The organism is Rhizobium sp. BK456 (genome assembly GCF_014194045.1).
Classification (GTDB): Bacteria; Pseudomonadota; Alphaproteobacteria; order Rhizobiales; family Rhizobiaceae; genus Rhizobium; species Rhizobium redzepovicii.
Map to the genome: position 1 here is coordinate 296,989 of NZ_JACIAO010000007.1, position 54,886 is coordinate 351,874.

A 54,886-nucleotide genomic window follows, 5' to 3' on the forward strand; every position below is an offset into this window, starting at 1 on the left:
AGAGCGACAACGGCGGCTCCGGCAAGGGCGGCTCTGAATCCAAGCCGGACTAAGCTTATCCGCACAGAAATGCAAAAGGTGAGGCCGCTCTTGCGGCCTCACCTTTTTGAGTCATCGCTTTGTGTATCGATCGGCAGCAAACACGGCGAGGAAACCAACGCCTGGATCGTCGCCTTCGGGCACGCCGCCGCTCCGCCCTCGCTCATTCCTGTCCTCCGGCTTGACCAGCGGGATGTCACAGCAATGAGGGTGGAGAAGTGGGCGCCCGTTAAAGTCCCGTTGGTGCGATAGGATAGGGTGCCGACGGATAGTGTGGCCGCTTACGCTGCACAAGCCTCGCACAAACCGCGGATCTCGATCGTCGTCTTCGCTGGTTTGAATTTCTGCCCCCGCACCCAGGCCATCAGTCGGTGGTCGACCTCGTGATCGTGGAACTCCGTCACCTGGCCGCAGCTTTCGCAGATCGCGAAGGCGACGATGCCGTGGCTGTGGCAGTCGTCACCCGGATGGGCGCAGGCGACGAAGGAATTGATGCTTTCGAGCCGGTGCACGACACCGTATTCGAGCAGCTTTTCCAGCGCCCGGTAGACCTGCAGCGGCGCGCGAAACCCGTGGTCCCGCAGCTTGTCGAGGATGGTATAGGCGCTGAGCGGCCCTTCGGCCTTTTCGAGCACGTCGAAGACCAGCGACTGGTTCTTGGTGAGTTGCGGTGTCGTCATGAACCTTGTCCTTGCATGCCTGCGCGATGCCGCCAGAGAGGAAGCAGGCTGAGAATGAAGAGGATCAGCGCCGCGACCACGATCGAGGGACCGGAGGGCGTGTCGTAGGTGAGCGAGCCGAACAGCCCGCCGACGACGGCAACCGCCCCGATGACCGAGGCGAGCACCGCCATCATCTCCGGCGTCGCCGAAAAGCGCCGCGCCGCAGCCGCCGGAATGATCAGCAGCGAGGTGATCAGCATGATGCCGACGATCTTCATGGCAATGGCGATGACGACGGCCATCAAAAGCATGAAGAACAGCCGCGCCCGCTCCGGCTTCAGACCCTCGGCCTCGGCAAGTTCGGCATTGACGGTCGCCGCCAACAGCGGCCGCCAGAGCCAGGCCATCGCCACGAGCACGAAGAGCCCTCCACCCCAGATCAGCGCGATGTCGGTCGTTGAAACCGCAAGGATATCGCCGAACAGGAAGGCGATGAGATCGATCCGCACCCAGCTCATGAAGGCGACCATGACGAGGCCGATTGCCAGGGTGGCATGCGAGAGGATGCCGAGCAGCGCATCGGCCGACAGCGCCTGGCGCTTCTGCAGGAAGAGCAGCACCACCGATACGAGGGCTGCGACGGCAAAGACGGCCAGCGTCAGATTGAGTTCGAAGAGCAGCGACAGCGCGACGCCGAGCAGCGCCGAATGGGCGATCGTATCGCCGAAATAAGCCATGCGCCGCCAGATGATGAAGCAGCCGAGCGGTCCAGTCGTCAGCGCTAGCCCAACGCCGGCGAGGATGGCGCGAACAAAGAAATCGTCAAGCATGGCGGCCCTCCCCACTGTGGGAATGGGCGTGCGAGTGCTCATGTCCATGATGACCATCATGATCATGAGCATGGTCGTGCCCGTGATCATGCGCGTGATGCCCGTCATCGGGGTGGCAATGGTCGGTCACCGAACCGTCGGCATGTTGCACGCGCCCATCCGGCAGATGCGTATGGTCGTGATGATGGCTGTAGACGGCAAGCGTCTGCGCCGCGCGGCTGCCGAACAGACGCACATATTCCGGGCTGCGGCTGACGGCTTCGGGCGTGCCGCGGCAGCAGACATGGCCGTTGAGGCAGATGACCGTGTCGGTCTCGGCCATGACGACGTGGAGATCGTGCGAGATCAGCAGGATGCCGCAGCCGCTGGCGTTGCGGATCGATTTGATCAGATCGTAGAGCGCGATCTCGCCGGAGAAATCGACACCCTGCACCGGCTCGTCGAGCACGAGCAGGTCGGGTTTGCGGGCAATGGCGCGCGCCATCAGCGCCCGCTGGAATTCGCCCCCGGAGAGATGCTGCACCTCGGCATCGAGCATATGGTCGATGCCGGCGGCTTCGAGTGCCGCGCGCATGTCACGTTCCGGCAGGGGTCCGGTCAGCGTCATCAGCCGGCGCACCGAGAGCGGCAGCGTCCAGTCGATCGCAAGCTTCTGCGGGACATAGCCGACCTTCAGGCCGGCCAGACGCTTCACCCTGCCCTCATTCGGCTTCAGCACACCGATCGCCGCCTTGGCGCTGGTCGACTTGCCCGAGCCGTTCGGCCCGATCAGCGTCACGATCTCGCCGCGCGAGACGGAAAATTCGACGCCGCGCACAAGCCAGCGGCCGTTGCGCAGAACGCCGACATTCTCAAGCGAAACCAGCGGTTCGCCCTTCGTATTTGCGGGAGAGAGCATCAAATTTTCCGACAGCGCTGTTGCATCCTGCTATTGCACACGTTATAGCATAACGCAATTGATGTAATAACATAACATCTGCAATTCAAGCGGAGCATTCGATGAAACGCACCCTGGGCCCAGCCCTGAAGATCCTGGCCTTCAAAATTCCGCTCGCCTTCGCCCTACCGGCGCTGGCGGTTCCCGCCTTGCTGTTTGCCGGCAGCATGCGGGCGGCCGATGCGCCCGTCGTCGTCACTTCGATCAAGCCGATCCATTCGCTGGTTGCAGCGATCATGCAGGGTGTGGGCGAACCGGAGCTGATCGTCGATGGCGCCGCCTCCCCGCATACTTACAGCTTGAAGCCGTCGAATGCGCGCGCGCTGCAGGAAGCCAAGGTGATCTTCTGGACCGGTCCCGGCCTCGAGGCTTTCCTGGAAAAGCCGCTGCAGGCGCTGGGCTCGAAGGCCAGCATCGCCGAGCTCGATCATGCCCCCAGCCTCGTCAAGCTGCCCTTCCGCGAAGGCGGCGCCTTCGAGCCGCATGAGGATGGCGATGAGCATCAGGGCGCTTCCGCCGAGGGTGAGGATCACGATCATGCCGCCGGCACCGGCCATGATGATGACCACGACCATGGCGCCTTCGACACGCATCTCTGGCTCGACCCGATGAATGCCAAAGCCATGGCCGCCGTGATCACCACAACTCTGGTCGCCGCCGATCCCGCCAATGCGCTGACCTACCAGGCCAATGCCAAGGCGCTGGACGACAAGCTGACGGCCCTGGACAAGGAAATCGCCGCCACGGTCGCTCCCGTCAAGGACAAGCCCTTCATCGTCTTCCACGACGCTTACCAGTATTTCGAGCATCGCTATGGCATCCGCGTCGCCGGCTCGATCACCGTCAGCCCGGAAACCATTCCCGGTGCAGAGCGCGTTTCAGAAATCCACCGCAAGGTCGGCGAACTGGGCGCCACCTGCGTCTTTGCCGAACCGCAATTCGAGCCGCGCCTCGTCAATGTCGTCATCGAAGGCACGAACGCCAGATCCGGCGTGCTCGACCCCGAAGCCGCAACGTTGAAGGCCGGCCCCGATCTCTACTTCACCCTCATGCGCGGCATCGCCGACAGCATGAAGGATTGCCTCTCCAGCGCATGATAATCATGCGGCGCTGCGGGGAGAGCTGAGGCGGAAAGAGGCGGATGACCCCGTTCCGCCTTTTTTCGGCCCCGCCGATGTAATGATATAACATTAAAATGCGAGGTTTCATGGACAACAGACTTCCGGTCACGGTGCTCTCCGGCTTTCTCGGCGCCGGCAAGACGACGCTGCTGAACTACGTGCTTGCCAATCGCGACGGCATGCGCGTCGCCGTCATCGTCAACGACATGAGCGAGGTGAATATCGACGCCGCCCTGGTGCGCGACGGCGGCGCCAATCTGTCTCGCACCGAGGAGCAGCTGGTCGAGATGACCAATGGCTGCATCTGCTGCACCCTGCGCGACGACCTCTTGAAAGAGGTGCGCGATCTGGCGACCCAAGGCCGCTTCGACTACCTGCTGATCGAATCCACCGGCATCGCCGAGCCCCTGCCCGTCGCCACCACCTTCGAATTCCGCGACGAGAACGGAGAAAGCCTTTCCGACGTCGCAAGGCTGGATACGATGGTGACCGTCGTCGATGCCGCCAACCTGCTCGCCGATTATGCCTCCGCCGATTTCCTCGCCGACCGCGGCGAAACGGCAGGCGATGGCGATACCAGAACCATCGTCGACCTGCTGGTCGAGCAGATCGAATTCGCCGATGTCGTGGTGCTGAACAGATCGGCACGGCAAGCGAGACGGAACGGGATGCCGCGCGGAAAATCATCACCGTCCTCAACCCGGATGCGCAGCTGATCGAGACGGATTTCGGCAAGGTGGTGCTGAAGCAAGTGCTCGGCACCGGCCGCTTCGATATCGACAGGGCCGAGACCCACCCGCTCTGGTACAAGGAGCTGCACGGCTTCAAGGACCATGTGCCGGAAACCGAGGAATACGGCATCCGCTCCTTCGTCTACCGCGAAAAGCGGCCCTTCCATCCGGCAAAATTGCAAGCCTTTCTCGATCTGACATGGCCGGGCGTGGTGCGCGCCAAGGGCTTTTTCTGGCTGGCGACGCGGCCGCATCATGTCGGCGAGATCAGCCAGGCGGGCGCCCTCGTGCGCACCGGCAAGATGGGTCTTTGGTGGGCGGCGGTGCCGCGCGAACAATGGCCTGACGAACCGGGCTTCATGAATGCCATCGGCCCCTATCTCGACCCCGTCTGGGGCGACCGCCGCCAGGAGATCGTCTTCATCGGCGCCGACCCGATGGATGAGGCTTGGATCAGGAGAGAACTTGACGCCTGCCTCATCGAGACCGCGGTCTTCGCGCCCGATCGCTGGCGCAACCTGCCCGACCCCTTCGCCAGCTGGAGCCGCCAGGCGGCATGAAGGCGACGGCAATCAAACCCTATCGCTGCGTCTGCACGGAGTGTGAACCGCTGCGGCCGATCGAGGGGCTGCATCCGTTGACGCATGAGGGGAGTGTGAAGGTTGATGCCGGAAGACCGAAGGGGTTGCTTGGTATTATTGCAACGAGGATGACGGCGGCACGGCGGCAGAATTAGGCGGGGCCGAGCCCCATCCACTCTCATCCCTGTGCTCGTCACAGGGATCCAGCGCGCCCAAGTCTGTGGGCGCGGATGACTCTTTTCCAAAATCACATTGAGTCAATCACCGCGCGGACACGCGGTGCTGGATTCCTGTGACGGGCACAGGAATGAGGGAGCGTGGGGAGAGCGACGACGCTGATCGGGACGGCGTTCTGCACCAGACGGTGCCTTCAGACAAGTCACCAGCGGAAATCTCCGCACCCCTCCCAGAATCGGAAAGGGCGGCCAAAGCCGCCCTCCCATACTTCCAATCAACGACCAGCAATAATGCTGGAGATCACACCGCTGGTGATGCCGATCAGCAAGTAGTCGTTGTCGGCCCGGACCCAGCGATAGCCGCGCGGGGGAGGCGCGAGCCGGTAACGGCGGTAGTCGTTGACGTCGTGAAACCAGCGGCGCTCGTTGGCGTTGACGCGGTATCCCTTCTTCCAGTGCGGCCGCACGACCGTTTTCTCGACGATCACCTTCTTCTGCACGACGACAGGCGGACGGCGATAGTCATCAGCGCTGGCCTGGGAGACAACCATCGGGGAGAGAAGGAAGGAAGCGGAAAGGAGAGCTGCAAAAATCTTTTTCATGTCGGGTTCCTTATGTTCGGCGCAGGAGGAAACTAGGCCCGAAAAGATGAACCGAAACTGAAATGAAAATTAAACTTTCGTAATGGAATCCGATGCCTGGGGCGCAAAGCTTATATTACAGATTAGACTTATACACCCTTATCAATAACAGGGGCTGCAAATGGCACGGGGCCCCCGGAAGATCCGATTCGATTTTCGGAAGGATTGGGCGCAGATTCCATTCATGGAGCGTCCTTTGCGCCTCCGATCCAGCGTTCGGCGCTTGTCGGATCATCGTGGGGGATCGCTCGATCCAACAAAGATGGAGGAAACCATGCCCGGCATCAGCATGCGCTATATCGTCGACGACGTCGACGCCGCCTTGGAATTCTACACGAAACATCTTGGCTTCTCGGTCGCTCTTCATCCCGCGCCCAGCTTTGCCATCCTGACAAGGGATGGTTTTCGTCTGCTCGTCAGCGGCACGACCGGTCCGGGCGGAGCGTCCCAGGCAATGTCCGACGGGCGAAAACCCGAACCCGGCGGATGGAATCGCATCCAGATTGAAGTCGCCGACTTGGAGGCGGAAGTTGCCACGCTGCGCCAGGCGGGCGCGCGTTTTCGCAATGAGATCGTGCAGGGCATAGGCGGTAAGCAGATCCTGCTTGAGGACCCGGCCGGAAACCCGATCGAACTCTTCGAAGCGCCGAAGAGATAAATGCGAGGCGCATCAATCATGTGTTCAACTGCGCATTCTTGCGCGCGACACCAAGAAACCGCACATATCATCTGACGACAGCCGGCATCGGCATCGCCGCTGGAAGAATGGCGACCCGTGCCTTGCTACCTCTGTCCGAGCGTGTAGTTTCGGACTCGGATCAATTCAGAGGTAGGGAAACCATGTCCGAATCCGCAGGCGGCGTCTTCGACTATGTCGGGATACTCGCCGTGCTTCTACTGGTGGCTGCTAACGGCTTCTTCGTCGCTGCGGAATTCGCGCTGGTTTCGGTCAGGCGCAGCCGTGTCACCGAACTTGCCGCGGCAGGCCGCATGAATGCCTCCGCCCTCCAGCGCGCTGTCGACAATCTCGACGCCAACCTTGCCGCCACCCAGCTTGGTATCACCATCTCGTCGCTGGCGCTGGGTTGGGTCGGCGAGCCGGCGCTTGCCCATCTGATCGAGCCTCTGGTGTCCTGGCTGCCTGGGCAATGGGCGGCAACAGGCGCGCATACGGTCGCCATCGTCATTGCCTTCGTCATCATCACGGCACTGCACATCGTGCTGGGCGAGTTGGCGCCGAAAAGCTTGGCGCTTCAGCGCAGCGAGGCCACTTCGCTTGCCGTCGTGCGTCCGCTGGGACTCTTCCTGGTGCTGTTCAAGCCGGCGATCTTCGTTCTGAACGGCATGGGCAATCTTGTGCTGCGGGGCGTCGGCCTTCGCGCCGGAACCGGGGAATCATCGTTCCATTCGCCGCAGGAACTCAAGCTGCTGGTCGCCGAAAGCCAGGAGGCCGGCCTTCTCAACCAGGTGCAGCAGCAGCTCGTCGAGCGGGTGTTCAACATCGGCGACAGACCGATCTCCGACATCATGACCCCGCGTCTCGATATCGAATGGTTCGACGCCGACGACAGCGAGGCCGAGATCCTGAAGACCATCCGCGAATGCAGCCACGAACAATTGCTGGTCGCCCGGGGCTCGATCGACGAACCGATCGGCATGGTGCTGAAGAAAGACCTTCTCGACCAGGTTCTCGACGGCGGCAAGGTCCGGCCGATGGAGGTGATCAAGCAGCCGCTGGTGCTGCACGAGGGCACCTCGGTCGTGCGCGTGCTCGACAGTTTCAAGGCCTCGCCTGTCCGGCTCGCCATCGTCATCGATGAATATGGCAGCCTTGAGGGTATCGTCACCCAGACCGACCTGCTCGAAGCGATCGCCGGCGACCTGCCGGGATCCAACGAGGAGCCCGACATTATCGTGCGGGAAGACGGATCGCTCTTGATCGATGCGATGATGCCCGCCTTCGACGCCTTCGAACGGCTGGGCCTGCGCGATCGTCCGGATGCCGATTTCCATACGCTTGCAGGCTTCGCGCTGCACCAGCTCCAGCACATCCCCGAAGCCGGCGAAACCTTCGTTTTCGATAGCTGGCGCTTCGAAGTGCTCGATATGGACGGCATGCGCATTGACAAGATGCTGGCGACTCGCATCCCCGCGGACGGGGCGGAAGGCTAATGCATGTCGCCCGGAAGTGTGCAACGGTTCCGGACGACATGCATGATATATAAAGAGCTCTAACCTGTCGCCAGCGTCCAGAGCATTCCCGCTATCGCACAGGCAAGCAACGTCGCGATCACAGACGTCTTGAACCGGAAGATCGCGATGGCGGCGGCGGCAGACAGCGCCATTGTCGCCGGCACGGCCGATTGCAGCACGGGGATATCGAGCCGCAAGCCGCCAAGGTGGACGGTCGCGACCTCGGCAAACAGCGTATGCAGGCCAAACCAGAGGACGAGGTTGAGAATGACCCCGACCACCGCCGCCGTGATCGCCGACATCGCGCCGGCGAGCGCCACATTGCCGCGCAGTTTTTCGATGAAGGGCGCACCGAGAAAGATCCAGAGGAAACAGGGTACGAACGTCACCCAAGTCGTCAGGATTGCCGCTAGCGTGCCGGCCAGCATCGGATCGAGCGAACCGGAATTGCGATAGGCGCCCATGAAGCCGACGAACTGAAGCACCATGATCAGCGGCCCCGGCGTCGTCTCGGCCATCCCGAGACCATCGAGCATCTCGCCGGGTTTCAGCCAGCCGAAACGCTGCACGGCCTCCTGCGCGACATAAGCGAGCGCGGCATAGGCACCGCCGAAGGTGACGACCGCCATCTTGCTGAAGAACAGGCCGATCTCGGTGAAAACGTCGTGTGCCCCGAAAGCCGCATAGAGGGCGGCGATCGGCGCGAGCCAGAGAGCGAGCAGCGCTGCCGACATACTGAGCGACCAACCGAGATTGGGGCGTGCATGCGGCGGTATGCCCTCGCCGAGCGCCGACTCCGCATCCGACACCATTGGCCCGCTTCCGGCCTTGTGGCCGCCGCCCGGTTTGAAGGCGGCAATGCCGAAGCGGCCGCCGAGAAAGCCCGCGATGGCGGCGGCAAGCACGATCAGCGGGAACGGCACATGGAAGAAGAAGATGGCAACGAAGGCCACAGCCGCGATCGCAAGCATGACGTTGTTTCTAAGAGCGCGGCTGCCGATGCGGATGACGGCCTGCACGACGACGGCAAGCACCGCCGCCTTCAGCCCGAAAAACAGGCCGGCGACGATGCCCACGCTGCCATAAGCGGCGTAGATATAGCTGAGACAGAGGATCGACAGGAATCCCGGCAGCACGAACAACAAACCAGCGACCAGACCACCCAGCGTGCGGTGCATCAGCCAGCCGATATAGACGGCGAGCTGTTGCGCCTCGGGGCCGGGAAGCAGCATGCAATAATTCAGCGCATGCAGGAACCGGTGCTCGCCGATCCATCGCTTCTCGTCGACGATGATCCGGTGCATGACGGCGATCTGGCCGGCCGGGCCGCCGAAACTCAAGGCGGCGACGCGCAGCCATACCTTGAAGGCCTCACCGAAGGAGACGCCGTGGTGATGCTCCTCGTCCGCATGTCTCGCCATCGTCTTGTCCGCGCGGCCGTTGTCCGTCAACTCGGCCATTTCATGCCCTCTTCTTTGGCGTAGGCCAGTTGTGGGTTTCCTCGGTCGCGTCCCGGCACCAGCGGAAGAAGGCATCGTAGAGAAGCATTCCGGCTTCGAGCTGCTCCAGATCGTCGGAAAACATCCTGGAGAGACCGAGCGATGCTGCAAGCAGGCCGGGCGCCTCGGGCGCGAGATCGAGCCTTGCGGTATCCGCCGCCCTGACAATCTGCGCCAGACGAAGAAGCGGTTCGGATGCCAGGCCGAATTCCTCGACCATCACGTCGAAGGTGCAGAGCTCACCGCGATGGCTCCAGAACACGTCTTCGATATCGAAGGAAACCGCCCCGAAGCGTTCGCCAACGGCTATAACCTCGGGCGCCGGCACGAACAGGAAGACGGCGTTCGGATCGACGAAGCGGCGGATCAGCCAGGGACAGGCGATGCGGTCGATCTTCGGCCGTGCCCGTGTCACCCAGGCGGTGCGCCCCTCCGCGTCGCGGCGCGGAAGCTTTTCCGATGGCACGGCCGCCCCGCCGGCAATCCAGGCTTCGAAGCCGCCCTCGAGGCTCTCGGCGTCGATCCCGGCATGGCGCAGATAGGCGGCCACACCGTGGCTGAGCTTGCTGCCCTTTTGACAGACCACCACGACGGTGGTGGCATTCATGCTGTCCGCCCAAGACGCAACCTCGGCATGATCGCGCCGGATCGAGCCCGGAATTAGGCGCGGATCGAGCGCGAAGTCCTCCTCGGTGCGAACGTCGACGATGCAAGGCGCGCCGGGGGTTCCGATGAGGCGGCTGAGTTTGTCGGGAGAAATTTCGAGAAATGACGGCATGACGCGTCCTCCGTTGATCGGTGTTACTGGACGCGATTCTTCAGCATGACGCCTCGTGGGATGATCGCAACCCCATGGCAAAACCATGCGCAAACAGACCCCGCCGTGTCAAGCGGGCGCTTGCATAGAACAGCGGAACGCAGCCGATTCGGGTCAGCTGCCGCCCGGAATGCCTTGATATCAACTGCTTCGCGGTCCCGGTACGGAACAAAATCCTCACTTCGGCATTATTGTTTCACCGAAAGAGGAGAAAGTACCATGACGTACGACCCCAATAATGCCAACGACCCGAACCGCCCGCTGAACCCAAATCTGGATCTGCGCACCACGCCGAGCGCGCGCAGCAATAATACGTGGGTTGTCTGGGTCGCTGCATTGGCCGTGATCGCTGTCGCTGCATTCGCCTATTCGCAGTGGAGCACCCCGGGCACATCCCCGGATACGACAGCCTCCACGACCCAATCCGAGCCGGCACCGGCGGCACCCAAGCCGATCGCTCCGACCGACAACAGCGCGACGCCCGCACCGGCACCTGCACCGGCCACTCCGCCGGCTGCGCCTGCCCAGCAGTAACCGCTGCTCGGCTAAAGGAAGCCGACCCAGTGCCGGCTTCCTTTTCTGTCGTGTGCTCTTGAATACCGGCAGAGAGAGCTTATTTTAGAGATATTGAATTTGTCTCTGATGGCTGACCACGGAGGTACTGGCAGCCGTTATCGAGACAGATCGAGGAAGGGTCGGTGCGATTTTCGCCCGGCCTTTTTTCTTCGGTCTCAGACAGCTCTCGCAGCGGGATATTATTTGGGGATCCTGTTGTAGAAGGATTGGGGGTCGTACACGCACTGGTAGTCAAGAAGGCAAATCTTGCCGTTGGCATCCCTGACCCTTGCCGTGTCGTACTTGTCGCCGAGATTGCACCTGGCCGGAGGATAGCGAAAGCTACGGCCGCCAAAACCCATGCGCACGAAAACCGCTTTGTCTTTACGGATGATCTGCGCAAGCTCGTCGCAAGTATGATCCCTGGCATTGACCTCCACCGCATCGATGGCAAGGGCTGCGGACGGAAACAGCAGCACAAACGCCAGAACAATGCTTTTCATGAAAACTCCTGATTGTGGGAGAACGTCTTTGGCCGAACCCGCCCAAGACCATTTGCTCTACGGAAAATTATAGGGCGATGCGGGATCGAAGACGCAGGCATAGTCGAGAATGCACTGCTTTCCTTGACCATCGCGGAAACTCGTGCTGGTGCGCTTGTCGCCCATGCTGCATTGCGCCGGCGGATAGCGGAAGCTACGGCCGCCGAAGCCGACACGGACGAAGACCTTCTTGTTCTGGCGGATGATCTGCGCAATCTCACTGCAGCTATACGCGCTCGCCTTGATCTCCATCGCCCCCGCGGCGAAGGCCGGCAACGGCAGAGACAAGGCAACGACCAGAACGACGCTTCTCATGGAACCCTCCCGCTTATCAGAGAGCAAATAGGGCGCGGGGATCGACGCTGCCAGACATGCTGACGACACGAACCATGCCGCCCGGCCCGGAACAGTCTCCGGCAGGCCGGAAGATCCGGCCTGAGCTAAAATAATTCAATCTTATCAAGAGATTTGGTGGGTGATGTAGGGCTCGAACCTACGACCCGCTGATTAAGAGTCAGCTGCTCTACCAACTGAGCTAATCACCCGTTCGCGCTTGGCTGCGCGGTGTGACGGGGCGTATAAACAGGATCGGCAGGCTTGTCCAGCGCATCGGCGAAAATTCTTTGGTTAATCGCGAAGATTTTTCGGCATAGGTGAAATGCGGGGCATAATCCCGGAAACTGCGATCGATTTTCGGACAGGATTAGACGCAGATTCAAAGCGATAAGGCAGCGCGCGCGCCTTCGGACGCGCGGCACGCCATAAAATTAAAGGTCGAGCGTGCCGCTCGCCAGCCGCACTGCCTGCCCGCCGATCCGCGCGTTGGAGATCGCGCCGCCGTCGACATCGATATGCAAATGGATGAAGGATGGCCGGCCCATCTCGACGCCTTGCTCAATCATGATCGGGTGATGCCCGTCCGTCAGCCGGTCGAAATGGTGGATCGCGCCGGAGAGTGCCGCCGCCGCCGAACCGGTGGCCGGGTCTTCGACGATGCCCATGCCGCTTGCGAACATGCGCGCATGGAACTTTGCCACGTGGTTGACCCCGCCGCGGCAATAGACATAGGCCGAGGCAAGCGCACCCTCGACGAAGGGCACGATCTTTTCCCAGAGCTGCGGATCGAATTCGACCCGCTGCGCGGCTCCGACATCGTGCACCGGAATGAGCAGGAAAGGAACGCCGGCGCTCCAGACCGAGGGCACATGATTTTCAAAGCCGATTTCGGTCACCTTCAGCGACAGCGCATCAGCCATGCCGAGCTTGTCGAGCGGCATGACGGCCGGTTGCGATTTCCGCGGCAGGTCGAATTCGGCAAAGCTCGCCTCGCCCTCCCTCAGCCGCACCGCGCAGCGCACTGGCCCGACGTTTTCCTCAAGCACCGTCACGAGATCGAGCGTCGCCGCGCCATGCGCCCGTTCGGCCAGCGCCACCGCCGTGCCGACTGTGGGATGACCGGCAAACGGCAGCTCACGCCCCGGCGTGAAGATCCTGAGCTTCGCCGCATAGGCGGGATTGCTCGAAGGCTGCACGAACACTGTCTCGGAGAGATTGATCTCCCGGGTGATCGCCTGCATCGCCTCGTCGCTGAGATCGTCTCCGTCGAAGATCACCGCCAGCGGGTTGCCCGCCAGCTTTCGATCGGTGAACACGTCATAGACGCTGTAGCTTCGCGCCACATCGGCCTCCTTGAATCGGTCATCGCGCCGCCAACCTGCCCGACCAAACGGCCGAGTGCAAGGCGCTAAGTCAGATGGATGCAAGGAGCCAAGCCGGAGCGTGTGCTTCGAGGCTTCGGCCTTTGGCCTCTTATGCGCTCGCCTTGCCGAAATACCAGCTAATCACCGGCAGCATGGAGATGTTATAAGGATAGGCCTTGGGATCGGCCGAGCGGATCGCCACTGCACCGGCGATCTCCTTGTCCTCGGCGACCAGCATGTGAGCCTCGATCCGCTTCACCATCTCATCCGCCGTCATGTCGAAGCGGAAGAGCCGCATAAGCGTGACCGTGCGTCTGGAATAGCTGGCGTAGAGTCCCTGCCCTGCCACGGAATCGGAAAGGTCGAGGCCGGTCTCCTCATGGACCTCGCGGCGCATATTGGCCTCGATGTCGCAGCGCCCGTCGACGATATCCTCCTGTTCCAGCGAACCGGCGGCGAAATAGACCTGGCCGGGATTGGCGGTATGCGCGCCCATGCGGATCGCCACCAGCGCGCCGTCTGAGCTTTCCAGCACCGGATAAGCAAAGATATGCAGGCCGCCCTGGCGCTGCGGCTGCCGGCGCCACCACATGAAAGCGGAAAAGGGAGTGACGTAGCCCTCGCCCGCAATCCCGTCTTCACTGAACGACAGCCGCTGCTGGAACACCAGGCGTCCGTCGAACAGCGCCGGGTTGGCGGCGGTTTCCTTGGCCCAGTTCTCGCGGATCGCTGCTTCCTCGGCAAGCACGAAGGGATGGCTGCCGGGCAGGACGCGCAGATCGACGCCGGCGATCGGGAAGACCGTAGCCTCCGGCGGCCAGCCGGCGAAATCATCGGAAAAATCGCTGTTTGCAAAATTCATGTTCAAATTGGTTTTCATGTTCGCTTTCAGGGGAGATCCAGTGTCATGACGACGGGGCAGTGATCGGACGCCTTCGGCCGGTCCCAGCCTGTGCGCGGATAACGCTCCACCTCCTGCCCCGGCGGGAAGATGGTGCGATAGGGCTGACCGCTGCGGATGATGTCAGGCAGGCGGCCGGCATTATGGGCGGCAAGTGCTGGCGAAAGCCAGAGATAGTCGAGCTGGCAGAGCCACTGCTCCTGCGGCCCGCGGGAGTGATAGAGCGTCCAGCGGTCGAGGGCGGCACGGCGGCGCACGACGTTTTCGGCAAAGCCGTCATGGCTGAAAACGTCAAGGGCGCTTTCGGCCTCGTCCTGATGCTCGAAACGATAGCCGGCCCCGCGGCGGCCGATGACATCGACGCGCTCCTGGTAATCGTTCATGTCGCCGCAGATGGCGAAACTCTTCTTGGCCGTGTGCCCGGCGCCGAAACTATCCTCGATGATGCGACGCACGGCGCGCGCCTCGGCGCGACGGATCGGCATCGTCGATTTCCGCCCGTCGAGCTCGTCGCGCGGATTGCCCATCGATTTGAAATGCACGACATAGAGCGAGAATGGCCGACCGCCGATCAGGAGATCGAGCTCCAGGCAGTCGCGTTTGAAGATCTTGTCATCGATGCGGTTGGTGAGCGCCAGCTCCTCGTCGAAGAGATCGAGATCGCGATAGGTCGTCATCGCATGACTGCGGACTTCCTTAAGTTCGATCTTCTGGCCGTCGCGCGTTTCCTCGCGCATCAGCACGGCGACATCGATGCCGCGGCTGTCATTGCCCTCGACCAGATACTTCTGCCGGTAACCGTTTCCGACCATGCGGAAGAGATAGCCGTATTCGAAGGCCTGGAGAGCGGCCATATTGTCGATTTCCTGCAGGCAGAGGATATCGGCATCCGCATCGGCGATCGCCAGCGCCGTCATCTGTCTCGTGTCGTCGGTCGCGGCGATCACCCGCGCCTGCTCCAGTTGCTGATAGACGCCCTCGCTCGACACTTGGAAAAGCTTGATGACGCGATCCTGGCGCAACTGGTTGCGAAAACCGGTGAAATCGAAACGGGTCAGGAGATTTTCGACATTGAAGGTGGCTAGGCGAAGCGACATGGCAAAGGTCCGGTTGCGGGCAGTACCTTATCCGGCAATCGCACGGGGAAAAGATGGCGGGGCCAAGAAATATGCGGACAACCGCCCCTTTTTGAAGCCCCGGATGCAATTGCCTGCCTCCATCAAAGCCGCCAGCCGGCGCGGATGACGACGCGCACCCTTTCACCGGGCACGACAGCCACACGGCTAAAGCCGCGCAACGTCTGGCTGTTGCCGAGCGTGAGCTTGACGGCATAACGCTCGCCCTCGAAAAGCACGGCTTCGACGGTTGCGGGAGCCCCCTCGCCGCCGATCGTCACATCTTCCGGCCGCACCAGAATATCGGCGCCGTCGGTGTTGGCCGCGTGGAGCGCATCCTGCAGGTCGTCCCACTCCAGATGGCGTTCGCTGCCCATCACCGGCAGCGTCAGGATTGCCCCTCGCCCGATCAGCCCCCCGACGACACGTCCCTCCGGCCGGGCATAGATCTCGGCCGGCGGCGCCACCTGCAGCAAGCGCCCTTCCGACATGACGGCAACGTCGGTTGCAAGCACCATCGCCTCGCTCTGATCATGGGTGACGTAGATCATCGTGGCACCCGAGCGCTGGTGGAACTCGCGGAAGGTTTCCTCCATCTCCTGTTTCAGGTGCCGGTCGAGATTGGCGAGCGGCTCATCCAGCAGCACGACGTCGGGCGAGGTCACCAGGCAGCGGGCGAGCGCCACGCGCTGGCGCTGGCCGCCTGAAAGGTCGGCAGGACGCCGCCCGGCATAATCAGCAAGCCGGACGGAAGACAGCGCCTCGCCGACCTTCGCGCGGTAAGCCTCGCCGGAAATGCCGCGCACCTTCAAGGGGTATCCGACATTGTCGGCAACACTCATATGCGGCCAGAGCGCATAGGACTGAAACACCATCGCCATGTTGCGCTTCTCAGGCGGCAGCGCCTGGGCAGCATCGGCAATGACCCGCTCACCGAGATGGATCGAGCCGTCGGAGGGCGTCTCGAAACCGGCGATCATCCTGAGCACCGTCGTCTTGCCGCAGCCGGAAGGCCCGAGCAGCGCCAGGAAGCCGCCCTCCCGCACATCGAGCGAGAAATCGCTGACGGCCGGCCGCCCGGTGCCGAAATCCTTGGCCAGCCGGTTGAGGATCAGCTTCGCCATGGGACTACCCCTTTCGGCAGGCGTTTTGCCAGGAATTCGAGCAGCAGCATCATGACGACCACCATGAGGACGACGAGCACCGAGAGCGCCGAGGCGAGGTCGGAACTGCCGCTGTCGTCGAGATTGTAGATAGCGACGCCGAGCGTCTGGGTGCCGGCCGACCAGAGAAGCGCGGAGATCGTCAGCTCGTTGCAGGCAATCAGGAAGACGAGGATGACGGAAGCGCCGGCGGCCGGCGCGATCAGCGGCACGATGATATCGAAAAGCCGGCGGAAGAAGCCGGCGCCGGAAAGCCGTGCCGCTTCCTCCAGCGCTGGGTCAAGCTGGTGGAAAGCGCTGACGACAGGTTTCAGGCTGACGGCGAAGAAGGAGGAGAGGTAAGCGATCAGGATGATCCAGATCGTGCCGTAGAGCGAAATGTGCAGGAACGGGATGGGTGCCGCGAACACCAGGATGAAGGAGACCGCCATGACGATGCCGGGCAGCGAATAGGGTATCTCGATCAGGCTGGACACGATGCGGGAAGCAGCATCTCTTCGCCGCGTCAGCGCATAGGCCGCAAGCACGGTCACCGTGAGGAGACAAATGGCGGTAGCGGCGGCGAGCGACAGCGAATTGACAAAGGCGGTGCGCGTCACCGCCTGCCGGAACAGGATTTCCTCGAAGGCATGCAGCGACATGGTCTTGAAGGTGAGCGGCACGCCGTAGGCCGGCACCAGCGCGCCGGCGACGAGCGCGGAGAAGGGTGCTGCCAGCATGAAGAACAGGATCGCCCAGAGAAGCGGCGTGAAGGCGAACCGCCAGGCGCCGAGCTCGAAGGCGGCACTCGCCCCCGACAGGCCGATGATGCGATAATCGCGGCCGCGCAGCGCCCGATCCTGGATCATCAGCCCAGCGACCGAGATCATCGCGATGATCCCCGAGAGCACGGCGACATCGCCGAAGGTGCGGCTGGTGAAAGCGGAAAACTTGGTGAAGATGAGTGTGGGCAGCGTGAAGATCGAGGCCGGAATGCCGAGAATGGCGGGAATGCCGAAATTGCCGGTGCAGGAGACGAAGGAGATCGCCGCCCCGGCGATGATGCCGGGCAGCGACAGCGGCAGGATGATGTCGCGGAACACCCGCAGGCTGGAGGCGCCGGAAAGCCGTGCCGCCTCGACCCCGTCGCGCGGCAGCGTCATCAACCCGGCCCGGAGCGCGAGATAGACCAGCGGCGCATGCTGCACGCCATATAGCAGCGCGATGCCGCCGACCGAATAGAGCGGCTGCGGCGAGCCAAGCGGCGGGGCGATGGAGAGCGCCTTCAACAGCGGGCTTGATGGCCCCGACATCTGCACCCAGGCCAGCGCCGTCACCTGCGGCGGGATCATCATCGGCAGCACGAAGAAGAAGCTGAGCAGCCCCTTGCCAGTGATATCGGTCAGCGTCAGCAGGAAAGCGAAGAGACAGCCGATGACGAGCGAGATGATCGTGCCGAAAAGCGCCGTGACGATGGTGTAATAGGTCGCCGACCAAACCGACGGGTCGCCGAGCACAGTCAGAACGCCGCCGTTGGCGAAGGCCGCGATCCCGACCATCGCAAGGCGGGCGAGCGGCAGCACGCTGAGGATCAGGACGGTGATGACGACAAAGGGAAACAGCCAGGCGGGCTGGCTGTTTCCGGTTCTGACATAGCCGTGCATGGAAGGATCAGTTCGAGCCGTAGAGACCCGAGAAGGTCTTCAGATCCTGATCGGTATTCTTGAGCGCATCTGCGGCCTTGATCGGCAGGACCTTGATGGTGTCGCGCGACGGAAAACCTTCCGGCAGCTTCATGCCGTTACGGGCCGGGATGTAGCCGAGCTTGAGAAAACCTTCCTGGCCCTTTTCTGAGAGCACGTAATCGACGAACTTCTTGGCGGCATCGGCATTTTTGGTGCTGGCGAGGATGCCGACCGGCTCGGTGACGGCCGAAACGCCTTCGCTCGGGAAGACGAACTCGACCGGAGCGCCCTTGGCCTTCTCGCGGATCGGCAGATAGTCGACGACCATGCCATAGGCCTTTTCGCCCGAAGCGACCGACTTCAAGACGGCGCCGTTGCCGCCGGCGGCAATCGCGCCGTTTTCGGCAAGCGACTTGTAGAAATCCCAGCCGAGGCCGGGAACGGCGGTGAGCGTCTGGGCGTGGATGAGGGCCGCACCCGAAGCGAGCGGGCTCGGCATGGTGACGAGGCCCTTGGCTTCCGGCTTGGTCAGATCCTTCCAACTCGCAGGCTTCATGCCGGCCGAAGTATTGTACATGATGCCGGTCGTGATCAGCTTGGTTGAATAATAATAGCCGTCGGCATCATAGAGCGTGGCGTCGTATTGCCCGGCTTCCGGCGACTTGTAGGCGAGGAGCTTGCCGTCTTCCTTGAGGCGCTCCAGGGTCACCATGTCGGCGATGAGGAGAACGTCGGCAACCGGGTTGCCGGCCTGGATCTCGGCCTGGAGCTTGGCCATGATCTTCGGCGTGCCGTCGCGCACCCAGTCGACGTTGATATCGGGATTGGCAGCCATGAAGCCATCGACCGTCGCCTGCGCGTCTTCGTTCGGCTGGCTGGTGTAGAGAACGAGGTTTGCGGCAAGGGCCGGAACGGCGAGGAAGCTCGCGGCAAGAAGTGCAGCGGCGGAAACGATCGTTTTCATGGGAGGGATCCTCATTGCGGTCACCCCTCCCTTATTGGGGGTCGTTGACAGGGATGTGACAGGCGCCGCCGCTGGACGCCGACAAGCCATCGCTGCAAACCCGGTCGATCGCGGCCTCGCATGCAGGCTCATGCTTGCCAAAAGCCGAGCCACGGCACTTCAGCGCCGTGGCCCTGATCGAATGTTACTTTGCCGCCTCTTCGATGAGGTCTGCCACCTTCTGCGGCTGCGAAACCATCACGACGTGGGAAGCGCCCTCGACCACGACGGTTCGCTTGGACCCGGCCCGTTCGGCCATGAAGGCAAGGGCTGCGGCCGGAATGTTCTTGTCGCCGGTGCCGTAGACGAACCACGACGGCAGCTTCTTCCAGGCAGGCTCGCCCGACTTTTCGTTGAGAGCCGCGTCGGTGATCGGCCGTTGCGCCGCCGCCATCAGGGCAGCCTGTTCAGCCGGCACGTCGCTGGCGAACTGGTCATGGAACTTCGCTTGGTCGATATAAAGATCGACGCCGCCTCCGCTCAGTTTCACCGGCGCCGCAAGCGCAGTACCCAGCGTGCCGCCGGGAAACTTGCCGGCGAGATCGGCAACCGATTCCCCTGCATCAGGTGCGAAGGCCGCGACATAGACCAACGACTTGACATTGTCGTGGCCATTTGCGGCAGCCGAGATCACCTGCCCGCCATAGGAATGGCCGACGAGGACGACCGGGCCGGCGATGCTGGCGACCACATCGGAAACATAGGCGGCGTCATTGGAAACGCTGCGCAGCGGGTTGGCAGCAGCCACGACCGGGAAGCCGTCCTTTCGCAGGATTTCGACGACGCCGTTCCAACTGGAGGAATCGGCAAAGGCGCCATGGACGAGGACGACGGTCGGCTTGACCGTCTCGGCAACGGCAGTACCGGAAAGAAGTGCGCCCGCTAGGGCGACGACAGCAGCAAACTTGAACATTGGCAATTTCCTTTCGTCGGTTGGGTTTGACTAAGATTCGTACCTGGAGGGCAATCACTCGTCTCCGCATCTCCTGACGCGGCAGGCCGCCCATATTCTCGATGACATATAATTTGTAAGCGATTTGTTTGTGCACGATCTATGTAGGTCAGAAAGCTTGAGACGTCAATAGCTTGCAAATAGATCGCGCACAAATTATATTGAGGCCTGAGGAGAAGGTGATGAAAAACGCCACACCAGATGATCTCACCGACGTGCCGAAGGTAGATGAAATGCTCTGCTTTTCAATCTATTCGGCAGGCCATGCCTTTAACCAGCTTTACCGCCCGCTGCTCGATGAGTTGGATCTCACCTATCCTCAGTTCCTGGTGATGACCGCATTATGGGCGCATGACGACCGCACGGTGAAGGATCTGGGCGAGACCCTGTTTCTCGACTCGAGCACCCTCACCCCGCTGTTGAAGCGGCTGGAGAAATCAGGCCTCGTCACTCGCAACCGAAATCCCGCCGATGAGCGCCAGGTCCTCCTGCGCCTGACGAAGGAGGGGCACGCCTTGAAGAGCCGTGCCGCCCCAGTGTTCGACTGCATCGGAAAAGCCGTCGGTCTCGACGCCGCGACCATCAACACGATTCGGGAAACGATCGCTTCCATCCGCGACGACATTCACAAGAAGAACGAGGAAGAGACCTGACGCGGCGCGTCATCGCTGCGCCCGAACGATTTCCGTCGACAAGCCGATGGCATATTGTACGATCAGTCTGCCGGCGCCCTGCCGCCGGAGACGCGCGTCGACGGCGCCCGGCCCGAAAGATGTAGGCGCTCGAAATCTGGCCTAGCCTCACGCAGGCGTGAATACCCAGCCATTGCCATTCCGCCGCGCTGAGGTACGTCACTCGTGTTTTCGATGAAGGAGGAATTTCAATGGAATATCGTCTGCTCGGCCGTTCAGGCCTCAAAATTTCGACTTTGACCATGGGCACGATGACCTTCGGCGGCGTCGGATGGGCCAAGATCGTCGGGGACCTCGGCGTCTCCGAGGCGCGGAAGATGATCGATATCTGCATCGATGCCGGCATCAACCTCATCGACACCGCCAATGCCTATTCCAACGGCGAATGCGAAGACATCATCGGCGACGTGCTCTCTGGCAAGCGGCCGCAAGGCGTGCTGGTTGCCACCAAGGCCCGTTTCGGCATGGGTGACGGCCCGAACGACCAGGGACTGTCGCGCTACCACTTGATCCGGGAATGCGAAGCGAGCCTCAAACGCTTGAAGACCGATGTCATCGACCTGTACCAGGTGCATGAATGGGACGGCCAGACGCCGCTCGAAGAGACGATGGAAGCCCTCGACACGCTGATCAAGCAGGGCAAGGTGCGTTACGTCGGCTGCTCGAACTATTCCGGCTGGCACATCATGAAGGCGCTCGGCATCGCCAACGAGCACCGCTACCAGCGCTTCGTCAGCCAGCAGATCCACTATACGCTGGAAGCCCGCGACGCCGAATACGAGCTGCTGCCGATTTCGATCGACCAGGGCCTCGGCGTGCTGGTCTGGAGCCCGCTTGCCGGCGGCCTGCTCTCCGGCAAACACCGCCGCAACCAGGCCGCTCCTGAAGGCACGCGCCAGTTTGCCGGGTGGACCGAACCGCCGATCCGAGATGAGAACCGCCTCTGGAACATCGTCGAGACCCTGGTCGCGATCGGGCAGGAGCGCGGCGTCTCGGCCGCACAAGTGGCGCTCGCCTGGCTGATCGGCCGCAAGGCGGTCACCTCGGTCATCATCGGCGGCCGCACAGAAGCCCAGTTCCGAGACAACATCGCCGCCGCCGAGCTGAAGCTCACGAACGAGGAGCGCAAGCGCCTCGATGCCGTCAGCTTGCCGCCGGTGATCTATCCCTACTGGCACCAGCTGAACACGGTGAGCGACAGGCTTGGTGAGGCCGATCTCGAGCTTTTCGGCCCGCATCTCCAGCAATAGGCGATGATGAACCCGCCATTGCACGGCGAAAGACAGGCGTCATAAAAGATGCACTTTCGCCGTGTTAGCGTAAGAGCCCGCTACTCCTGCGAGGTTCGGCATGCTAAGGAATTACAAGGTCCTGAAGGGTACGGCCAGCGCACTCGCCCTTGACGACGACAACGATCCGCACATCGAGATCCGCATCGAGGCGAACGGTATCAGCTACCGCATCGCGCTCAACGTCCGCTCGAAGGAATCGCCGCACGACCTGCTCTACGCCAACATCGTCGATTTCAAGCACCCGGCGCTGACGGAAGCGCTCGAAGAGCTGCCGATGGGCCTGACCGACATCCGCAAGGACCGTCCGGACCTTGCGATCGATTATGTCCGCGGCGGGCTGATCGAACGCGAAGACATGAACGTCGCGCCCTTCCAGCTATCCGGCCCGAAGAACGACCTGCGTGATTTCATCGAGCCGATCGTCCAGGAAGGCATTGCCGATTCCGACGTGCATTTCTACGCCTTCGGCGAGGCCTGGGGGCCTGAAAATAACAAGCCAGACCAATATTTCGATTTCGAGCCGGGCAATGGCATCCACGACATCCACATGAACCAGGGCGACGGCGGCAGCTTCAAGGCCACCAACGGGCCGAACCAGGATGGTGCACTGCTCGTCCATTTCAACGACACCGACGAATGGGCGGCGATCTTTCTCTGCTTCCAGTCGCAGAACTGGAACACCGATGCGGCAACGGGCCATCCCGTCTCCGACGGCCGCGGCGGCCAGGGTCGCGGCGAAGGCACCCGCCGGCCGCAACCGATCGTGGCCTCGTCGCTGCGCATCATCGCCGCGCTGATCAACCCGGTAAACGGCGCAGGCGGCACGGAAGCCGAAACGGTGACGCTGATCAACCGCTCCGACATGGCGGCATCGCTCGACGGCTGGAAGCTGGAGGACGAAAACGGCAGGACCCAGACGCTGTCGGGAACGCTTGAGGCCGGCGAACTCCGCACCATAGCGCTCGATGCCGCAAGCGGCCCCCAGCTTGCCAACAGAGGCGGCGACATCATCCTGCGCAATGCCGACGGCGCCGTGGCCGACCGCGTCGGCTACGGCAAGAGCGAAACGGCGAATGAAGGGTGGACGACGATTTTCTGATTGGTGAACGTCCATTGCGAATACGAGAGCAAGCGGTTCTCTCCCTCTTCTCCCCTCGGGGAGAAGGTGGTCCGAAGCGTCGGATGAGGGGGCCGCACCGCACGCCTTTGCTTGCCTTCGCTTGCGCTCAGCGCATTCGCTCCTGACGTCGCGCCCCCTCATCTGCCTGCCGGCATCTTCTCCCCGCTGGGGAGAAGGGACTCGTGGCATCGTCGCACCCACACTCTCTCAATCGACAACAATCAGCCGCCGATCTCGGCCGAGATCAGCGCGCCCAGGCGGCCGATGCCGTCCTCGATCACCTGCTCGTTGGCGCAGGAGAAGCTGACGCGGAAAGTGTTGGCGCCGGAACCGTCGGCGAAGAAGGCCTTGCCGGGTACGAAGGCCACCTTGGCGGTTTCGAGCGATTTCGCCAAGAGCTTGGCGCCGTCCATCCCCTCAGGCAGCGTGATCCAGATGAACATGCCGCCTTCCGGCTTCGTCCAGCTCGAGCCTTCGGGCATGTATTTTTCGAGCGCTGCCAGCATGCAGTCGCGACGTTGGCTGTAGGCGGTTTTGATCTTGGCGACCTGCGCATCGAAGCCGCGCTCGGCGACATCTGATATCGCCATCTGGTTGATCGTCGAAGAATGCAGGTCGGCCGCCTGCTTCATCAGCACCAGCTTGCGGATGACGGGCGCATTGGCGACGATGAAGCCGACGCGAAGGCCGGGCGCCAGCGTCTTCGAGAAGCTGCCGCAATAGATCGTGCGCGTATCGTTGATATGGCCCTTCTCGGCGATTTCGAGCGCCAGGATCGGCGGGATCGGATCGCCGTCGTAACGCAGCGACTGATAGGCCGCATCCTCGATGACGGCGATGTCGAGATCTTCCGCCAGCGCCAGGACCTTCTTGCGGCCATCAAGATCGACGGTTTCGCCGGTCGGATTGGAGAAGTCGGCGGAGAGATAGGCGAACTTCACTTTGCCGCCGGCAGCGGAAGCGGCCGCGCGGTAGGACTCGGGCGTCCGGTTGCCGTTCGGCGTCAGTTGGTCGTAGGCCGGTTCATAGGCGTTAAAGGCCTGCAGCGCGCCGAGATAGGTCGGCCATGTCACGAGCGCGGTGTCATTTGGTGACAGGAAGAGCTTGCCGAGATAATCCAGGCCCTGCTGCGAACCGGAGACGATGAAGACATTGTCGAGTTCGCAAGGAATGCCGAGAGCAGCCATCTGCCCGACCAGCCATTCGCGCAGCGGCTTGTAGCCTTCGCTGACCGAATATTGCAGCGCCGAATTGACGGCGGCGCCGTCGAAGATATCGGCATAGGCCTGCTTGAACTCCCGATCCGGAAAGAGCGCCGGATCCGGAATGCCGCCGGCAAAGGAGATGATGTCGGGCCGGTCGAGAAGCTTCAGGAGTTCACGGATTTCGGATGCGCGCATGCGCGACGAGCGCGACGCAAACATGGTGTCCCAGTTCAGCATGGGGTTTCCTCGTATTTTCTATACCGTCGACAAACCATGCGGTGGAAATTATGTCAATAATGCTGACCTATTTTCTTGTTATGGTGGCAAGTTGGAAATCTTATATTCTAAAGCTTTGGTGCGAGATTGGCGAACGTCTTTGCGACGGCGCTCGATCCCGAATTTGCTGCTCGACGTCAGCCGCATCAAGTGATTATTCCTCTAGTCAAAGCCGAAACCGGCTGATTCAGACCTTTCCAAGACCAGCTCGGCGGCAGTAGTGTCGCCGCCACTATTCAATTTACTATCAAGGTGCCAGCAATGACCGTGACGTCGGCCTCTCCTGAAATCAAAATCGAACTCCACAAGTCTCCCGTCCCGGAAGCCGATCGCATCCAGGCACTGGAGACGCCCGGCTTCGGCAAGGTCTTCACGGATCATATGGTCCTGGCACGATGGACTGCCGACAAGGGCTGGCACGATGCTAAGGTTACGCCCAGGCGGCCCCTGGAGCTCGATCCTGCGAGCGCCGTGCTGCACTACGCTCAGGAAATCTTCGAGGGCATGAAAGCTTACAAGTCAGACGATGGCCGGATCCTGCTCTTTCGGCCTGAAGAGAACGCACGCCGCTTCGCGCAGTCGGCAACGCGCATGGCGATGCCTCCCGTGCCCGAAGAACTCTTCCTGAAGGCGGTCGAAGAACTGGTCCGCGTTGACAAGGCCTGGATTCCGTCCGGCGACGCCAGCCTGTACCTTCGCCCCTTCATGTTCGCCAATGAGGCGTTTCTCGGCGTTCGTCCGGCTCTGGAATATGTCTTCTGCATCATCGCCTCTCCGGTCGGCGCCTACTTCAAGGGTGGCGCGAAGGCCGTCTCCCTTTGGGTCGAGACCGAATACACCCGTGCAGCCAGCGGCGGCACTGGCGCTGCAAAATGCGGCGGAAACTACGCAGCCAGCCTCGTGGCGCAAGCCGAGGCGTCGAAGAAGGGTTGCGATCAGGTCGTCTTCCTTGATGCCGCAGAGCATCGCTGGGTCGAAGAGCTCGGCGGCATGAATGTCTTCTTCGTGATGAACGATGGATCAGTGGTGACCCCGCCCCTTGGCGGCACGATCCTGCCGGGCATCACCCGGGCGTCGGTGATCGTGCTCGCCGAAGAAAGGGGCTTGCGCGTCGAGCAGCGCCCCTACTCGTTCGCGGAATGGCAAGACGACGCTGCCAGCGGCAAGCTCGTCGAAGCGTTCGCTTGCGGCACTGCCGCAGTCCTGGCGGGCATCGGCCTGGTTCGACATGCCGGCGGCGAGTTTCTGGTCGGAGACGGACAGACCGGCAAGTTGACCAGCGAACTGCGCCAGCAGCTCGTCAGTCTGCAGAAGGGCGTAACGAACGATGAGCACGGCTGGACGCGCCTCATCCCGACCTGAACGTCGGACATTCCACGCGAACGGCGGCGTCAACACCGACAGGGTGCCGCTCTCCGTCGCCCGCAAAGCCGTCGGGTTAGAGATATATTCCGCCCTCGCCGGAGCGAGCATATACCGCGAAATGCATGGTGGCGCCCCTCGACACGAGACTTGCCCACCATGCCGCGGAGATATCGGCAGCGCTCAACCTTACCACCGCTGATGCCATCATTAGCGCGACGGCCGAGCACCAAGATGCGGATATTCTGACCTGCGACGCCGATTTCAAGGATTTCGAGCGGGTCGTGCATATCGATAAAAAAGACTGACCTTGATGTGACCCAAGTGTTCGACGGCGGCGCATAACGCTTCTATCATAAAGTGGGAAATGGTAATCTGGCATCGGAGACGCCGAAACCGGCATGGACGGACGGCACTGAATTCAATGGCGAAAATGACGATCTCTCTTCCGGATGATCTGGCGGGCTATGTCGCACGCCGTGTTGCAAGCGGTGGATATAGCAGTGCCGACGCCTATCTGGCGGAACTCGTCCTGAAGGATCAGAACCACCGCAAGCTCGATGACGAAGAAGTGCGCGAGATCCTGAGGCTGGCTGAGGAGAGCGGCATCAGCGACCGACGTATTGCCGACATTCTGATGGAAACCAAGGCGAAGCTGCGTGACCACCTATAGGCTGACACGAACCGCAGACGCCGTTTTGTCGGGCATCGACGAATATGCCAGCCTGCATTTCGGCGAGGCGCAGGCGGATGCCTATCTTCTCGATTGGGATAGGATTTTCGTACTGCTTTCGCGCGTGCCCTCCATGGGAGACGAGTGCGACGAACTCGGCTCCGGCCTCCGCCGCCTCCTCCACATGCGCCACGTCGCCTTCTACCGCGAAATACCGGACGGCATCCTCGTCATCGACATTATCGGCGCCGACCGGCTTCCCGAAAGACATCTTCAATCAAGACGACGCTCCCCAACGGCCGACCCGCATGCCTCGTGACAGTACCTCCGCCTTTTATGAAGAAAACGCCAAGACATACGCCAACCGGGCGCGCAGCTTGCCGAAGCAGCAGCTCGACGTCTTTCTCGCCGGTATCGCACCGGGTGGCGCAATCCTCGAACTCGGCTGCGGCGGCGGCCAGGACAGCGCCTACATGCTGTCGCAGGGTTTCCAAGTGACGGCGACCGATGGCTCGGCCGAGCTTGCCAGACAGGCGGAAGCGCTGATCGGCAGGCCGGTCAAGGTCATGCTGTTTCAGGAACTCGACGCCGACAGCGCCTTCGACGGCGTCTGGGCGCATGCGAGCCTTCTCCATGTCCCCAGGGCTGAACTGCCAGATGTCTTCACCCGCATCCGCCGCGCGCTCAGAACCGGCGGCCTTCTTCACGCCAGCTTCAAGGCGGGAGAAGCGGAAGGCCATGACGGCTTCGGGCGCTACTACAACTACCCCTCACGCGAATGGCTGTCGGCGCTTTTGACCAAAGGCGGCTGGCGCAACCTCGCCATCAAGGAAAGCGACGGCGGCGGCTATGACGGCAAACCGACCCGCTGGCTCGCCGTGAGCGCAGAACGATAGAGGCCAAAGTTTCGCCTCGGCCTTAAGCTGCAGCGGAATTACCTTTCGAAACAATATCAGCCTGTCCTGGCCGTCAGTTGGCAACACGCTCGCCGCGATGGGTTTGAGCGGTCATGGGCTGCCGCGCCGCGAGCAGATAGAACGCAACCATATGGGTGATCATCAGCAATGGAACATAGACGATCACGACCACATAGGCTGCGCCTAGCTGCCCAGCCAAGGCAGGCAGGCCGGACTGGGCGCCGTGATAATAGTTGATGACCAGATCACCGGCGCCTACGAGATTGAAGGCTACGACGAATAGCCAGAACAGTGGGCGGATGCGGAACGAAATCAGCGCCAGCATGGCCAGCAGCCCGGCAGCAAGATCGCCATAGGCGGCCGTGACGGCAAAGCCGGACGGCAGATCGGGACCGACGACGCCGGGAAGGATGAAGACGAGGCCGAAAAAGCGGAAGCTATGGAGCGTTGCGACGGCCCGCTGCGCCCCGGCGCGGTCCATCGACTTGAGCCGGGGCAGGCCATAGACGCCGATGCAAAGCAGCCAGGCGACGTAGCCGAGCAGCAGGTGAAGCTGGAAGATGGCGGCGGGGGACATTTTGCCTCCTGTTGGGCTGCGGGTTTCCAGCGCAATATACGGCCGTTTATACCGAGCGACTATTCGGGATAATATGGACAGGGCATGAAGCAGAACTTCACAGTCAGGCAGGGCGCGCTCGACGGGGTGGAGGCGTTCCTCAGCGTTGCGCAGCACCGCAGCTTTCGCCGGGCAGCGGCGGAACTCGGCGTCACTCCCTCCGCGATCAGCCAGGCCGTGCGCACGCTGGAGGCGCGGATCGGCGCAGCCCTGTTCATCCGAACGACGCGTAGCGTAGGGCTGACGGAAGCCGGCGAGCGTTTCTTTTCGCGTGCAAAAACAGCCTTCGAAGAGCTCGTCGCCGCAAGCGCTGACGCGCATGAGCTTGGACAGCGACCGGCCGGACGGCTCCGCCTCTCGGTGCCGCGCGCCGTTGTCCCGGTCTTGATCGAGCCGCTGATTGCGTCCTTTTCCCAAGCTTATCCCGAGATCGAGGTGGAAATCGCCGTCAGCGAGAAGCTGATCGACCTCGCGATCGAAGGCTTTGATGCAGGGATGAGGATGGGCCAGTTCATCGATGCCGACATGATCGCGGTTCGGCTGACGCCGCCATTTCGGTTCATCATCGTCGGGAGCCCGATCTATTTCTACAACCGGGATCTGCCAGCGTGCCCGGACGACCTGCGTCACCATGCATGCCTCAGAATACGCCGCTCCAATGGTGCGCTCGCGCGGTGGTCGCTCGACGACAATGGCCGAGTCATCGAGATCGCCGTCGCGGGGCCGCTTATCACTCACGACTTCCCGACAATGCTCGGCGCAGCCATCGAGGGGATGGGCCTGGCCCAGGTGCCGGAGCCGATCGCCGTCGAAGAGATCAGAACGGGAAAGCTCATCGAGGTGCTTGCATCATTCGCGCCGAAGACGCCCGGCGTATTTCTCTATTATCCCGGCCATCGGCAAATGACACCGAAACTACGCGCCTTCGTCGATCACATGAAGAACCATCCGGATGCGGCTGCCAAGACTCGCATTCGGAACAACGGCGAGTAGATCCTACCTAGGCACCATGTAGCCTTTTGGGAGATGACATGCCTAAAACCAAAAAACCGAGCGCGCCGCACGAACCAATGCTCGTGCGGCGCGCTCGGTAAAACGCTTAGTTCACGCTCTTGTCGACCAGCTTGTTCTTGCCGATCCAGGGCATCATGCCGCGCAGCTTGGCGCCGACTTCTTCGATCTGGTGGCTGTCGTTGTTGCGGCGGATACCCTTGAAGCGGGCTGCACCCGACCGGTATTCCTGCATCCACTCGGAGGTGAATTTGCCGGTCTGGATGTCCTTGAGGACGCGCTTCATCTCGGCCTTGGTCTCGGCGGTGATGATGCGCGGACCGGAGACGTACTCGCCCCACTCGGCCGTGTTGGAGATCGAGTAGTTCATGTTGGCGATGCCGCCTTCATAGATCAGGTCGACGATCAGCTTCACTTCGTGCAGGCATTCGAAATAGGCCATCTCAGGCGCATAACCGGCTTCGGTCAGCGTTTCGAAACCGGCGCGGATGAGCTCGACCAGACCGCCGCAGAGAACGACCTGTTCGCCGAAAAGGTCGGTTTCGCACTCTTCGCGGAAGTTGGTTTCGATGATGCCGGAACGGCCGCCGCCGACGCCGCAGGCGTAGGAGAGAGCGAGTTCAAGCGCATTGCCGGAGGCGTTCTGGTGAACGGCCACGAGGCAGGGAACGCCGCCGCCCTTCTGGTATTCGCCGCGAACCGTGTGGCCCGGGCCCTTCGGCGCGATCATGACGACGTCGACCGAAGCCTTCGGCTCGATCAGGCCGAAGTGAACGTTGAGGCCGTGAGCAAAGGCGATGGCAGCGCCGTCGCGGATGTTCGGTGCGATGTCGGCCTTGTAGATGTCGGCCTGCAGCTCGTCCGGGGTTGCCATCATCATCAGATCGGCCCAGCCGGCGGCTTCGGCAACCGTCATGACCTTGAAGCCGTCGGCTTCGGCCTTCTTGACGGTGGGCGAACCGGCCTTGAGAGCGATGACGAGGTTCTGGGCGCCGCTGTCCTTCAGGTTCAGCGCATGGGCGCGGCCCTGCGAGCCGTAGCCGATGACGGCGACCTTCTTGGCCTTGATGAGGTTGAGATCGGCATCACGATCGTAATAGACGCGCATTTGAAGTTCCTTCCCTTGTGCTTGTCTTGTTGACTGTCATTAAAGCGAAATCAGCCGAGAACCGGCATCTCCGCCAGAACCTTGTCCGTGCCATAAAGCCGGAGGAAGGCGGTCACCGCCCTCTCCGCCTGGCGCGCGGTATCCTTGAGGCCCGGTTCGCCGAGCAGCATGCGCACATGCAGGTCGGAAACAACAAGGCCGTAAAGCGTGTGATAAGCCTCATCGGCATCGGAAAAACGCAAGAGCCCTGCCCTCTTTCCCGCATCGATCAGCGCCATGGCGCGGCGGTCGATCTGCCGGCGGCCGCGCTCAAGCAGCAGCTTGCCGAGCTTCGAGCCGTCGCGGTTCGACTGGCCGATGGCGAGCCGGTTCAGCGCCAGCGAGACATCACCGGCCAGCACCTCCAGCAGGTCACGCGCGAAAATGACGACATGGTCATGAAGGCTCGCCGCCGTCAACCGCTCACCATTGCGCTCGAAGGTGCGCACCTTGCTCGCTTGATAGGCAATCATCGCCGACAGCAGACCATCGCGGTCGCCGAACCACTTGTAGAGGCTTTCCTTGGAGCAATTGGCGGCGCGCGCAACCCCCGAGGTCGTCAGCGCCTTCTCGCCGCCATCGACGAGCAACCGCAGCGCCTGCTCCAGAACGGCGTTCTGGCGCGGCGAAAACTCGCTCGGCTCTGCAGTATCGACGGACACGGTCACGGCTCCCATATACGTACCGTACGGTACGGTTCGTGAGCTTTATGCGGCAAACCCATCGGGCCGTCAAGCAGCTCCGGCAGATTTTTATACGGGAAAGACCGGCACGGCACCAGAATTGGATAGGCGGAGACGCCGTGGTGACTGCATAATGCTGCGGAACCCTATTTGCCGGAGCCTCCATGTCGCGCCTTTCTGCTGCCCTTCTCCTGGCCGGAGCGATGCTCCTCGCCGCGACGCCCTTCGCCGGTCGCGCCGCCGCGCAGTCGGACAACGAGGTCTATAATCGCATCGAAGAGCTGCATGGCAATGCCCGGGCCTTCGATCAGCCGCTGCGCCAGCTCGTTCTGGCGATGCGCTCCGGCGATGCCGAGACCGTCGCCGGCCTTGCCGAATATCCGCTGACCGTCAAGGCCAATGGTGAGACCTATGATGTCGAGAACGCCGAAGATTTCGTCGAGAATTTCGACGATCTGGTGACGCCGGAGACCCGCCGCGCCGTCGGCCATCAGCAATATCAAGACCTCTTCGTCAACAGCGACGGCGTCATGCTCGCCAACGGCGCCGTCTGGATAGGCGCGGTCTGCGACGACAACGCCTGCGAGGAGAGCCATTGGGCGATCATCGCCATCAATAATTAGCCCCGAAGCGTTTGTCGTGCAGCGATGTCAGGCATCGCTGCGAAGCTTGCGCGCGAGCGTCTGAAGCTCCTTGAAGGCTTCGTAACGCTTGCCGTGGAGATCCGAAATCTCACCCTCAGACGGCTGAAAGCGTGTTTCCACCTTCGTAAGCCTGCTCATCGCTTCGCCGACATCGACAAATAACCGGCCGGCGACGGCGCCGAGGATGGCCGCCCCGAGCAATACCGGCTCCTCGGCCTTCGTGGCGACCACCGGCTTGCCGCTCGCATCGGCAAGCACCTGGCGGACGAAATCGTGCTGGCCGGCGCCGCCGCTGATGACGATGTTTTCGACGGTGACCCCCGCCTCGGCCTGCGTTTCGATGATCTGTCTCAGGCCGTAGCCGATGCCGCAGAGCCCTGCGATGTAGAGAGAGACCAGGCTGTCGACATCCCGCTCCATGCCGAGACCGGCAATGATCGCTCGGGCATGCGGATCGGCAAAGGGCGCACGGTTGCCGAGGAATTCGGGAACGACGTGCAGGCCGGCCGCCAGCGTGACGGCATCGGAAGAACGGCCCGCCTTGCCGGCAGCCATGTCTGCAAGGAGCACCGGCAGCGGAACGCCCGCGCTCTTCGCAAGCTCCCTCGCCTCGCCGGCCGCCGGATGGAAGGAAAGAAGCTGATCAATGGCAGCGCCGGCAGCGCTCTGGCCGCCCTCGTTCAGCCATAAGCCTGGCACCATCGCTGAATAATAGGGTCCCCAGACGCCGGGAACGAAAGACGGTTCTGCCGTCGAGGTCATCGTGCAGGAAGAGGTCCCGAAGACATAGGCAAGATTGGCCTGCGGATCGGCGCCGACAGTCCCGACACCGCCGGCATGAGCGTCGATCAACCCGGCTGCAACGGCCGTTCCGGGCGTCAGGCCAAGCTCCTCTGCCGCAGCAGCAGTCAGTCCCTCGCCGAGCGCTGAACCGGGCTCGACGATAGTTTTGCCGATGCGGACAAAACCTTCGTCTGCCAGCACTCCGAGGCCGATCTGGTGGAAATAACTGTCGTCCCAACGCTTTTCATGGGCGACATAGGTCCACTTGCAGGTGACCGTGCAGGTCGAGCGTGACAGATCGCCGGTCGCCCGCCAGGTCAGAAAATCCGCAAGATCGAAGAATTGCCAGGCGGCATCGAACACCTGACGCCGGTTTTCCCAGAGCCAGAGAAGCTTGGGCGTTTCCATCTCTGGCGAGATGCGGCCGCCGACGTAACGGAGCACGTCATGACCCAACGCATTGATGCGCTCCGCCTGCGGGACGGCGCGGTGGTCCATCCACACGATGATATCCCGGTCCGGATCTTCTGAGGGTCCGACGGCGAGCGGCTTGCCGCCTTCGCCGAGGACGACGAGCGAGCAGGTTGCGTCGAATCCCAGACCGACCACGGAAGCCGGATCGACGCCGGCGGTGGAAACCGCCTCTCGCACGGCCGCGCACACGGCGCGCCAGATTTCGCTGCTCGATTGCTCGACGATGGAACCGGCTTCATGAAACAGGCTGATATTCCGCTTGGCGGAGGCAAGCATGGTGCCGGCCATATCGAACAGGCCGGCCCGGGCGCTGCCGGTGCCGACATCGACGCCGATGACATATTTGGCGCCGGCTTCCGGGGTATGAGATGTGTCGCTCATGGTCTCTCGTTTCAGATCGCCAGGGATCGGGTTGATGGGCAGTTTCAGCCGGATTTCAAACTCTGTGCCTGGAAAGATCGCCTCCAGAGAGGCTGACATTACCCAGTCGCGACGCCATGACAAGGATGCCAACACGCTGGGCAGATGCAGTCACAGCCTTCCTCCGACATTTTCCAGAATGGCAGTGAGCTCCCCTGCCCCTGTCGCGACGGCGGCCGCTCCGGCGGCGTCGAGCACCGCGCGGCGGCCGGGCCTCGGATCGGCCGGATCGACAAATCCGATGGCCGTCATGCCTGCGGCTACGGCTGCCGCCACGCCATGGGCGCTGTCGTCGATCATGACGCATTTGGTCGGACGGGCCCGGAAACGCTCGGCGCAGTGCAGCAGAAGATCCGGCGCCGGCTTCGGCCGGGGGACCAGTTCGGCGCTGAAGACGTCCTCACCGAAGGCGCTCCACAGATCGAGTTTGCCCAGGCTGTTGCGCAGCCGCTGCATCGTGCTGTTCGATGCGACGCATTTCGGCCGGTTGAGGCTGTTGACAACCTCGGCAATGCCGGCAATCGGCGTCAGCGAACGGGCAAATTCGTCGAACAGATGACGATGCCACCTCTCGAACAGCCCGGTGACATCGCTGATCCCGTATTCGCGCCGGCACATCTCGGCAATGATGCTTTCCGAATTGCCGGTGAATTTGACATGAGCCTCCGCCGCGCTGATCGCTATGCCGGCGCCCTGCAGCGTTTCCGCCAAAGTGCGGCTGGCAATCGGCTCGCTGTCGATCAGCACCCCGTCGCAATCGAAGATCACGAGGTCGACGTTATCCATGCGCCCCGGCATACCGGGATAATCGATGCGGCTATCGAGCATGCCTCACCCCCGCGTCTGCAAGGCGAGATCCGGCCGGTCGGTAGTGATCTGCCGGATCGGTTTGGCAAGCCAGTATTCGAGATCGCTCGTTTCGTTCGGAACCCAGACCCCGAGTTGGTCGAGCGGCACAAGTTGGGTAATCTCGTCCCACTTTGCCCGCAGGAGCGATTTCTCGACGGCAATGACATCCGAGTATTGCCTCATCAGGCTGAGGCCGCTCGTCAGACCGAGACGCTCCGCCGATTTGGCGTCGAAGGACGACAAGGTGCGAATCCCGGGAGCGGCCTTGCGAATATCGGCAAGCACATCGGGTTGAAAGCTCGTCAGGATCGAGCGCTCCGCAAGACCAAGCCGCTCGACGGCGGCAAATGCCTTGGCCGCCAGATCCTCGTAAGGCGTCCCATCGGCATGGTTCTTCAGTTCGATATGAAGCTCAAGCGGCGTGTCCTTGAAGACCGCAAGGACCTCTTCCAGCGTCGGGATCGTCTCCCCGTCGCTGTCCTTGAGGCAGATTTCACGATGTTTTCCGGGGCCGAGGTCGGCAACCGGCCCGCGGCCATCCGTGGTGCGCTCCAGCGTCGGGTCATGAATGACGAGCATTTCGCCAGACTGCGTCAGGTGGATGTCGAACTCCACGCCATCGACCGCCATTTGCGCAAGTTTTCGGAAGCCCGACAGACTGTTTTCAGGCCAGAGATTGCGGCCACCGCGGTGGCCGATGATATGCACCATCGTCTGAATATCCTTGAGATTCGGCGTGTTACTTTCCGGAGTCCACCAGCCCCTTGGTGAACCAGCGTTGCATGAAGAGAATGACGGCGGCAGGCGGAAGCATGACGAGCAGCGCAGCGCTCATCGCGATGTTCCAGGCAGGTGCCGAGTCCGAGACCGGAACGAGTTGCTTCAGCCCGAGGACCGCCGTTCCCATCTCCTTGTCGGTGGTGAACAGCAGCGGCCACAAATACTGGTTCCAGCCGTAGAGAAACAGAATGATCGATAACGCCGCAATATTGGCGCTCGACAGCGGCAGAAGGATATCCTTGAAGAATTTCAGCGGACCGGCGCCATCGAGCTTGGCCGCCTCGCAAAGCTCGTCGGGAACGGAGAGGAAGAACTGCCGGAACAGGAAGGTTGCCGAGGCCGAGGCGATCAGCGGCAGGATCAGGCCGCTATAGCTGTTGACCATGTTCCACTTCAGCGACGCTTCGATGCTGTATCCCGTCAGCCGCTCGACGATACCGGAAAGGCCGATCGTCCCGGCCAGCCAGCGAAGCGGCCCGGCGGCATCGGCGACCGCTTCGTAGGTCGGGATGATGCGGACCTCGACAGGAAGCATCAGCGACACGAAGATCAGCCAGAACGCCGTCATGCGAAATGGGAAGCGGAAATAGGTGACGCCGAATGCGGCGATTAGCGAGATCGCCAGCTTGCCGACGACGATGCCGGCGGTGACGATGATCGAATTCAGGAATAGTCGGGAGAACTCGCCCTGCTGCCAGGCGGCGGCGAGGTTTTCGAGAAATTGCGAGCCCGGCAAGACCGGGAATGGCGCCTGCTGTACCTCCTGCAAGGTGAGCGAGCCGGCGACGAAGGCGAAGTAGAGCGGCAGGCAGACGAAAATCGCGCCGATGAGCAGCACCGCGTGGCAGAAGATCGATAGACCGAGATGGCGTTCGGGCATGGCTACACCTGGTAATTGACCTTGCGCTCGAGGGCGCGGAATTGAACGATGGTGAACAGGATGGCGATCAGCATCAAAAGCACCGACTGGGCGGCCGACGAGCCGAGATCGAGCTGCACGAAACCATCTTGATAGACCTTGTAAACCAGGCTGTTCGTCGCCCCCGCCGGACCGCCGCGGGTGACCGCGTCGATGATGCCGAAGGTTTCAAACAGTCCGTAGACGAAGTTCATCACCACGAGGAAGAAGATCGTCGGTGAGATTAGGGGAAGCGAAATGGTGAAGAAGCGCCGCACGGGTCTTGCGCCGTCGAGCTTTGCCGCCTCCAGAAGCGAGACGGGCACAGCCAGCAATGCGGCGACGAGGAAGATGTAGTCGTAGCAGACATTCTTCCAGACCGAGGCGATGGTGACCAGCAACTGCGCATCGAACGGACGCCGGTTCGGATCCCATTCGACACCGAGCCCATGCAGGAATTGCGCAATAGGCCCAACCGCAGGATTGAACAGGAAGGCCCAGATCACCCCTGAGATCACGGGGGCGATCGCATAAGGCAGCAGGATGATGCTTTTATAGATCCCCCTTCCCTTGATCACGAAATCGGTCGCGAAGGCAAACAGGCCGGCAAGCAGAAGCGTTGCGGCATTCTGCGCGACGGTGAACCACAGCGTGAACAGCGCGCTTCCGCGATATTCCGGACTGGCGAACAGATTGTAGAAATTCTCCAACCCGACGAAAATCTGCGTGCCGCCGAAGGGATCGACCTGAACGAAGGCCAGCGACAGCGCCTTGTAGGATGGGATGAAAAAGAAGAACAGGAGGATCAGCAGCTGCGGTGCGACCAGGCCGAAGGCGAGCCAGGGCTTGTTGAAATGAGCCGACTTCAACCCGGGCTCCGAGGGCTGCGCACTCCTCCGGCCTGTCGACAGAATATCCGGGATGCGAAGGCGCCTGGCGGCGCCCCCCATCTTTCCGAAGGTTCTACTTTGCTGCATGAAGCTGCTCATACTGGCGAAGGATCTGGTTTCCGCGGGCCGCCGCTGCATCCAGCGCCTGCTGCGGTGTCTTCTGGCCGGTCCACACACCCTGGATCTCTTCCACCAGAAGCGCCATCGACTGGTTATGATTGCCGAAGCGGAAGCCGCGCGAATTGTCGGTCGGCGTGCCGCGGGTGAGCTGAAGAATGGCGATCTCGCGGGTCGGGTGATCCTTGAAATAGCCTTCGGACTTGGCCTGCTCATAGGCGGCGTTGGTGACCGGCACATAGCCGGTCTGCTTGCTCCACCAGACCTGCGTCTTCGGCGAAGCGAGGAAGTTCAAGAAGGCGGCAGCACCCGCATATTCTTCCTCGGACTTGCCTTTCAGGACCCAGAGCGCGCCGCCGCCGATGGTGCTGTTCTTCGGCTCGATGCCTTCTTCATGTGGCAGGAACGTTGCGCTCCAATTGAATTTTGCACCGCTCTCGACGGCGGCATGCGCCGCTGTGGAGGCCACATAGGTCGAGCAGGTTCCAGACGTGAACAACTGGTCGGGCGAGAGGCCCTGGCCGGCGATCTGCAGGATGCCGGCGTCGAGCCACGTCTTCAGGCGAGTCACCTGACCGACGACCAGCGGGCTCTTGTTGAAGATGAACTCGGTATCGAGACCGCCGAAACCATTCGCCTTGGTGCCGTAAGGCTGGTCCTGGATCGCCGCGTAGTTTTCGATCAGGCTCCAGTAGAAATCGTTTGCGAGCGCCATCTGGCATTTTGAGACGCCCTTCTCCTTGATGGCGCCAAGCTGCTTGTCGAGTTCCTGCCAGGTCTCGCCCGGCTTGTCGAAGCCGGCCGCCTTGAAGTGATCGGCATTGTACCAGAAAATCGGCGTCGAGCTGTTGAAGGGCATCGCCGCCGGTTTGCCGTCGACGAGATAGAAGCCGGCCACGGGAGCGAGGAAGTCGTTCCAGTCGATCTTGTAACCTTCCTTCTCCATGAGTTCCGGCACCGGAATGACGGCGCCGGAATTGTACATGGTGAGGAAACCTCGCTCGGCGGCCTGGATCAGAACCGGCTGCTGGTGGACACGGTAGGCGGCCACCATCGCCGCCATGGTCTCCTCGTAATTGCCTTTGCCGATGCCGACGACCTCGTATTTGTCCTGCGAGGCGTTGAAGTCGGCAATGAGCTTGTTGGTGATCTCTGCGAGCCGACCGCCGGCCGCATTCCACCATTCGATCTTGATGCGATCGGCCGCGCCGGCGTCGCCAGCATTGGCCAATCCGAGCGTCACCAGTGCAGCACCCGCCGCGAACGACCGGATCGTCCGCCCCATGCGGGCGCCTATCGAAGACTTTGCCGTCATTTCGTTTTCCTCTCCATTGCCGTTATTCGCCGACCGGCGCGCCCAGCGCCGATCAACCCCTCCCAGAGTGGCGATAAACAAGGTTGGGGTTACTTGTTACAAATGTCAATAGCATGTTACAAATGTATGACGACACCTGAGGAGGATGCCATGGCAGCTATCGAACTGATCGATTTGAAGAAGAATTACGGCGCGGTTCCCGCGGTAAAAGGGATCAATCTCAGCGTCGCCGACGGCGAAATGATCGTGCTGGTCGGGCCTTCGGGATGCGGGAAATCGACCCTGCTGCGGATGATTGCCGGCCTTGAGGCCATCAGCTCCGGCCATCTCAGGATCGCAGGCAGCGATGTCGGCCATGTCGATCCGGCCGACCGCAACATCGCCATGGTATTCCAGAACTACGCGCTCTATCCGCACATGACTGTCCGTCAGAATCTCGAATACGGGCTCAAGAACCGCCGCGTGCCGCGTGACGAGATCGACCGGCGGATCGCCAGCGCCGCCGGCATCCTGGAAATCGGCGACTTCCTCGAGCGGCGCCCCCGCCAGCTGTCGGGCGGGCAGCGCCAGCGCGTTGCCATGGGCCGCGCCATCGTCCGCGATCCCGCCGCCTTTCTGTTCGACGAACCTTTGTCCAATCTCGATGCGAAGCTGCGCGTACAAATGCGCGTCGAAATCCGCAGGCTGCAGCGGCAGCTCAAGACCACGAGCCTCTATGTGACGCACGACCAGCTCGAGGCCATGACGCTCGCCGACAGGCTGGTCGTCATGAATGGCGGCCGGATCGAGCAGATCGGGACACCGATCGAGGTCTATCGCCGTCCCGAGACCGTCTTCGTTGCCGGCTTCATCGGTTCTCCGCCGATGAACCTTGTCGATCTCGACGAGCTGGGACCCTGTAACCTGGCACTTCCCAGAGACACGGATCTTTTAGGTATCAGGCCGAGTGCGATCAACCTCGGTGATGGGGCAGCACATGACCTCCGGTTCGACGCCAATGTCGAATTGATCGAAACCGTCGGTGACGAGAACAATGTCCACCTGCGCATCGATGGCAGCGACAAGCGCATCGTGGCGAGCGTTTCCACCGATCGACGCCTGCAGGAAGGCGATCGTACTTCGTGCCATGTAAGAAGGGACGGTTTGCATCCGTTCAACAGGACGACTGGGCGGCGAACCGATTGAGGGGAGTGAAGCAGATGACGATTGCCCCTTGCGATTGACAAGCGTCAGGGATTTGAGATCCATGGCCATCGAATTGGAGGCGCAGATTATTGCATGTCACAGAACAGAGGTGCTTCTTTCCAACCGATGGCGCTCCCCGACGAGCAGATGCAGGTGCGCGTGGTCTGGCTCTATTACATGGAGGGACGCACCCAGGGTGAGATTGCAGAAGCGCTTTCGACCAACCGGCTTCGCGTCAACAAGATCATCGCCGAGGCGCGCCGGTCGGGCCTGGTGACGATCACCCTCAATTCCCGGCTGACCTCCTGTGTCGCCCTGGAACAGCAGCTGGCCATGGAATTCTCTCTCAATCGCGCGATCATTGTACCGACACCTGAAGATGCGGATCTTATCCCTGTTCTGCTCGGCCAGGCGGCAGCCGATTATCTCGTGCAATTGCTGAACGGCGGCAACATCCGCGGCGTCGGCGTCGGTTGGGGAGCGACGCTCCGCGAAATGGTGCGTCATATGCCATCGCTGAGACGCCCTGATATTTGTGTCAATTCGGTCATGGGCGGGCTGACCCACGGCATCGAAATCAATACTTTCGACATTGCGAGCGATCTTGCTCGGCAGCTTAACGCGGAATGTTCCTATCTTGCTGCGCCGATCTATGCCGGCACGCCGGAGTCGCGCACGGCGATTATCAGGCAGGATGTCTTCGAGACGGCCTTTCGGCAGATCGAGGCCAATGACGTCATCGTGCTCAGCATCGGCGACATGACCGAACGCTCGCTGCTAATGCGCTACGGCCTGCCGAGCAGCATCAATATCGAGGAGCTCGTCGCAGCCGGCGCCTGTGGAGATGTGCTCGGCCAGTTCGTCGACAAAACCGGGCGCCCGATCGAACATGCGATAAACAGATGCGCGATCGCTCCCGAGCTCGAAGCCCTGCGCGCCATTCCGAACGTCATCTTCGCGTCTGGCGGCCTGAACAAGGCGCAGGCTATTGCTGCTGTGCTGCTGTCGGGTCTGGGCAACGTGCTGATCTGCGATGAAGAGACGGCCCGGCAAGCACGACAGCTTGCGCTCGATCTCCGGGCGCGCAGCGGTTCATAGAGCCGTGGGGCAACCGGCGGGAACAGAGAGAGGCTCTGCCGGTGCCGCCTTGTCGATTGCGTAGAGCTTGGCGAAGCCGGCATCCTCGATCAGCGTCAGGCCGGCCGGCATCGCGGTGCCGACATACCGGTCGGGCATATCCGCATTGGCGACGAGGATGAAATCGAAACGCCTGCGCCAGTCCGAGAGATAAGGCGCATAGTCTCTATATTCCTGCATCATGTCAGGGCATGAAAGCACGCCGATCGACACGAGATCGCCCTCGGGAACCGCGATCTCCGACCAAGGCGGCAGAACAGTGAGCGGCTGCTTGCCTTTGGCGGTGAACAACGTCGGCACGAAGGCATGCGAGAAGGGTACGGCAAGCGTCGGCAAATGCCGGAAGGTGTCCAGTCCCCAGGCAAAATGCCGGTTGGAATGGGCGATGTCGCCGACCATCTCGGGTTCGTGCCCTAGAGGCAGAACAGCCGCGCCGGCCGGCACCTTTTTCAACACGGTCTCGACGGCATTGACGTCCCTCTGCGCCAGCCACCAGTTCCAACCGATCCAGCCGGTCCGGCCGAAAACCGCGAGATTGACGACAAGCGCCAGCAACAGCGCCTGCCGGCGCGTGAGATTGGCGAAGGGGCACACCATCGCCATGGCGACAAGCGCCGTCATGATCGGAAAGCGCCAGCTGATCCATCCGGTGTTGAGCATGTGGAGCGGTGCGACACAGGAAAGAAGCAGCAACCCGCAGGCCGCGACGGCAAGGCCCGCATGCATACGGATGTCGCCTGCGCGAACGGCGCGCGTGCAGATGAGGATCAGCGGCAGAATCAGCAGGACATCCACCGCCGGGACATAGGTGGTGATGGCGGAAAACAGGTTCATGACGATCAGGATGACGCCATCGTTCCAGACAAGGCCAAGGCCATCGCCGCCGGCGTTCGGCAAAGCGGTCGTGCGAAGATAGAGCGCGAGCGGCGGGAGGACGCAGGCGCCGATCGCCAGCGCCAAACGGCCGGCGAGCCTCATCAGCCCCGCCTTCGATCGCACGATGTCGAAACGCCAGGAAAATTCGAGACCGCAGACGATCGCCATATAGAAGCCGAGTGAGAAGATGTGCATCACAGTCAGCAGCAGCGCGGCGGCAAGTCGCCAGGCAAAAAGCAGAACCGGATTTCGGCGCTGCAGCCGCAGGTCGGCGCAGGCGAAGAACAAGGCCATGCCGAGGCCGATCTGGAAGTTGATGAAGCCGCCGATCATCGTGGCGCACCAGCCAAGCGACAGCATGGCGATCTGCCAGTAGTGCCGGCCGCCGAAAAGCGCCCGGTGCAGGCTGATCGCGCCAAGCGGCGGCAGCACGATCGCCAGGAAAAGCAAAGTCCGCGCCAACCTATCGGCGCCGACCAGCGGTCCTACCGAGATCGCCAGAAGATCGATCCCGACATTGGTGAAGGTGCGGTTCCAATCGATCGCATAGATCTCAGGAAACGGCCGTTCGCCGATCCCACCCGAAAGAAGCCAGATACGGGCGTAGTGATTTGCGTAGTCGAGAACCGGCGGAAAGCGGAACAGTGTCACCAGGACCGCGGTGAGGACCACGAAAGCAATGATCGCGACCGTGGAATCCTGCCGGGCGGTCAAATCCTCAGGCCCGGCAGCCGCATGAACAGGTGCAGCAATCCGGTCCATCATCCGGTCCGGCTGTTCTTTTTCGAGCGCGCTTCGCCTGGTGCAAAGGCCGCATCCAATGCTGCGCGTTTGTCGCCGGCGCCCATCTCGGAAAAAGCGGTCGGCAGCTCGGCATGTTCGTTGCCGCGAAGGATCGTCTCGATCATGAACATCGGCCGCCGCTTGCTCTCCTGCACGAGACGGCCGAGATATTCACCGATGATGCCGATGCAGATCAGCTGGATGGCGCTGAAGGCGCTGACGGCGGCCATGATGGACGACCAGCCGGTGACCGTCTCGCCCTGCAGCCAGCGAATAAAGGTATAGACGAGCAGCGCCATCGCGACGCTGGCGCTGATCATGCCGAGCCATGTGGCGATGCGCAGCGGCGTCGTCGAAAAGCTGGTGATCGCATCGAGCGCGAAATTGATCATCTTGCGCAGCGGATACTTCGTCGTGCCGGCAAAACGGGCGTCGCGCTCATAGGGCAGCGCCACCTGCCTGCCGCCGATCCAGCTGACCATGCCGCGGATGAAACGGTCGCGCTCCGGCATCGCCAGCAGTATATCGACGACGCGCCGGCGCATCAGCCGGAAATCTCCGGTATCGCGCGGGATGGTCACGGAAGCGAGCCTGGAGAGCGTGCGATAGAACAGCGAAGCGGTGGCGAGTTTGAACCAGCTTTCGCCCTCGCGGCGCGTGCGCTGGCCGTAAACGACATCGGCGCCGCGCTCCATGATCGGCATCATCATCAAAAGCAGCTCGGGCGGGTCCTGCAGGTCGGCGTCGATCAAAAGTACGCGCTCGCCCCGCGACGCGGAAAGGCCGGCCGTCGAGGCCAGTTGGTGGCCGTGATTGCGCAGGAGACGAACGCCGAGCACCTGCGGCAGCTTCGCCGCCAGATCCGAGATGATCTCCCAGGTGCCGTCGGACGAGCCGTCATCGACGAGGATGAGCTCAAAGCTGTCGCCGGCAACGCTCTGCGCCGCGGCGGCAGCGCGGCGGCAGAACTCGCGCAGCCCCTCCTCCTCGTTGTGACAAGGCGCGACGATGGAAAGAGACGGTGCTTGCGTCATGCGGACGGCGGTGCCTGCTTGATTGATCGCGCCAGCCTAGCCCGGAAACGTCAAACATCCTTTAATGACCGGATGGCGGCCGCCGAAGGTCCTTGAATACTATTCCGCCGCCATGATCTCGCGCCCGCCATCGACATCGCGGGCGGGCGAGGCTCCATAAAGGCGGCTGTATTCGCGGCTGAACTGCGACGGGCTCTGATAGCCGACGCGGTGGCCGGCGGTGCCGGCGTCGAGCCGCTCGACGAACATCAGCCGGCGTGCTTCATGCAGGCGAAGCTGCTTTTGATACTGCACCGGCGTCATCGCCGTGACCGATTTGAAGTGATGATGGAAGGACGAGACGCTCATGTTGACGCGGTCGGCAAGGTCTTCGATGCGCAGCGGCCGCGCGAAATTCTCCTTCAGCCAGGCGACGGCGCGCGCGATCCTGTTGCTGTGGCTGTCTGACGTGGCGATGTTGATCAGCCGGGCGCCATGCGGCCCGGTCAGCACCCGGTAGAGGATTTCCTGCTCGATCAGTGGCGCCATGGCGGGAATGTCGCCTGGACGATCGAGCAAGCGCAGCAGGCGGACGGCGGCATCCATCAGTTCCGGCGGCGCCACGTTCACCACCATGCCGCGCTGCCCGTCGGTATGGGCGGCCGGACGCGGAATATCGATGCGGCTGAGCAGCTCCAAAAGCTTTTCGGAATCGATTGCCAGCCCCAGGCAGAGATGCGGAACCTCGGGGCTTGCCTCCGTGACCCGCCAGGCGACGGGCAGGTCGAGCGAGGTCAGCAGATAATCCCCCGTCCCGTAGCTGATCTGTTCCGTGCCGAGCTGAAGGCTCTTGGCTCCCTGTAGCACGAAGGCAAAACAGGGCCGGTAGCTGCTGTGCAAGGGATCGCTGGGCTTGGACCGGCGGCTGACATGAAGATTGCCGATTGAAGTGGAGAACTCACCGTCGTGAGGCGCAAAGCGCATCGCGATATCGACGATCTCCTGATAGGGGCTGAAGGGCAAAGTCATGCTGCAACTCTCTCTGTCAGCTGTCTGACTGTCAGCTGTCTGGCGCGGGCGATACCGCCCTTATCTAGAGTGTCTTTGCCATTTCGCAAACAGGCGGGTGCCCGACTTTTGCAGGATCGTGCAAGAAGCTGAGAGGATCGCTCTAACGCCCTCGCTAACATCCGGGCAATAGTCTGCCATCCCGCTCAACCCCTCCCAACCCCAAAAGGAAGCTTCAGATGGCTATCGCAAAAGGCTATGCCGCAACCGACGCGTCGCAACCGCTGACCCCCTTCACCTTCGAGCGCCGCGAACCCAATGATGGCGACGTCGTTATCGCAGTTCAATATTGCGGCGTCTGCCACTCCGACATTCACCAGGCCCGCAACGAGTGGGGCAATTCCATTTTCCCGATGGTACCGGGCCACGAGGTCGCCGGCGTCGTTTCCGCCGTCGGCTCCAAGGTCACGAAATTCAAGGTCGGCGACCGCGTCGGCGTCGGCTGCTTCGTCGATTCCTGCGTGGGCTGCGCCACGCGTGACCTGGATTACGAGCACTACATGCCGGGCCTCGTCCCGACCTATAACGGCTATGAAGCCGACGGCGCGACCCCGACCTTCGGCGGCTACTCCGACACGATCGTCGTCAAGGAAGGTTATGTGCTGCGCTTCCCCGACAATATTCCGCTCGATACCGGCGCCCCGCTGCTTTGCGCCGGTATCACGCTTTATTCGCCGCTCGCGCATTGGAAAGCCGGTCCCGGCAAGAAGATCGCGATCGTCGGCATGGGCGGTCTCGGCCATATGGGTGTGAAGATCGGTGCTGCCATGGGCGCCGACATCACCGTGCTCTCCCAATCTCTGTCGAAGAAGGAAGACGGCCTCAAGCTCGGCGCCAAGGACTATTATGCAACGAGCGACGCAGAGACTTTCACCAAGCTCGCCGGCACCTTCGACCTGATCATCAACACGGTCGGCACCACAATCGACTGGAACGCCTATCTCAACCTGCTGAAGTCTGACGGCACGATGGTTCTGGTCGGCGTTCCCGAACACCCGGTACCGGTGCACGCCTTCTCGGTCATCGGCGGGCGCAAGAGCCTGGCGGGCTCGATGATCGGCTCGATCAAAGAAACCCAGGAAATGCTCGACTTCTGCGGCAAGCACAACATCGTCTCCGAGATCGAGAAGATCGACATCCAGAATATCAACGAAGCCTATGAGCGGGTCGTCAAGAGCGACGTCCGCTACCGCTTCGTCATCGATATTGCCTCGCTGTCGGCTTGAGGAATGAAAGGCGGCTCCTTCGGGGGCCGCCTTTTTATTGATGGGCCGGCATCCTCCTAGCCGCCATATCGGAGTGACCGCCCCGTGCTTCCAGGCTCCGGCCTTCGGCCTGCGCATCTCAGCAGGAGGCTCTCGCGGACTGCAGCTGCAGCAGATATTCGACCGGGTTGAACGGATCGGGCCCCGAACGCCGGCGCAGGCGCGGTGGCCCGGCCATCGGGGCGTAGTGATCGAAAGCGGTTTCCATCGTCCCTGCCCCGCTCGTCAGGCCCGGCAATTGCTGCTGGACGCTTTGAACCATCTGAGACGCGAGAATGCCTTCGAGCCGCGCCACGCCATCGGCGATCACGGAATGCGACGTCGCCGCAGCGGACTTCGCCAGCAGAGTCAGCACGCTGCTCAAGCTCTCGACAGGCGCTTCCAGGTGAAAGCGGTCGAAAGGCTCGCAGACGGCCGTTTGCGCAGCCGAGAGCGCCGTTGCCAGCACCCAGGGCGTCAATTGCCGGAAATCGGCGGCAGTGCTTGCGGGCGAACTGTGCCGGGCCGCCGTCATCGCCACATGGCAATCGATGACCTGCCAGCCGAAAATGCCCTGCTTCAGCGTCTCGAACACGGTTTCCTCGACCGCCCGGTAAAAGGCGACGGGCATCTGGCCGACCTCCACCTCGAGCGCGAAGCTGTTGCCTGCGCCGGCAGGACGCGGCTCGACGCGCAGGCCGATGGTGGCGAGAAACGGATTTGGCTCCTTGAAGAGTATCTGCAGGCCGGCCCCGCTGCCGACGGGTCTTTCGACCAGGATGACCGTGCTTTCCTCGAAACCCGCCTCGAGGCCGAAATCCGTCAGCAGCGTCGATTGGATCACTTCCTTCTGCACCTCGCCATAAAGCGACACGAAGACTTCATTCGTCTCCTCGGCCCTGCGCAAATTGATCAGCGGATCCTGCTCGGCCATCTGGTTCAGCGCCAGCCAAATCGCCGCGCTGTCCGAGGGCCGCCGGGCAAGCACGCGCGTTTCGAGCGTCGGCGGGGCAAAGTAAGCCCGCCCGCCCGAGGCCGGATTGCGGCCCACCGCATCACCGATCTGGGCACCGGCAAGGCCGCTGACGCGGGCGATCTGGCCGGCGCAGAAGCTCGCGGCGCCATGGCTGCGGCCGGCCTCGAACACATGGATTGCAGTCACCCGTTCCTCTCCCCCCGGCAGATCCAGATATTGCCGCAGCCGCAGGGTCCCCGAAGTCAGGTAGAGATAGGCGAGCTTTTCGCCGCCCCAGCCGCGCTCGATCTTGAAGATCTTGCCAGCGACCGGCCCGTCCGGATCAAGCCGCCGCTCGGGCAACAGCGTCGCGATGGCCGAGCTTAGCGCCGGCACGCCGGCGCCGGTCATGGCCGCTCCTGCGAAAACGGGATGCACCAAGCCCATTGCCACCTGATCGGCCAGACTGCGCCCGAGCCTTTCCGTGGTCAGTCGTTCTGGGACGAGCACATAGTCGTCGAGCAGCGCCTGGTCGTTCTCACCGAGCGCCTCGCAGAGCGCTGAAAAAAGCGGCTCGTCTCCCGGCGCCAGAGCCTCCACCCGGGCAAGCTTGCTGCCGGCATCGATGACGGAGGACATGGCGATGGGACGCACCGCCAGTTGCGCGGCAAGGGCCTCCGTCACATCCCCGTACCGCGCGCCGAGACGATCGACCTTGTTGATGAAGAAGACGAAGGGAACGCCGAGCCGCCGCAGCGCCCGCACCAGCACACGCGTCTGCGCCTGTACGCCTTCGACCGCCGAAACGACGACGACCGCCGCATCCAGCAATCCAAGCACCCGCTCGACCTCGGCGATGAAATCGGGGTGGCCGGGCGTGTCGATCAGATTGACGACCCTGTCGCCGATCGCAAACGACACCACCGCGGCCCTGATCGTGATGCCGCGCTGTCGCTCGAGTTCGAGGGTATCAGTCTGTGTATTACCGGTATCGACGCTGCCAAGCTTGTCGATGACGCCGGCGTCAAAAAGCAGTCTTTCGGTAAGACTAGTCTTGCCTGCATCCACATGGGCGAGGATGCCCAGATTCAAAGTGCGCATGAACCACCAACTTCTCAGAAATTCGGACGTGATTTTCGTGAGAAGTGACTCGGCGCATTGGAACCTCTATCCGTTGATACGGCTGGATGCGACACCCCAGGTGGTGGTTGGGGGACGCGGGCGGGATGCTAAGGCGGTGTGGGGAGATGAGTCAAGCGTGGGAGTATTGCCTCAGCCACCGTTCGGTAGAAATCCGGTGCGGGCCTTCGCCACCCACCCTTTCCTGTGACGAGCACAGGAATGACGGAGGAGAGGGTTTACCGTGTGGCACCCCCTTGCTGTCCACCGGCTCGACTCGAAGCTAGAGGCTACCCCTCCTCCCGCATCGTCTCCCGCTGGGTGATCAGCCGGGCGCTGTGCTGGCCGCTGAGATAGATCCACAGCCAACTCCAGGCGACGGAGAAGCGCGAGCGGGTGCCGATCAGGAAGTAGATGTGGGCAAGGCCCCAGATCCACCAGGCGATCCATCCCTTCAGCTTGATACGGCCGAAATCGATAATCGCCGCACTCTGGCCGATCGTCGCAAGGCTGCCCTGATGCCGGTAGCGAAAAGGCGCTGGCGCCGATTTTCCCGACAGGCGGGCGCGGATGACCTTGGCGACATAGCCGCCCTGCTGCTTGGCCGCCGGCGCGATGCCCGGCACCGGTTTGCCGTCCCCGCGCATGACGGAAGCGGTGTCGCCGATGACGAAGACATCGGGCAGGCCAGGCGCGCTCAGATCCTTCTCGACGACGACGCGCCCCGCCCGGTCGGCCGGCACACCGAGCCAGCGGGCCGCCGGCGAGGCGGTGACGCCAGCCGCCCAGACGATCGTCCGGCTGGCGACGAAGGTCTCGCCGATCTTCACGCCGTCGGCGTTGCAGTCGGTCACCGGCCTACCGAGATGAATCTCGACGCCGAGTTTTTCCAGCGCCGTCTGAGCATAAGCCGAAAGCTCCTCGGCGAAGGTCGGCAGCACCCGCGGGCCCGCCTCGACCAGCACGACGCGGGTCTTGCGCGTATCGATGTTGCGGAATTCCTTCGGCAGCGTGAAATGCGCGAGCTCGGCGATAATGCCGGCAAGCTCGACGCCGGTCGGCCCGGCACCGACGATGGTGAAGGTAAGAAGCGCGTCGCGCGCGGCGGGATCGCGCTCCATCTCCGCCTTCTCAAAGGCAAGCAGCACGCGCCGGCGGATCGTCGTCGCATCCTCCAGCGTCTTCAGGCCGGGCGCCACCGGTTCCCATTCGTCACGACCGAAATAGGCATGCGTCGCCCCGGTCGCCAGCACCAGCGTATCGTAACCCAGAGTTATGCCGTTGCGCAGCGACACCGTCCTGGCGCCGCTGTCGACGCCGGTGACCTCGCCGAGGAGCACAGTCACATCGGGCCGGTCGGCATAGAGGCGGCGGATCGGCCAGGCGATCTCCGAGGTGGAAAGGATGGTGGTCGCCACCTGATAGAGCAGCGGCTGGAAAAGATGATGATTGCGCCGGTCAACGAGCGTGACCTTCACACCCGCCCCCTTCAACCCGTTGACGAGTTGCAGCCCGCCGAAACCGCCGCCGACAACGACGACATGATGATCGCTCATGACCTGCCCCTTTTGCGCCATTTCGCTCGAAACCAATGTGGCTTTTGCCGCGAATGTTGCAACTGCCGTTTCGGCATGCCTGCCCTGCGCCGCCGGCAGTGGAGAGGGTTCGATGATTATCGGCTTTTCCTGTGGGAAAGCTCATGGGAGCCGAACTCGGGCCGAGTCGTAACCACCCAGCCCGAGCGTCAGCCGCGGTTCAACACAGGCATGCCGTGTCGCCGGGTCGCAATACGGGGGTCGCCTCGAAGCAGTTCACGGCGCAGATGCGTAACGCGCCGATCAATAGGGACCGACGCACTGGCGACGGGGTCCGTGATAGGGCTGGAACGTATTGTCGAACGCCCTGTACGAACGATAGCGCGAATAGCACCAAGCCTCGTGGCTTCCGCCTCCTCCATAATAGGCAGAAGATGCATAGGCGCGGTACGGCCGGCCATAATAGCGGTAAGGCGAGCCATAGTAGCGATAGGGCGAACCATAATAGCGGTAAGGCGTACCGTAATAGCCGCCGTAGGGTGAGCCATAATACGAGCCGTAATAGGGCTGGGACAATGCGCCGCCTATGATCGTACCGACGGCCAGACCGCCCAAGGCCCAGCCCCAACCCGATCCATGACTGTGATGGTAACCACCGTGATGGCCGCCACCCCCGTGGCCATGGCCGCCATGCCATTGCACATACTCTGTCGGCTGCTGAGGTTCGATCCTGGGTGCGGTGATAGCCGGAAACGCCTGCGCCGGTACGCCGGGCATACCTATGATCAAGCATAACGCTGAAATGGTTAGCTTTCTCATGACTGTTCTCCTCTACTCCTCCAAGAGGAGGCATAGCTTCCCCTCCTCCTGAACCAAAGGTGAACGCAATATGTCGAAAAACGTTCCGTATCGAGGCAGATTAATCGCCATCGATGGCGCGGAGAACTATCGGCTTTTCATGCAATCGAGCCGTGCTTTTTCCAGAAGATTAAAAACTTGCCGCACGCTGTCGATTCCCAGAAGCTGAGGGTCTCTTGACAGGCTGGGCGTCCAGACGCCTGCCGTTTTGTATCGCTGAAAAGAAGACGTGCCGAATGTGATCGTCCCCCTACCGAAACTGCCCTCTTCGAGATTGATCGACGGCAGCAGGTCGAGTTGGGTGGCAGAGAAATTCGGAAGGAGACCGCTTCTGCGAATGATGACGCGCCGGTCGGTCAGGGCGTATTCGGTACGCGCCCGCACGACCGCATCGACGACAAAGCGTGCCGCGATCAGGTAAAGGCCTATCAGAACGAACGGGATACCCCATAGGCGCATGAAAACCGGCGTTCCCGGCGTGGTCAATACGCTGGTCTCCCAAAAGAGAGCGAAGCCGCCCCAAAAAAGAGAGAAGGGAACGAGGGCGAAATCCCACATTGTCAGACGAAATCCCTGTGCTGGACGCCCCGACCAAAGAAGTTTTTCGCCTGGCAGAAAATAGCTATGAATATCGCTGTTGCTCATATTATCGCAGCCTCTCAAAATGCCGTTTTATCGGGCATAGCCCACGGGTATCGCCATTCCCTGTTTCAACTCCTCCATCGAGATCGACGCCGAGACGTCGAAGAGTTCCAGCTTGCGCACGATCTGCTTATAAATGACATCGTAATGCTCGACGCGCGGCAGCACGATCTTCAGGATGTAATCGTGGTTGCCGGTCAGCCGGTGCGCTTCGACGATCTCGGGGATGTCGCTGATGATCCTGCGGAAGGTTTCCGTCCATTCGTCGGAATGGTGTGCCGTCTTGACGAGCGCGAAGACCGTCGTCGGCACGCCCATCCTTTCCCGGTCGAGCACGATGATGCGCCGAAGGATATGGCCGCTTTCCTCCAGCCGCTGAATGCGGCGCGAGCAGGCCGAGACCGATAGCGCCACGTATTCGGCCAGATCGGTCACGGATATGCCTGCATCTTTCTGCAGCGTGTCGAGAATGCGTCTGTCACGATCATCAAGCATGTGCCTTAAGGAAATCCTCCGCCCGATTTTTGCACGGTTTTTAAAAACTGCGCAAAACCATAGCAGATATTTGATATGGAAGACAAACAACGCAAACACACCGCGCGAGCATTGCGGCATCATTTTCAAAACTCGCAGCATGGGAGCATGAAGAGATGAAAACGATCGGCCTGATCGGCGGCATGAGTTTCGAAAGTTCGGCGGTCTATTATCGGCTCGTCAACGAGATGGTGCGCGCCCGCAAAGGCGGCCTTGCCTCGGCCGAGCTCATTCTGCATTCGGTCAATTTCGAGGAGATCGTCGCACTCCAGAAGGCAGGCGACTGGGCTGGCGCAGCTCGCCGCCTCGGCGAGGTGGCAGCGCGTCTTGAGGCCGCGGGCGCCGGCTGTATCCTCATCTGCACCAACACCATGCACCTGATTGCCGATGAGGTCGCCGGCAAGATCTCCGCGCCGCTGATCCACATCATCGACGAGACGGCGAAATCGCTGCATGCGGCCGGCCGTAAGCGTCCGCTGCTGCTTGCCACCCGCTACACGATGGAGCACGGATTCTATACCGACCGGATGAAGAGCCTCGGTCTCGATATCATGGTGCCCGACGCCGCCGACCGCACCACTGTGCACGACATCATTTTCAACGAGCTTTGCGCCGGCAGGGTGCACGACAGTTCGCGCGAAAAACTGATCGATATCATCGACCGCGCCGCAGAGCACGGCGCCGACAGCATCATCCTCGGCTGCACCGAGATCTGCCTGATCCTTGATCCCACCCGCCTGCCGCTCCCGGGCTTCGACACCACGTCGATCCATGCCCATGCGGCGGTGGATTTCGCTCTCGGCGACGACGAAGCGGAAACGGAAGAAGCTGCGTGAGTACGCTACAGTTTAGTTGACTCAGTCCACTAAATATATAACGAATGTCTTCGTTTGAAGGCCTCGGTCTCATCGACGAGCCTAGCTTACTTACGCGCCGTCATCCTCGACCTTGTGCAGAGGATCTGCTACCCATCGACCGGAAGCAGATGCTTGGAACAAGCCCGAGCATGACGACGGCCTTGTCGGCAAGTCCGAGGTCTCCATTGGGAGGCCTTTGCCATGTCCGATACCGCTCTCATCGAAACCGCCCGCGATTTCAACCGCTTCTACACGAACTTCCTCGGCCTCTTGAACAAGGCCTATCTCGACTCCCCCTTCACGCTGACGGATGCCCGCATTCTCTTCGAGATCGGATCGCATGACGGCATCAGCGCCGCAGCCCTTGTCCGCGACCTGCATCTCGACCCTGCCTATCTCAGCCGCATTCTCAAGCGCTTTCGCGCCGAAGGGCTAATCGAGACCAGTCCAGATCCGGCCGACCTGCGCAGCCAGATCATCGATGTCACCGATCGGGGACGCGCGCAGTTCGAGGAACTCGGCCGGCGCGCCAATGCCCAGATCGCCGCCCGATTCGACAATCTGGCGATCGGCGAACCGCAAGCCATCGTCTCGGCCATGGACACGATCCGCGCCCTGCTCGACCCGGCAGCCAAGCCCGCCCCCGCTGTCATCCGCGCCCACCGCGCCGGCGATATCGGTTGGATCGTTCAGAGCCAGAGCCGCTTCTACGCCGAGGAATATGGCTGGGACCTACGCTTCGAGGCGCTGGTCGCCGAGGTCGCCGGCAAATTCCTCGCCAATTTCGATCCCGCCAACGAATATTGCTGGATTGCCGAACGCGGCGGCGTCAATGTCGGCTCGGTCCTCGTCACCAATGGCGGCGATGGCATCGCCAAGCTGCGGCTGCTCTATGTCGACAAGTCGGCCCGCGGCCTCGGGCTCGGCAAGCTGCTGGTCGACGAATGCATCCGCTTTTGCAGGCAGAAAGGCTACCGCGAACTTCAGCTCTGGACCAATGACATGCTGGAGACCGCCCGCGCCATCTACGTCAAATCAGGCTTCCGCCTTGTCTCCGAAGAGAGACATCGCATGTTCGGCCCCGAAGCGAATGGCCAAAACTGGGTTCTCACCCTCTGAATCACTGCGTCGCAAAATTTCGCTTGATTTGGAAACGTTCATTTCCTAATTAGGCGTACATGAATGCAACGACACTCCAACTGAAAACCCGCAGTCGCGGCCGTCCGCGGGAATTCGACGCCGAGGCGGCACTCGACGCGGCGCTGCGTGTCTTTTCCGAGCGCGGCTACCATGCCGCCTCGATCAGCGAACTGACCGAAGCCATGGGGCTTGCCGCCGGCAGTGTCTACAAGGCCTTCGGCGATAAGCGCGGCATCTTCCTCGCCGCCTTCGACCGCTACCGTGCCGTGCGTCGCGGCCTGCTCGATGCCAAGCTGGCACGTGCAGAGACCGGCCGCGACAAGCTCCATGCGCTCATCACCTTCTTTGCCGGCTCTTCCCACGGTGAAATCGGCAGGCAGGGCTGCCTCGTCGTCGGCAGCGCCGGCGATCTCGCCCTCTTCGACGAAGAGGCGGCGGAGCGCGTCGCCACCGCCTTCATCACCGACGAAACGCTTCTCGCCGACCTCATTCGCCTCGGCCAGTCCGACGGCTCGATTTCGGCGGATATCGATGTATCGGCTGTGGCACTTGCGCTTCTCTGCCTCACCAAGGGCATGCGCGTCATCGGCAAGACGGAACGCAGTGGCGAAGAAATGGCCGCGGCTGCCGAAGCCGCGATGAAGCTGGTGACCTGACTTCCGCCCAGGGGAATGCCTGCATTCCCCTGCGCGCCCGGAAACGGGTGGCCGCCGGCAGACCGATTTGCGATTAATCCATTCAATCATACCGGAGTTTCTGATGAGCATTTCAGCCACCGCGCCGGATAAGGCCATTCCACGGGCGCTATCCCCCTGGCTCACCTTTCTTTTTGCCGCCGCCTGCGGTCTGGTGGCCGCCAATCTCTACTACGGCCAGCCGCTTGCCGGTCCGATCAGCGCCGAGCTCGGTTTCACGCCTGCCGCAACCGGCCTGATCGTCACGCTGACGCAGATCGGCTACGGCCTCGGCCTGCTGCTGATCGTGCCACTCGGTGACCTCACGGAGAACCGCCGGCTTGTGCTGCTGCTGGTTGCCGTCTCCGCTGTTGCACTGATCGGTGCGGCCCTGGCTTCGACACCCACAGCCTTCCTCGTCGCCTCGCTCTGCATCGGCCTTTCATCGGTCGCCGTTCAGGTCCTGGTTCCCTTTGCCGCCAACATGGCGCCCGACGCGACACGCGGACAGGTCGTCGGCAACGTCATGAGTGGCCTGCTCTGCGGCATCATGCTGGCCCGCCCCTTCGCAAGCTTCGTCGCCGAGGCCTCGTCCTGGCATGTGGTCTATTATGTCACCGCAGCGCTGATGATCGTGCTCGCAGTCATCCTGCGCGCCAACCTGCCGGTGCGCGTGCCGAAGACGAAGCTGCGCTACGGCGAGTTGCTGGCTTCCATGGGCCACTTGGCGCTGACCTCACGCGTGCTGCAGCGCCGGGCGCTTTATCAGGCCGGCATGTTCGGCGCCTTCAGCCTGTTCTGGACGACGACACCGCTGCTGCTCGCAAGCCCGGCCTTCGGCCTGACGCAAAACGGCATCGCCCTCTTTGCGCTTGCCGGCGCTGCCGGCGCCGTTGCCTCGCCGATTGCCGGCCGGCTTGCCGATCGCGGCATGACGAAAATTGCCTCGACGCTTGCCATGCTGCTCGGCATGGCTTCCTTCCTGATCAGCCATTTCGCCGCGGACGGCTCGCTGACCGCCCTGATCCTACTGACTGTGGCGGCGATCATGCTCGATTTCGGGGTGACGACCAATCTCGTCTGCGGCCAGCGTGCCATCTATGGCTTGAACCCGGAACATCGCAGCCGGCTGAACGGCCTGTTCATGGCCACCTTCTTCGCCGGCGGCGCGCTCGGCTCGGCGCTCGGCGGCTGGGCCTATGCGACCGGCGGCTGGACGATGACCGCCTGGATCGGCTTCGCCTTCCCGGCGCTTGCTTTCCTGCTGTTCCTCACGGAAC

The 54,886-nt window shown here is 62.0% G+C and carries 55 protein-coding genes, 1 tRNA gene and 1 pseudogene (1 of these 57 cut by a window edge); 23 read left to right on the plus strand and 34 right to left on the minus strand.

The window, feature by feature from the left end; translation table 11 throughout:
* Nucleotides 1-320: 320 nt before the first annotated feature.
* The 3 genes from FHX03_RS21190 to FHX03_RS21200 are packed head-to-tail and all read right to left on the minus strand — an operon-like array spanning nt 321 to nt 2,429.
* On the minus strand, nt 321-719 hold the full coding sequence (locus FHX03_RS21190; RefSeq protein WP_003593569.1) for a Fur family transcriptional regulator: 399 nt from the start codon (nt 717-719) through the stop codon (nt 321-323).
* Nucleotides 716-1,531: a zinc ABC transporter permease subunit ZnuB gene (znuB, locus tag FHX03_RS21195; protein WP_183855309.1), complete on the minus strand. Its 816-nt coding sequence runs from the start codon at nt 1,529-1,531 to the stop codon at nt 716-718. The genes FHX03_RS21190 and znuB overlap by 4 nt, the downstream gene beginning before the upstream one ends.
* On the minus strand, nt 1,524-2,429 hold the full coding sequence (locus FHX03_RS21200) for a metal ABC transporter ATP-binding protein (protein WP_097629380.1): 906 nt from the start codon (nt 2,427-2,429) through the stop codon (nt 1,524-1,526). The genes znuB and FHX03_RS21200 overlap by 8 nt, the downstream gene beginning before the upstream one ends.
* Before the next feature lie 101 nt (nt 2,430-2,530).
* On the opposite strand from FHX03_RS21200, the gene FHX03_RS21205 reads away from it, so the two are divergent.
* From FHX03_RS21205 to FHX03_RS34560, 3 genes and pseudogenes are all read left to right on the plus strand, one after another.
* Complete coding sequence (locus FHX03_RS21205; protein ID WP_183855311.1) at nt 2,531-3,565, plus strand: zinc ABC transporter substrate-binding protein; 1,035 nt, start codon at nt 2,531-2,533, stop codon at nt 3,563-3,565.
* 110 nt (nt 3,566-3,675) lie between these two features.
* Nucleotides 3,676-4,880: pseudogene (locus FHX03_RS21210) on the plus strand (GTP-binding protein).
* A complete protein-coding gene (locus FHX03_RS34560; RefSeq protein WP_246699275.1) occupies nt 4,877-5,056 on the plus strand; it encodes a hypothetical protein in 180 nt (59 codons plus the stop codon). The pseudogene FHX03_RS21210 and the gene FHX03_RS34560 overlap by 4 nt, the downstream one beginning before the upstream one ends.
* A 296-nt stretch (nt 5,057-5,352) precedes the next feature.
* Here the strand turns inward: FHX03_RS34560 and FHX03_RS21215 are convergent, their stop codons facing one another.
* Nucleotides 5,353-5,679: an RcnB family protein gene (locus FHX03_RS21215; RefSeq protein ID WP_183779589.1), complete on the minus strand. Its 327-nt coding sequence runs from the start codon at nt 5,677-5,679 to the stop codon at nt 5,353-5,355.
* A 313-nt stretch (nt 5,680-5,992) separates the two neighbouring features.
* On the opposite strand from FHX03_RS21215, the gene FHX03_RS21220 reads away from it, so the two are divergent.
* Both FHX03_RS21220 and FHX03_RS21225 read left to right on the plus strand, forming a co-directional pair.
* Nucleotides 5,993-6,376: a VOC family protein gene (locus tag FHX03_RS21220; RefSeq protein WP_097629375.1), complete on the plus strand. Its 384-nt coding sequence runs from the start codon at nt 5,993-5,995 to the stop codon at nt 6,374-6,376.
* A 182-nt stretch (nt 6,377-6,558) separates the two neighbouring features.
* The gene (locus tag FHX03_RS21225) at nt 6,559-7,890 is read left to right on the plus strand and encodes a hemolysin family protein (protein WP_097629374.1); all 1,332 of its coding nucleotides are present in this window, start codon (nt 6,559-6,561) and stop codon (nt 7,888-7,890) included.
* A gap of 59 nt (nt 7,891-7,949) precedes the next feature.
* Here the strand turns inward: FHX03_RS21225 and chrA are convergent, their stop codons facing one another.
* Both chrA and FHX03_RS21235 read right to left on the minus strand, forming a co-directional pair.
* Nucleotides 7,950-9,371, minus strand: coding sequence for a chromate efflux transporter (gene chrA / locus FHX03_RS21230; RefSeq protein ID WP_183855313.1), 1,422 nt, complete (start codon nt 9,369-9,371; stop codon nt 7,950-7,952).
* A gap of 1 nt (nt 9,372) precedes the next feature.
* Entirely contained in the window at nt 9,373-10,188 is an 816-nt protein-coding gene (locus FHX03_RS21235; RefSeq protein WP_183855315.1) for a chromate resistance protein ChrB domain-containing protein, read from the minus strand.
* Between the two features lie 258 nt (nt 10,189-10,446).
* On the opposite strand from FHX03_RS21235, the gene FHX03_RS21240 reads away from it, so the two are divergent.
* Nucleotides 10,447-10,761, plus strand: coding sequence for a hypothetical protein (locus tag FHX03_RS21240; RefSeq protein WP_012558192.1), 315 nt, complete (start codon nt 10,447-10,449; stop codon nt 10,759-10,761).
* Nucleotides 10,762-10,982: 221 nt separating this feature from the next.
* On the opposite strand, the gene FHX03_RS21245 is transcribed toward FHX03_RS21240, so the two are convergent.
* From FHX03_RS21245 to FHX03_RS21290, 10 genes are all read right to left on the minus strand, one after another.
* Nucleotides 10,983-11,285 (minus strand): hypothetical protein, encoded by a 303-nt coding sequence (locus FHX03_RS21245; protein ID WP_097629371.1) that lies wholly within the window; start codon nt 11,283-11,285, stop codon nt 10,983-10,985.
* Between the two features lie 57 nt (nt 11,286-11,342).
* Nucleotides 11,343-11,639: a hypothetical protein gene (locus tag FHX03_RS21250; RefSeq protein WP_097629370.1), complete on the minus strand. Its 297-nt coding sequence runs from the start codon at nt 11,637-11,639 to the stop codon at nt 11,343-11,345.
* A 154-nt stretch (nt 11,640-11,793) separates the two neighbouring features.
* Nucleotides 11,794-11,869 (minus strand) — tRNA-Lys (locus FHX03_RS21255).
* Between the two features lie 222 nt (nt 11,870-12,091).
* Nucleotides 12,092-13,003, minus strand: coding sequence for a PhzF family phenazine biosynthesis protein (locus FHX03_RS21260; protein WP_097629366.1), 912 nt, complete (start codon nt 13,001-13,003; stop codon nt 12,092-12,094).
* A gap of 130 nt (nt 13,004-13,133) precedes the next feature.
* Nucleotides 13,134-13,904 carry a DNA mismatch repair protein MutT gene (locus tag FHX03_RS21265; protein WP_097629365.1) on the minus strand — a complete coding sequence of 257 codons (771 nt, stop codon included), beginning with the start codon at nt 13,902-13,904 and terminating at the stop codon, nt 13,134-13,136.
* A gap of 8 nt (nt 13,905-13,912) precedes the next feature.
* The gene (locus FHX03_RS21270; protein ID WP_097629364.1) at nt 13,913-15,022 is read right to left on the minus strand and encodes an endonuclease/exonuclease/phosphatase family protein; all 1,110 of its coding nucleotides are present in this window, start codon (nt 15,020-15,022) and stop codon (nt 13,913-13,915) included.
* A 122-nt stretch (nt 15,023-15,144) separates the two neighbouring features.
* Nucleotides 15,145-16,164, minus strand: coding sequence for an ABC transporter ATP-binding protein (locus tag FHX03_RS21275; protein WP_183779597.1), 1,020 nt, complete (start codon nt 16,162-16,164; stop codon nt 15,145-15,147).
* On the minus strand, nt 16,152-17,846 hold the full coding sequence (locus FHX03_RS21280) for an ABC transporter permease (RefSeq protein WP_183855317.1): 1,695 nt from the start codon (nt 17,844-17,846) through the stop codon (nt 16,152-16,154). The genes FHX03_RS21275 and FHX03_RS21280 overlap by 13 nt, the downstream gene beginning before the upstream one ends.
* Before the next feature lie 7 nt (nt 17,847-17,853).
* Nucleotides 17,854-18,831 (minus strand): ABC transporter substrate-binding protein, encoded by a 978-nt coding sequence (locus tag FHX03_RS21285; RefSeq protein WP_183855319.1) that lies wholly within the window; start codon nt 18,829-18,831, stop codon nt 17,854-17,856.
* Between the two features lie 184 nt (nt 18,832-19,015).
* Nucleotides 19,016-19,783 (minus strand): alpha/beta fold hydrolase, encoded by a 768-nt coding sequence (locus tag FHX03_RS21290; protein ID WP_183855321.1) that lies wholly within the window; start codon nt 19,781-19,783, stop codon nt 19,016-19,018.
* A gap of 221 nt (nt 19,784-20,004) precedes the next feature.
* Between FHX03_RS21290 and FHX03_RS21295 the strand changes: the two genes are divergently transcribed.
* The 3 genes from FHX03_RS21295 to FHX03_RS21305 all read left to right on the plus strand — a co-directional run bounded on the left by FHX03_RS21295 (nt 20,005) and on the right by FHX03_RS21305 (nt 22,905).
* Complete coding sequence (locus FHX03_RS21295; protein ID WP_183855323.1) at nt 20,005-20,475, plus strand: MarR family winged helix-turn-helix transcriptional regulator; 471 nt, start codon at nt 20,005-20,007, stop codon at nt 20,473-20,475.
* A 230-nt stretch (nt 20,476-20,705) separates the two neighbouring features.
* Nucleotides 20,706-21,764: an aldo/keto reductase gene (locus FHX03_RS21300; RefSeq protein ID WP_183855325.1), complete on the plus strand. Its 1,059-nt coding sequence runs from the start codon at nt 20,706-20,708 to the stop codon at nt 21,762-21,764.
* 100 nt (nt 21,765-21,864) lie between these two features.
* Nucleotides 21,865-22,905 carry a DUF2278 family protein gene (locus FHX03_RS21305; RefSeq protein ID WP_183855327.1) on the plus strand — a complete coding sequence of 347 codons (1,041 nt, stop codon included), beginning with the start codon at nt 21,865-21,867 and terminating at the stop codon, nt 22,903-22,905.
* Between the two features lie 242 nt (nt 22,906-23,147).
* On the opposite strand, the gene FHX03_RS21310 is transcribed toward FHX03_RS21305, so the two are convergent.
* Complete coding sequence (locus tag FHX03_RS21310; RefSeq protein WP_183855329.1) at nt 23,148-24,368, minus strand: PLP-dependent aminotransferase family protein; 1,221 nt, start codon at nt 24,366-24,368, stop codon at nt 23,148-23,150.
* A 300-nt stretch (nt 24,369-24,668) separates the two neighbouring features.
* Between FHX03_RS21310 and FHX03_RS21315 the strand changes: the two genes are divergently transcribed.
* The 5 genes from FHX03_RS21315 (at nt 24,669) to FHX03_RS21335 (ending at nt 27,338) form a co-directional block, all read left to right on the plus strand.
* Entirely contained in the window at nt 24,669-25,769 is a 1,101-nt protein-coding gene (locus tag FHX03_RS21315) for a branched-chain amino acid aminotransferase (protein WP_183855331.1), read from the plus strand.
* A 125-nt stretch (nt 25,770-25,894) separates the two neighbouring features.
* Complete coding sequence (locus FHX03_RS21320) at nt 25,895-26,077, plus strand: PIN domain-containing protein (RefSeq protein ID WP_183855333.1); 183 nt, start codon at nt 25,895-25,897, stop codon at nt 26,075-26,077.
* 116 nt (nt 26,078-26,193) lie between these two features.
* Nucleotides 26,194-26,442, plus strand: coding sequence for a type II toxin-antitoxin system ParD family antitoxin (locus FHX03_RS21325; RefSeq protein ID WP_183855335.1), 249 nt, complete (start codon nt 26,194-26,196; stop codon nt 26,440-26,442).
* Nucleotides 26,429-26,761 carry a type II toxin-antitoxin system RelE/ParE family toxin gene (locus tag FHX03_RS21330; protein ID WP_183855336.1) on the plus strand — a complete coding sequence of 111 codons (333 nt, stop codon included), beginning with the start codon at nt 26,429-26,431 and terminating at the stop codon, nt 26,759-26,761. The genes FHX03_RS21325 and FHX03_RS21330 overlap by 14 nt, the downstream gene beginning before the upstream one ends.
* Entirely contained in the window at nt 26,751-27,338 is a 588-nt protein-coding gene (locus FHX03_RS21335) for a class I SAM-dependent methyltransferase (RefSeq protein ID WP_183855338.1), read from the plus strand. The genes FHX03_RS21330 and FHX03_RS21335 overlap by 11 nt, the downstream gene beginning before the upstream one ends.
* 73 nt (nt 27,339-27,411) lie before the next feature.
* Here the strand turns inward: FHX03_RS21335 and FHX03_RS21340 are convergent, their stop codons facing one another.
* Complete coding sequence (locus tag FHX03_RS21340) at nt 27,412-27,936, minus strand: hypothetical protein (RefSeq protein ID WP_183855340.1); 525 nt, start codon at nt 27,934-27,936, stop codon at nt 27,412-27,414.
* A gap of 84 nt (nt 27,937-28,020) precedes the next feature.
* On the opposite strand from FHX03_RS21340, the gene FHX03_RS21345 reads away from it, so the two are divergent.
* The gene (locus tag FHX03_RS21345; protein ID WP_097629349.1) at nt 28,021-28,968 is read left to right on the plus strand and encodes a LysR substrate-binding domain-containing protein; all 948 of its coding nucleotides are present in this window, start codon (nt 28,021-28,023) and stop codon (nt 28,966-28,968) included.
* Between the two features lie 106 nt (nt 28,969-29,074).
* Here the strand turns inward: FHX03_RS21345 and ilvC are convergent, their stop codons facing one another.
* Together ilvC and FHX03_RS21355 are read right to left on the minus strand one after the other, a co-directional pair.
* The gene (gene ilvC / locus FHX03_RS21350; RefSeq protein ID WP_003593524.1) at nt 29,075-30,094 is read right to left on the minus strand and encodes a ketol-acid reductoisomerase; all 1,020 of its coding nucleotides are present in this window, start codon (nt 30,092-30,094) and stop codon (nt 29,075-29,077) included.
* 50 nt (nt 30,095-30,144) lie between these two features.
* Nucleotides 30,145-30,810 carry a TetR/AcrR family transcriptional regulator gene (locus tag FHX03_RS21355; protein ID WP_012558289.1) on the minus strand — a complete coding sequence of 222 codons (666 nt, stop codon included), beginning with the start codon at nt 30,808-30,810 and terminating at the stop codon, nt 30,145-30,147.
* Nucleotides 30,811-30,980: 170 nt separating this feature from the next.
* On the opposite strand from FHX03_RS21355, the gene FHX03_RS21360 reads away from it, so the two are divergent.
* Nucleotides 30,981-31,439: a hypothetical protein gene (locus tag FHX03_RS21360; protein WP_183855342.1), complete on the plus strand. Its 459-nt coding sequence runs from the start codon at nt 30,981-30,983 to the stop codon at nt 31,437-31,439.
* A 27-nt stretch (nt 31,440-31,466) separates the two neighbouring features.
* Here the strand turns inward: FHX03_RS21360 and FHX03_RS21365 are convergent, their stop codons facing one another.
* The 6 genes from FHX03_RS21365 to FHX03_RS21390 all read right to left on the minus strand — a co-directional run bounded on the left by FHX03_RS21365 (nt 31,467) and on the right by FHX03_RS21390 (nt 37,986).
* Nucleotides 31,467-33,098 (minus strand): FGGY-family carbohydrate kinase, encoded by a 1,632-nt coding sequence (locus FHX03_RS21365; protein ID WP_097629387.1) that lies wholly within the window; start codon nt 33,096-33,098, stop codon nt 31,467-31,469.
* A 150-nt stretch (nt 33,099-33,248) separates the two neighbouring features.
* Nucleotides 33,249-33,965, minus strand: a complete 717-nt coding sequence (locus FHX03_RS21370) for an HAD-IA family hydrolase (protein ID WP_097629347.1) — start codon at nt 33,963-33,965, stop codon at nt 33,249-33,251.
* Between the two features lie 3 nt (nt 33,966-33,968).
* Nucleotides 33,969-34,697: a glycerophosphodiester phosphodiesterase family protein gene (locus FHX03_RS21375; RefSeq protein ID WP_183855344.1), complete on the minus strand. Its 729-nt coding sequence runs from the start codon at nt 34,695-34,697 to the stop codon at nt 33,969-33,971.
* Between the two features lie 28 nt (nt 34,698-34,725).
* Entirely contained in the window at nt 34,726-35,646 is a 921-nt protein-coding gene (locus tag FHX03_RS21380; RefSeq protein WP_097629345.1) for an ABC transporter permease subunit, read from the minus strand.
* A gap of 2 nt (nt 35,647-35,648) precedes the next feature.
* On the minus strand, nt 35,649-36,614 hold the full coding sequence (locus FHX03_RS21385) for an ABC transporter permease subunit (RefSeq protein ID WP_183855387.1): 966 nt from the start codon (nt 36,612-36,614) through the stop codon (nt 35,649-35,651).
* Between the two features lie 13 nt (nt 36,615-36,627).
* Nucleotides 36,628-37,986, minus strand: a complete 1,359-nt coding sequence (locus tag FHX03_RS21390; RefSeq protein WP_183855346.1) for an extracellular solute-binding protein — start codon at nt 37,984-37,986, stop codon at nt 36,628-36,630.
* Nucleotides 37,987-38,136: 150 nt separating this feature from the next.
* Here FHX03_RS21390 and FHX03_RS21395 point away from each other — a divergent pair, with 150 nt between their 5' ends.
* Both FHX03_RS21395 and FHX03_RS21400 read left to right on the plus strand, forming a co-directional pair.
* A complete protein-coding gene (locus tag FHX03_RS21395; RefSeq protein WP_097629343.1) occupies nt 38,137-39,171 on the plus strand; it encodes a sn-glycerol-3-phosphate import ATP-binding protein UgpC in 1,035 nt (344 codons plus the stop codon).
* A gap of 93 nt (nt 39,172-39,264) precedes the next feature.
* Nucleotides 39,265-40,269, plus strand: coding sequence for a sugar-binding transcriptional regulator (locus FHX03_RS21400; RefSeq protein ID WP_097629342.1), 1,005 nt, complete (start codon nt 39,265-39,267; stop codon nt 40,267-40,269).
* Here FHX03_RS21400 and FHX03_RS21405 read toward each other — a convergent pair.
* From FHX03_RS21405 to FHX03_RS21415, 3 genes are all read right to left on the minus strand, one after another.
* Nucleotides 40,264-41,946 carry a hypothetical protein gene (locus tag FHX03_RS21405; protein WP_097629341.1) on the minus strand — a complete coding sequence of 561 codons (1,683 nt, stop codon included), beginning with the start codon at nt 41,944-41,946 and terminating at the stop codon, nt 40,264-40,266. The genes FHX03_RS21400 and FHX03_RS21405 overlap by 6 nt on opposite strands.
* A complete protein-coding gene (locus tag FHX03_RS21410; protein ID WP_097629340.1) occupies nt 41,946-43,001 on the minus strand; it encodes a glycosyltransferase family 2 protein in 1,056 nt (351 codons plus the stop codon). The genes FHX03_RS21405 and FHX03_RS21410 overlap by 1 nt, the downstream gene beginning before the upstream one ends.
* Nucleotides 43,002-43,100: 99 nt before the next feature.
* A complete protein-coding gene (locus tag FHX03_RS21415; protein ID WP_097629339.1) occupies nt 43,101-44,009 on the minus strand; it encodes an AraC family transcriptional regulator in 909 nt (302 codons plus the stop codon).
* A gap of 218 nt (nt 44,010-44,227) precedes the next feature.
* Between FHX03_RS21415 and FHX03_RS21420 the strand changes: the two genes are divergently transcribed.
* Nucleotides 44,228-45,274, plus strand: a complete 1,047-nt coding sequence (locus FHX03_RS21420) for an NAD(P)-dependent alcohol dehydrogenase (RefSeq protein WP_097629338.1) — start codon at nt 44,228-44,230, stop codon at nt 45,272-45,274.
* 118 nt (nt 45,275-45,392) lie between these two features.
* Here the strand turns inward: FHX03_RS21420 and FHX03_RS21425 are convergent, their stop codons facing one another.
* The 5 genes from FHX03_RS21425 to FHX03_RS21445 form a co-directional block, all read right to left on the minus strand.
* Nucleotides 45,393-47,348, minus strand: coding sequence for an elongation factor G (locus FHX03_RS21425; RefSeq protein ID WP_097629337.1), 1,956 nt, complete (start codon nt 47,346-47,348; stop codon nt 45,393-45,395).
* 308 nt (nt 47,349-47,656) lie between these two features.
* Nucleotides 47,657-48,922 (minus strand): NAD(P)/FAD-dependent oxidoreductase, encoded by a 1,266-nt coding sequence (locus FHX03_RS21430; protein ID WP_097629385.1) that lies wholly within the window; start codon nt 48,920-48,922, stop codon nt 47,657-47,659.
* Nucleotides 48,923-49,204: 282 nt separating this feature from the next.
* Nucleotides 49,205-49,720, minus strand: a complete 516-nt coding sequence (locus FHX03_RS21435; protein ID WP_183779605.1) for a BA14K family protein — start codon at nt 49,718-49,720, stop codon at nt 49,205-49,207.
* A 126-nt stretch (nt 49,721-49,846) separates the two neighbouring features.
* Nucleotides 49,847-50,404, minus strand: coding sequence for a PH domain-containing protein (locus FHX03_RS21440; RefSeq protein WP_183855347.1), 558 nt, complete (start codon nt 50,402-50,404; stop codon nt 49,847-49,849).
* Between the two features lie 27 nt (nt 50,405-50,431).
* The gene (locus FHX03_RS21445; RefSeq protein ID WP_097629334.1) at nt 50,432-50,896 is read right to left on the minus strand and encodes an Lrp/AsnC family transcriptional regulator; all 465 of its coding nucleotides are present in this window, start codon (nt 50,894-50,896) and stop codon (nt 50,432-50,434) included.
* Nucleotides 50,897-51,051: 155 nt separating this feature from the next.
* On the opposite strand from FHX03_RS21445, the gene FHX03_RS21450 reads away from it, so the two are divergent.
* The 4 genes from FHX03_RS21450 to FHX03_RS21465 all read left to right on the plus strand — a co-directional run.
* Nucleotides 51,052-51,771, plus strand: a complete 720-nt coding sequence (locus tag FHX03_RS21450) for an aspartate/glutamate racemase family protein (protein ID WP_097629333.1) — start codon at nt 51,052-51,054, stop codon at nt 51,769-51,771.
* A gap of 222 nt (nt 51,772-51,993) precedes the next feature.
* Nucleotides 51,994-52,911 carry a helix-turn-helix domain-containing GNAT family N-acetyltransferase gene (locus FHX03_RS21455; RefSeq protein ID WP_097629332.1) on the plus strand — a complete coding sequence of 306 codons (918 nt, stop codon included), beginning with the start codon at nt 51,994-51,996 and terminating at the stop codon, nt 52,909-52,911.
* 59 nt (nt 52,912-52,970) lie between these two features.
* Nucleotides 52,971-53,588, plus strand: coding sequence for a TetR/AcrR family transcriptional regulator (locus tag FHX03_RS21460; RefSeq protein ID WP_097629331.1), 618 nt, complete (start codon nt 52,971-52,973; stop codon nt 53,586-53,588).
* Nucleotides 53,589-53,691: 103 nt separating this feature from the next.
* On the plus strand, nt 53,692-54,886 hold the 5' portion of the coding sequence (locus FHX03_RS21465) for an MFS transporter (protein WP_097629330.1). Its footprint extends 14 nt past the window's final position; 1,195 of the gene's 1,209 nt are visible here — the first part of the coding sequence; the start codon lies at nt 53,692-53,694; its stop codon lies beyond the right edge, outside the window.

Excerpts from the sequence above, each read along its gene's own strand:
- FHX03_RS21190 (WP_003593569.1), bottom strand. The coding sequence starts at position 719 with ATGACGACACCGCAACTCACCAAGAACCAGTCGCTGGTCTTCGACGTG.
- znuB (WP_183855309.1), bottom strand. The coding sequence starts at position 1,531 with ATGCTTGACGATTTCTTTGTTCGCGCCATCCTCGCCGGCGTTGGGCTA.
- FHX03_RS21200 (WP_097629380.1), bottom strand. The coding sequence starts at position 2,429 with ATGCTCTCTCCCGCAAATACGAAGGGCGAACCGCTGGTTTCGCTTGAG.
- FHX03_RS21205 (WP_183855311.1), top strand. The coding sequence starts at position 2,531 with ATGAAACGCACCCTGGGCCCAGCCCTGAAGATCCTGGCCTTCAAAATT.
- FHX03_RS34560 (WP_246699275.1), top strand. The coding sequence starts at position 4,877 with ATGAAGGCGACGGCAATCAAACCCTATCGCTGCGTCTGCACGGAGTGT.
- FHX03_RS21215 (WP_183779589.1), bottom strand. The coding sequence starts at position 5,679 with ATGAAAAAGATTTTTGCAGCTCTCCTTTCCGCTTCCTTCCTTCTCTCC.
- FHX03_RS21220 (WP_097629375.1), top strand. The coding sequence starts at position 5,993 with ATGCCCGGCATCAGCATGCGCTATATCGTCGACGACGTCGACGCCGCC.
- FHX03_RS21225 (WP_097629374.1), top strand. The coding sequence starts at position 6,559 with ATGTCCGAATCCGCAGGCGGCGTCTTCGACTATGTCGGGATACTCGCC.
- chrA (WP_183855313.1), bottom strand. The coding sequence starts at position 9,371 with ATGGCCGAGTTGACGGACAACGGCCGCGCGGACAAGACGATGGCGAGA.
- FHX03_RS21235 (WP_183855315.1), bottom strand. The coding sequence starts at position 10,188 with ATGCCGTCATTTCTCGAAATTTCTCCCGACAAACTCAGCCGCCTCATC.
- FHX03_RS21240 (WP_012558192.1), top strand. The coding sequence starts at position 10,447 with ATGACGTACGACCCCAATAATGCCAACGACCCGAACCGCCCGCTGAAC.
- FHX03_RS21245 (WP_097629371.1), bottom strand. The coding sequence starts at position 11,285 with ATGAAAAGCATTGTTCTGGCGTTTGTGCTGCTGTTTCCGTCCGCAGCC.
- FHX03_RS21250 (WP_097629370.1), bottom strand. The coding sequence starts at position 11,639 with ATGAGAAGCGTCGTTCTGGTCGTTGCCTTGTCTCTGCCGTTGCCGGCC.
- FHX03_RS21265 (WP_097629365.1), bottom strand. The coding sequence starts at position 13,904 with ATGAAAACCAATTTGAACATGAATTTTGCAAACAGCGATTTTTCCGAT.
- FHX03_RS21270 (WP_097629364.1), bottom strand. The coding sequence starts at position 15,022 with ATGTCGCTTCGCCTAGCCACCTTCAATGTCGAAAATCTCCTGACCCGT.
- FHX03_RS21275 (WP_183779597.1), bottom strand. The coding sequence starts at position 16,164 with ATGGCGAAGCTGATCCTCAACCGGCTGGCCAAGGATTTCGGCACCGGG.
- FHX03_RS21280 (WP_183855317.1), bottom strand. The coding sequence starts at position 17,846 with ATGCACGGCTATGTCAGAACCGGAAACAGCCAGCCCGCCTGGCTGTTT.
- FHX03_RS21285 (WP_183855319.1), bottom strand. The coding sequence starts at position 18,831 with ATGAAAACGATCGTTTCCGCCGCTGCACTTCTTGCCGCGAGCTTCCTC.
- FHX03_RS21290 (WP_183855321.1), bottom strand. The coding sequence starts at position 19,783 with ATGTTCAAGTTTGCTGCTGTCGTCGCCCTAGCGGGCGCACTTCTTTCC.
- FHX03_RS21295 (WP_183855323.1), top strand. The coding sequence starts at position 20,005 with ATGAAAAACGCCACACCAGATGATCTCACCGACGTGCCGAAGGTAGAT.
- FHX03_RS21300 (WP_183855325.1), top strand. The coding sequence starts at position 20,706 with ATGGAATATCGTCTGCTCGGCCGTTCAGGCCTCAAAATTTCGACTTTG.
- FHX03_RS21305 (WP_183855327.1), top strand. The coding sequence starts at position 21,865 with ATGCTAAGGAATTACAAGGTCCTGAAGGGTACGGCCAGCGCACTCGCC.
- FHX03_RS21310 (WP_183855329.1), bottom strand. The coding sequence starts at position 24,368 with ATGCTGAACTGGGACACCATGTTTGCGTCGCGCTCGTCGCGCATGCGC.
- FHX03_RS21315 (WP_183855331.1), top strand. The coding sequence starts at position 24,669 with ATGACCGTGACGTCGGCCTCTCCTGAAATCAAAATCGAACTCCACAAG.
- FHX03_RS21320 (WP_183855333.1), top strand. The coding sequence starts at position 25,895 with ATGGTGGCGCCCCTCGACACGAGACTTGCCCACCATGCCGCGGAGATA.
- FHX03_RS21325 (WP_183855335.1), top strand. The coding sequence starts at position 26,194 with ATGGCGAAAATGACGATCTCTCTTCCGGATGATCTGGCGGGCTATGTC.
- FHX03_RS21335 (WP_183855338.1), top strand. The coding sequence starts at position 26,751 with ATGCCTCGTGACAGTACCTCCGCCTTTTATGAAGAAAACGCCAAGACA.
- FHX03_RS21340 (WP_183855340.1), bottom strand. The coding sequence starts at position 27,936 with ATGTCCCCCGCCGCCATCTTCCAGCTTCACCTGCTGCTCGGCTACGTC.
- FHX03_RS21345 (WP_097629349.1), top strand. The coding sequence starts at position 28,021 with ATGAAGCAGAACTTCACAGTCAGGCAGGGCGCGCTCGACGGGGTGGAG.
- ilvC (WP_003593524.1), bottom strand. The coding sequence starts at position 30,094 with ATGCGCGTCTATTACGATCGTGATGCCGATCTCAACCTCATCAAGGCC.
- FHX03_RS21355 (WP_012558289.1), bottom strand. The coding sequence starts at position 30,810 with ATGGGAGCCGTGACCGTGTCCGTCGATACTGCAGAGCCGAGCGAGTTT.
- FHX03_RS21360 (WP_183855342.1), top strand. The coding sequence starts at position 30,981 with ATGTCGCGCCTTTCTGCTGCCCTTCTCCTGGCCGGAGCGATGCTCCTC.
- FHX03_RS21365 (WP_097629387.1), bottom strand. The coding sequence starts at position 33,098 with ATGAGCGACACATCTCATACCCCGGAAGCCGGCGCCAAATATGTCATC.
- FHX03_RS21370 (WP_097629347.1), bottom strand. The coding sequence starts at position 33,965 with ATGCTCGATAGCCGCATCGATTATCCCGGTATGCCGGGGCGCATGGAT.
- FHX03_RS21375 (WP_183855344.1), bottom strand. The coding sequence starts at position 34,697 with ATGGTGCATATCATCGGCCACCGCGGTGGCCGCAATCTCTGGCCTGAA.
- FHX03_RS21380 (WP_097629345.1), bottom strand. The coding sequence starts at position 35,646 with ATGCCCGAACGCCATCTCGGTCTATCGATCTTCTGCCACGCGGTGCTG.
- FHX03_RS21385 (WP_183855387.1), bottom strand. The coding sequence starts at position 36,614 with ATGGGGGGCGCCGCCAGGCGCCTTCGCATCCCGGATATTCTGTCGACA.
- FHX03_RS21390 (WP_183855346.1), bottom strand. The coding sequence starts at position 37,986 with ATGACGGCAAAGTCTTCGATAGGCGCCCGCATGGGGCGGACGATCCGG.
- FHX03_RS21395 (WP_097629343.1), top strand. The coding sequence starts at position 38,137 with ATGGCAGCTATCGAACTGATCGATTTGAAGAAGAATTACGGCGCGGTT.
- FHX03_RS21400 (WP_097629342.1), top strand. The coding sequence starts at position 39,265 with ATGTCACAGAACAGAGGTGCTTCTTTCCAACCGATGGCGCTCCCCGAC.
- FHX03_RS21405 (WP_097629341.1), bottom strand. The coding sequence starts at position 41,946 with ATGGACCGGATTGCTGCACCTGTTCATGCGGCTGCCGGGCCTGAGGAT.
- FHX03_RS21410 (WP_097629340.1), bottom strand. The coding sequence starts at position 43,001 with ATGACGCAAGCACCGTCTCTTTCCATCGTCGCGCCTTGTCACAACGAG.
- FHX03_RS21415 (WP_097629339.1), bottom strand. The coding sequence starts at position 44,009 with ATGACTTTGCCCTTCAGCCCCTATCAGGAGATCGTCGATATCGCGATG.
- FHX03_RS21420 (WP_097629338.1), top strand. The coding sequence starts at position 44,228 with ATGGCTATCGCAAAAGGCTATGCCGCAACCGACGCGTCGCAACCGCTG.
- FHX03_RS21425 (WP_097629337.1), bottom strand. The coding sequence starts at position 47,348 with ATGCGCACTTTGAATCTGGGCATCCTCGCCCATGTGGATGCAGGCAAG.
- FHX03_RS21430 (WP_097629385.1), bottom strand. The coding sequence starts at position 48,922 with ATGAGCGATCATCATGTCGTCGTTGTCGGCGGCGGTTTCGGCGGGCTG.
- FHX03_RS21435 (WP_183779605.1), bottom strand. The coding sequence starts at position 49,720 with ATGAGAAAGCTAACCATTTCAGCGTTATGCTTGATCATAGGTATGCCC.
- FHX03_RS21440 (WP_183855347.1), bottom strand. The coding sequence starts at position 50,404 with ATGAGCAACAGCGATATTCATAGCTATTTTCTGCCAGGCGAAAAACTT.
- FHX03_RS21445 (WP_097629334.1), bottom strand. The coding sequence starts at position 50,896 with ATGCTTGATGATCGTGACAGACGCATTCTCGACACGCTGCAGAAAGAT.
- FHX03_RS21450 (WP_097629333.1), top strand. The coding sequence starts at position 51,052 with ATGAAAACGATCGGCCTGATCGGCGGCATGAGTTTCGAAAGTTCGGCG.
- FHX03_RS21455 (WP_097629332.1), top strand. The coding sequence starts at position 51,994 with ATGTCCGATACCGCTCTCATCGAAACCGCCCGCGATTTCAACCGCTTC.
- FHX03_RS21460 (WP_097629331.1), top strand. The coding sequence starts at position 52,971 with ATGAATGCAACGACACTCCAACTGAAAACCCGCAGTCGCGGCCGTCCG.